This window comes from Agromyces cavernae, from assembly GCF_021044935.1.
Classification (GTDB): domain Bacteria; phylum Actinomycetota; class Actinomycetes; order Actinomycetales; family Microbacteriaceae; genus Agromyces; species Agromyces cavernae.
Genome location: NZ_JAJNMP010000001.1, coordinates 1,028,562 through 1,083,900, shown reverse-complemented (window position 1 = coordinate 1,083,900; position 55,339 = coordinate 1,028,562). Strand labels below are relative to the sequence as shown.

56 protein-coding genes and 1 tRNA gene (3 of these 57 cut by a window edge) are annotated in these 55,339 nt (G+C 70.5%); 20 read left to right on the top strand and 37 right to left on the bottom strand.

The window, feature by feature from the left end; genetic code table 11:
• Positions 1-428, top strand: the 3' portion of a protein-coding gene (locus LQ757_RS04975; protein WP_231046079.1) for a hypothetical protein. 124 nt of this gene lie to the left of the window's left edge; the window shows 428 of its 552 coding nt (coding positions 125-552); the start codon falls outside the window, past its left edge; it ends in the stop codon at positions 426-428.
• 11 nt (positions 429-439) lie between these two features.
• A complete protein-coding gene (locus LQ757_RS04970) occupies positions 440-1,201 on the top strand; it encodes a hypothetical protein (protein ID WP_231046078.1) in 762 nt (253 codons plus the stop codon).
• 24 nt (positions 1,202-1,225) lie between these two features.
• Here the strand turns inward: LQ757_RS04970 and LQ757_RS04965 are convergent, their stop codons facing one another.
• The 4 genes from LQ757_RS04965 to rpoB all read right to left on the bottom strand — a co-directional run bounded on the left by LQ757_RS04965 (position 1,226) and on the right by rpoB (position 10,807).
• Positions 1,226-2,428, bottom strand: a complete 1,203-nt coding sequence (locus LQ757_RS04965) for an alkaline shock response membrane anchor protein AmaP (RefSeq protein WP_231046077.1) — start codon at positions 2,426-2,428, stop codon at positions 1,226-1,228.
• A gap of 93 nt (positions 2,429-2,521) precedes the next feature.
• A complete protein-coding gene (locus tag LQ757_RS04960) occupies positions 2,522-3,199 on the bottom strand; it encodes a hypothetical protein (protein ID WP_231046076.1) in 678 nt (225 codons plus the stop codon).
• A gap of 176 nt (positions 3,200-3,375) precedes the next feature.
• On the bottom strand, positions 3,376-7,272 hold the full coding sequence (gene rpoC, locus LQ757_RS04955; protein ID WP_231046075.1) for a DNA-directed RNA polymerase subunit beta': 3,897 nt from the start codon (positions 7,270-7,272) through the stop codon (positions 3,376-3,378).
• 43 nt (positions 7,273-7,315) lie between these two features.
• Positions 7,316-10,807, bottom strand: coding sequence for a DNA-directed RNA polymerase subunit beta (gene rpoB / locus LQ757_RS04950; protein WP_231046074.1), 3,492 nt, complete (start codon positions 10,805-10,807; stop codon positions 7,316-7,318).
• A 264-nt stretch (positions 10,808-11,071) separates the two neighbouring features.
• On the opposite strand from rpoB, the gene LQ757_RS04945 reads away from it, so the two are divergent.
• Positions 11,072-11,842 carry a spermidine synthase gene (locus LQ757_RS04945; protein WP_231046073.1) on the top strand — a complete coding sequence of 257 codons (771 nt, stop codon included), beginning with the start codon at positions 11,072-11,074 and terminating at the stop codon, positions 11,840-11,842.
• Positions 11,843-11,898: 56 nt separating this feature from the next.
• Complete coding sequence (locus tag LQ757_RS04940) at positions 11,899-12,759, top strand: spermidine synthase (protein ID WP_231046072.1); 861 nt, start codon at positions 11,899-11,901, stop codon at positions 12,757-12,759.
• A gap of 6 nt (positions 12,760-12,765) precedes the next feature.
• On the opposite strand, the gene LQ757_RS04935 is transcribed toward LQ757_RS04940, so the two are convergent.
• From LQ757_RS04935 to LQ757_RS04920, 4 genes are all read right to left on the bottom strand, one after another.
• A complete protein-coding gene (locus tag LQ757_RS04935; RefSeq protein ID WP_231046071.1) occupies positions 12,766-14,397 on the bottom strand; it encodes a glycoside hydrolase family 10-like protein in 1,632 nt (543 codons plus the stop codon).
• Between the two features lie 95 nt (positions 14,398-14,492).
• On the bottom strand, positions 14,493-15,356 hold the full coding sequence (locus LQ757_RS04930; protein WP_231046070.1) for a 5-oxoprolinase subunit C family protein: 864 nt from the start codon (positions 15,354-15,356) through the stop codon (positions 14,493-14,495).
• A complete protein-coding gene (locus LQ757_RS04925) occupies positions 15,356-15,982 on the bottom strand; it encodes a 5-oxoprolinase subunit B family protein (RefSeq protein ID WP_231046069.1) in 627 nt (208 codons plus the stop codon). Before LQ757_RS04925 ends, LQ757_RS04930 begins: the two co-directional genes overlap by 1 nt.
• Positions 15,979-16,740, bottom strand: coding sequence for a LamB/YcsF family protein (locus tag LQ757_RS04920; protein ID WP_231046068.1), 762 nt, complete (start codon positions 16,738-16,740; stop codon positions 15,979-15,981). The genes LQ757_RS04925 and LQ757_RS04920 overlap by 4 nt, the downstream gene beginning before the upstream one ends.
• Positions 16,741-16,789: 49 nt before the next feature.
• Between LQ757_RS04920 and LQ757_RS04915 the strand changes: the two genes are divergently transcribed.
• From LQ757_RS04915 to LQ757_RS19360, 3 genes are all read left to right on the top strand, one after another.
• Positions 16,790-17,986, top strand: a complete 1,197-nt coding sequence (locus LQ757_RS04915; protein ID WP_231046067.1) for a PQQ-dependent sugar dehydrogenase — start codon at positions 16,790-16,792, stop codon at positions 17,984-17,986.
• 75 nt (positions 17,987-18,061) lie between these two features.
• On the top strand, positions 18,062-18,559 hold the full coding sequence (locus LQ757_RS04910) for a SprT-like domain-containing protein (protein ID WP_231046066.1): 498 nt from the start codon (positions 18,062-18,064) through the stop codon (positions 18,557-18,559).
• Positions 18,560-18,583: 24 nt separating this feature from the next.
• On the top strand, positions 18,584-19,210 hold the full coding sequence (locus tag LQ757_RS19360) for a CGNR zinc finger domain-containing protein (RefSeq protein ID WP_231046065.1): 627 nt from the start codon (positions 18,584-18,586) through the stop codon (positions 19,208-19,210).
• Between the two features lie 21 nt (positions 19,211-19,231).
• Here LQ757_RS19360 and LQ757_RS04900 read toward each other — a convergent pair whose 3' ends face one another.
• From LQ757_RS04900 to LQ757_RS04890, 3 genes are all read right to left on the bottom strand, one after another.
• Positions 19,232-19,810: a 2-phosphosulfolactate phosphatase gene (locus tag LQ757_RS04900; RefSeq protein WP_231046064.1), complete on the bottom strand. Its 579-nt coding sequence runs from the start codon at positions 19,808-19,810 to the stop codon at positions 19,232-19,234.
• 58 nt (positions 19,811-19,868) lie between these two features.
• Complete coding sequence (locus tag LQ757_RS04895) at positions 19,869-20,690, bottom strand: MBL fold metallo-hydrolase (RefSeq protein ID WP_231046063.1); 822 nt, start codon at positions 20,688-20,690, stop codon at positions 19,869-19,871.
• Between the two features lie 86 nt (positions 20,691-20,776).
• Positions 20,777-22,036 (bottom strand): hypothetical protein, encoded by a 1,260-nt coding sequence (locus tag LQ757_RS04890; RefSeq protein WP_231046062.1) that lies wholly within the window; start codon positions 22,034-22,036, stop codon positions 20,777-20,779.
• 104 nt (positions 22,037-22,140) lie between these two features.
• Here LQ757_RS04890 and LQ757_RS04885 point away from each other — a divergent pair, with 104 nt between their 5' ends.
• From LQ757_RS04885 to LQ757_RS04870, 4 genes are all read left to right on the top strand, one after another.
• A complete protein-coding gene (locus LQ757_RS04885) occupies positions 22,141-22,677 on the top strand; it encodes a hypothetical protein (RefSeq protein WP_231046061.1) in 537 nt (178 codons plus the stop codon).
• Positions 22,674-23,303 (top strand): DUF1684 domain-containing protein, encoded by a 630-nt coding sequence (locus tag LQ757_RS04880; RefSeq protein ID WP_231046060.1) that lies wholly within the window; start codon positions 22,674-22,676, stop codon positions 23,301-23,303. The genes LQ757_RS04885 and LQ757_RS04880 overlap by 4 nt, the downstream gene beginning before the upstream one ends.
• A 248-nt stretch (positions 23,304-23,551) precedes the next feature.
• Positions 23,552-25,093 (top strand): DEAD/DEAH box helicase, encoded by a 1,542-nt coding sequence (locus LQ757_RS04875; RefSeq protein ID WP_231046059.1) that lies wholly within the window; start codon positions 23,552-23,554, stop codon positions 25,091-25,093.
• 418 nt (positions 25,094-25,511) lie between these two features.
• Positions 25,512-26,105, top strand: a complete 594-nt coding sequence (locus LQ757_RS04870; RefSeq protein ID WP_231046058.1) for a hypothetical protein — start codon at positions 25,512-25,514, stop codon at positions 26,103-26,105.
• Here the strand turns inward: LQ757_RS04870 and LQ757_RS04865 are convergent.
• Positions 26,102-26,617 carry a hypothetical protein gene (locus LQ757_RS04865; protein ID WP_231046057.1) on the bottom strand — a complete coding sequence of 172 codons (516 nt, stop codon included), beginning with the start codon at positions 26,615-26,617 and terminating at the stop codon, positions 26,102-26,104. The two genes, LQ757_RS04870 and LQ757_RS04865, sit on opposite strands and share 4 nt — an antisense overlap.
• Complete coding sequence (locus tag LQ757_RS04860; RefSeq protein ID WP_231046056.1) at positions 26,614-27,249, bottom strand: RNA polymerase sigma factor; 636 nt, start codon at positions 27,247-27,249, stop codon at positions 26,614-26,616. The genes LQ757_RS04865 and LQ757_RS04860 overlap by 4 nt, the downstream gene beginning before the upstream one ends.
• A 148-nt stretch (positions 27,250-27,397) precedes the next feature.
• Here LQ757_RS04860 and LQ757_RS04855 point away from each other — a divergent pair, with 148 nt between their 5' ends.
• Entirely contained in the window at positions 27,398-27,901 is a 504-nt protein-coding gene (locus LQ757_RS04855) for a GNAT family N-acetyltransferase (RefSeq protein ID WP_231046055.1), read from the top strand.
• 50 nt (positions 27,902-27,951) lie between these two features.
• Here LQ757_RS04855 and LQ757_RS04850 read toward each other — a convergent pair whose 3' ends face one another.
• Positions 27,952-28,533 carry an NUDIX hydrolase family protein gene (locus LQ757_RS04850; RefSeq protein ID WP_231046054.1) on the bottom strand — a complete coding sequence of 194 codons (582 nt, stop codon included), beginning with the start codon at positions 28,531-28,533 and terminating at the stop codon, positions 27,952-27,954.
• Between the two features lie 36 nt (positions 28,534-28,569).
• Here LQ757_RS04850 and LQ757_RS04845 point away from each other — a divergent pair, with 36 nt between their 5' ends.
• Positions 28,570-29,241, top strand: a complete 672-nt coding sequence (locus tag LQ757_RS04845; protein ID WP_231046053.1) for an alpha/beta hydrolase — start codon at positions 28,570-28,572, stop codon at positions 29,239-29,241.
• A 76-nt stretch (positions 29,242-29,317) separates the two neighbouring features.
• Here the strand turns inward: LQ757_RS04845 and LQ757_RS04840 are convergent, their stop codons facing one another.
• Entirely contained in the window at positions 29,318-29,716 is a 399-nt protein-coding gene (locus tag LQ757_RS04840) for a DUF5997 family protein (protein ID WP_255681121.1), read from the bottom strand.
• Between the two features lie 85 nt (positions 29,717-29,801).
• Here LQ757_RS04840 and LQ757_RS04835 point away from each other — a divergent pair, with 85 nt between their 5' ends.
• Positions 29,802-30,467 carry a LysR family transcriptional regulator substrate-binding protein gene (locus LQ757_RS04835; protein ID WP_231046052.1) on the top strand — a complete coding sequence of 222 codons (666 nt, stop codon included), beginning with the start codon at positions 29,802-29,804 and terminating at the stop codon, positions 30,465-30,467.
• Positions 30,464-31,201: a glutamine amidotransferase gene (locus tag LQ757_RS04830; RefSeq protein WP_231046051.1), complete on the top strand. Its 738-nt coding sequence runs from the start codon at positions 30,464-30,466 to the stop codon at positions 31,199-31,201. Before LQ757_RS04835 ends, LQ757_RS04830 begins: the two co-directional genes overlap by 4 nt.
• A gap of 36 nt (positions 31,202-31,237) precedes the next feature.
• Here LQ757_RS04830 and LQ757_RS04825 read toward each other — a convergent pair whose 3' ends face one another.
• The 5 genes from LQ757_RS04825 to LQ757_RS04805 form a co-directional block, all read right to left on the bottom strand.
• Complete coding sequence (locus LQ757_RS04825) at positions 31,238-31,510, bottom strand: GlsB/YeaQ/YmgE family stress response membrane protein (protein ID WP_231046050.1); 273 nt, start codon at positions 31,508-31,510, stop codon at positions 31,238-31,240.
• Positions 31,511-31,605: 95 nt separating this feature from the next.
• On the bottom strand, positions 31,606-32,397 hold the full coding sequence (locus LQ757_RS04820; RefSeq protein ID WP_231046049.1) for a YidC/Oxa1 family membrane protein insertase: 792 nt from the start codon (positions 32,395-32,397) through the stop codon (positions 31,606-31,608).
• 111 nt (positions 32,398-32,508) lie between these two features.
• On the bottom strand, positions 32,509-32,802 hold the full coding sequence (locus tag LQ757_RS04815; protein WP_231046048.1) for a DUF6412 domain-containing protein: 294 nt from the start codon (positions 32,800-32,802) through the stop codon (positions 32,509-32,511).
• Positions 32,803-32,916: 114 nt separating this feature from the next.
• A complete protein-coding gene (locus LQ757_RS04810; RefSeq protein WP_231046047.1) occupies positions 32,917-33,456 on the bottom strand; it encodes a GNAT family N-acetyltransferase in 540 nt (179 codons plus the stop codon).
• Positions 33,457-33,514: 58 nt separating this feature from the next.
• Positions 33,515-33,604 (bottom strand) — tRNA-Ser (locus tag LQ757_RS04805).
• Between the two features lie 99 nt (positions 33,605-33,703).
• Here LQ757_RS04805 and LQ757_RS04800 point away from each other — a divergent pair.
• Both LQ757_RS04800 and radA read left to right on the top strand, forming a co-directional pair.
• Complete coding sequence (locus LQ757_RS04800; RefSeq protein ID WP_231046046.1) at positions 33,704-34,474, top strand: SGNH/GDSL hydrolase family protein; 771 nt, start codon at positions 33,704-33,706, stop codon at positions 34,472-34,474.
• Between the two features lie 65 nt (positions 34,475-34,539).
• Positions 34,540-35,916, top strand: coding sequence for a DNA repair protein RadA (gene radA, locus LQ757_RS04795; RefSeq protein WP_231046045.1), 1,377 nt, complete (start codon positions 34,540-34,542; stop codon positions 35,914-35,916).
• A gap of 39 nt (positions 35,917-35,955) precedes the next feature.
• Here radA and LQ757_RS04790 read toward each other — a convergent pair whose 3' ends face one another.
• The 4 genes from LQ757_RS04790 to LQ757_RS04775 all read right to left on the bottom strand — a co-directional run bounded on the left by LQ757_RS04790 (position 35,956) and on the right by LQ757_RS04775 (position 40,358).
• Positions 35,956-36,363 (bottom strand): SseB family protein, encoded by a 408-nt coding sequence (locus LQ757_RS04790; RefSeq protein ID WP_231046044.1) that lies wholly within the window; start codon positions 36,361-36,363, stop codon positions 35,956-35,958.
• An 89-nt stretch (positions 36,364-36,452) separates the two neighbouring features.
• Entirely contained in the window at positions 36,453-37,088 is a 636-nt protein-coding gene (locus LQ757_RS04785; RefSeq protein ID WP_231046043.1) for a hypothetical protein, read from the bottom strand.
• A 63-nt stretch (positions 37,089-37,151) separates the two neighbouring features.
• Entirely contained in the window at positions 37,152-37,655 is a 504-nt protein-coding gene (locus LQ757_RS04780) for an amino-acid N-acetyltransferase (RefSeq protein WP_231046042.1), read from the bottom strand.
• A 177-nt stretch (positions 37,656-37,832) separates the two neighbouring features.
• Positions 37,833-40,358 carry an ATP-dependent Clp protease ATP-binding subunit gene (locus tag LQ757_RS04775; RefSeq protein ID WP_231046041.1) on the bottom strand — a complete coding sequence of 842 codons (2,526 nt, stop codon included), beginning with the start codon at positions 40,356-40,358 and terminating at the stop codon, positions 37,833-37,835.
• A 230-nt stretch (positions 40,359-40,588) separates the two neighbouring features.
• Here LQ757_RS04775 and LQ757_RS04770 point away from each other — a divergent pair, with 230 nt between their 5' ends.
• Together LQ757_RS04770 and LQ757_RS04765 are read left to right on the top strand one after the other, a co-directional pair.
• Positions 40,589-41,218 (top strand): hypothetical protein, encoded by a 630-nt coding sequence (locus LQ757_RS04770; protein ID WP_231046040.1) that lies wholly within the window; start codon positions 40,589-40,591, stop codon positions 41,216-41,218.
• Positions 41,218-41,469 (top strand): helix-turn-helix domain-containing protein, encoded by a 252-nt coding sequence (locus LQ757_RS04765; RefSeq protein WP_231046039.1) that lies wholly within the window; start codon positions 41,218-41,220, stop codon positions 41,467-41,469. The genes LQ757_RS04770 and LQ757_RS04765 overlap by 1 nt, the downstream gene beginning before the upstream one ends.
• Here LQ757_RS04765 and LQ757_RS04760 read toward each other — a convergent pair.
• Entirely contained in the window at positions 41,462-41,980 is a 519-nt protein-coding gene (locus LQ757_RS04760; protein ID WP_231046038.1) for a hypothetical protein, read from the bottom strand. The two genes, LQ757_RS04765 and LQ757_RS04760, sit on opposite strands and share 8 nt — an antisense overlap.
• Positions 41,981-42,079: 99 nt before the next feature.
• Between LQ757_RS04760 and LQ757_RS04755 the strand changes: the two genes are divergently transcribed.
• Positions 42,080-43,144, top strand: a complete 1,065-nt coding sequence (locus tag LQ757_RS04755) for a pirin family protein (RefSeq protein ID WP_231046037.1) — start codon at positions 42,080-42,082, stop codon at positions 43,142-43,144.
• Between the two features lie 65 nt (positions 43,145-43,209).
• Here the strand turns inward: LQ757_RS04755 and LQ757_RS04750 are convergent, their stop codons facing one another.
• On the bottom strand, positions 43,210-45,792 hold the full coding sequence (locus LQ757_RS04750; protein WP_231046036.1) for a M14 family zinc carboxypeptidase: 2,583 nt from the start codon (positions 45,790-45,792) through the stop codon (positions 43,210-43,212).
• A gap of 235 nt (positions 45,793-46,027) precedes the next feature.
• Positions 46,028-47,503 (bottom strand): cardiolipin synthase, encoded by a 1,476-nt coding sequence (gene cls / locus LQ757_RS04745; protein WP_231046035.1) that lies wholly within the window; start codon positions 47,501-47,503, stop codon positions 46,028-46,030.
• Between the two features lie 16 nt (positions 47,504-47,519).
• Positions 47,520-47,696, bottom strand: a complete 177-nt coding sequence (locus tag LQ757_RS04740) for a hypothetical protein (RefSeq protein WP_231046034.1) — start codon at positions 47,694-47,696, stop codon at positions 47,520-47,522.
• Positions 47,697-47,921: 225 nt separating this feature from the next.
• Positions 47,922-48,779 (bottom strand): endonuclease domain-containing protein, encoded by an 858-nt coding sequence (locus LQ757_RS04735; RefSeq protein ID WP_231046033.1) that lies wholly within the window; start codon positions 48,777-48,779, stop codon positions 47,922-47,924.
• A gap of 249 nt (positions 48,780-49,028) precedes the next feature.
• Complete coding sequence (locus LQ757_RS04730; protein WP_231046032.1) at positions 49,029-49,178, bottom strand: hypothetical protein; 150 nt, start codon at positions 49,176-49,178, stop codon at positions 49,029-49,031.
• A 36-nt stretch (positions 49,179-49,214) separates the two neighbouring features.
• Positions 49,215-50,789, bottom strand: a complete 1,575-nt coding sequence (lysS, locus tag LQ757_RS04725; RefSeq protein WP_231046031.1) for a lysine--tRNA ligase — start codon at positions 50,787-50,789, stop codon at positions 49,215-49,217.
• 164 nt (positions 50,790-50,953) lie between these two features.
• The gene (gene panC / locus LQ757_RS04720; protein ID WP_231046030.1) at positions 50,954-51,820 is read right to left on the bottom strand and encodes a pantoate--beta-alanine ligase; all 867 of its coding nucleotides are present in this window, start codon (positions 51,818-51,820) and stop codon (positions 50,954-50,956) included.
• Positions 51,817-52,575 (bottom strand): Rossmann-like and DUF2520 domain-containing protein, encoded by a 759-nt coding sequence (locus LQ757_RS04715; protein ID WP_231046029.1) that lies wholly within the window; start codon positions 52,573-52,575, stop codon positions 51,817-51,819. The genes panC and LQ757_RS04715 overlap by 4 nt, the downstream gene beginning before the upstream one ends.
• Positions 52,572-54,404 carry a PH domain-containing protein gene (locus tag LQ757_RS04710; protein ID WP_231046028.1) on the bottom strand — a complete coding sequence of 611 codons (1,833 nt, stop codon included), beginning with the start codon at positions 54,402-54,404 and terminating at the stop codon, positions 52,572-52,574. The genes LQ757_RS04715 and LQ757_RS04710 overlap by 4 nt, the downstream gene beginning before the upstream one ends.
• Positions 54,401-54,874 (bottom strand): PH domain-containing protein, encoded by a 474-nt coding sequence (locus tag LQ757_RS04705; RefSeq protein ID WP_231046027.1) that lies wholly within the window; start codon positions 54,872-54,874, stop codon positions 54,401-54,403. Before LQ757_RS04705 ends, LQ757_RS04710 begins: the two co-directional genes overlap by 4 nt.
• On the bottom strand, positions 54,867-55,339 hold the 3' portion of the coding sequence (locus LQ757_RS04700; protein ID WP_231046026.1) for a DUF3180 domain-containing protein. Its footprint extends 1 nt past the window's final position; the window shows 473 of its 474 coding nt (coding positions 2-474); only part of the start codon is in view: it crosses the right edge, with 2 bases visible at positions 55,338-55,339; it ends in the stop codon at positions 54,867-54,869. The genes LQ757_RS04705 and LQ757_RS04700 overlap by 8 nt, the downstream gene beginning before the upstream one ends.
• Positions 55,337-55,339 carry the end of a 2-amino-4-hydroxy-6-hydroxymethyldihydropteridine diphosphokinase gene (folK, locus tag LQ757_RS04695; protein ID WP_231046025.1) on the bottom strand. The gene runs 483 nt beyond the window's last position, so only the last 3 of its 486 coding nucleotides appear in the window; its start codon lies beyond the right edge, outside the window; it ends in the stop codon at positions 55,337-55,339. Before folK ends, LQ757_RS04700 begins: the two co-directional genes overlap by 4 nt.

The following is a 55,339-nucleotide window of genomic DNA, read 5'->3' as shown; positions in this document are numbered from 1 at the left end:
AGCTCGCCGAGGCACCACAGGCCGAGCGCAAGTGGTGGCGCCACCCCGCGTTCATCGTGTCGATCGGGCTCACCGTGCTCGCACTGCTCGGGCTGGCTGCATGGCTCATCGTCGCGGCACTCACCGACGACTCGGTGCGGGTCACCGGGCTCGAGATCTCCGACGACGGCGGCAACGTGCACCTGACGTGGAGCGACCCCCACGGCGACGTCGCACTCTATGCGGTGCACGGCGACGGCGAAGTCGTCGACCTCACCCAATGGGTGCACGGCGACGAGGCCTGGATCCCCGCCGCGACCGCGCTGTACGAGAGCGACACGTGCTTCGTCGTCCGCCCCGCGTCGACGACCGACGACGTCTCCCTCGACGCCGCGACGCTCGGCTCCCAGCGCGGCCAGGGCGCCTGCGTCGCCGACCTCGGCGCGTGACCGGTCGAACCGTGTCCCGCACGCGACGACTGCTCCCGGTCGCCGGCATCGCCGCCGTGCTGTTGCTCACCGGGTGCGCGAGCGCGTCGACCCAGGTCATCGCGACCCCGTCGGTCGGCGCGGGGCAGACCGACGGCCCGATCGCGGGCAACGGGCTCTGGCTGCTCGGCGGTACCGCGGCGGCCGACGAGATCGTCGACGCCGTGCGTGCCGCCGGCACGGTGCAGTATTCGGGCACGTTCACCGAACTCACCGCTGGCGCCCCCGAAGCCGAACCGATGCCCGGCCGAGTGCTGACCGTCGAATTCGAAGGAGGACGGGCCGGGTCATCCGCCGTCGTGACCGCCGGCGACCAGCGGGCGCAGGTCGCCATGGTCGACGGGCGCACCTACACGACCGGCAACGACGCCTACGCGGCCGCGACCGGCCTCGCCGACACCGCACGCGGCTGGGTGTGCTCAATCGGCACCACGGCAGTGCGCGACGAATGGGCGCCGCTGCTCGAACCCGGCGCGCTCATCGCGGCGTTGCTCGGCACCGGCGAGTCGGTCGCGGTCGTGCCCCCGGCCGATGCCGACACGGTCGTCGAGGTGATCATCGGCTCGGCCGAGGCGCCCGTCGGCATCCTCACGGTCGCGCGCGATGGAGCACCGCTGCCCGTCGCGTTCACAGCCGGAGACACGAGCGGCGACGGGACGTTCAGCTTCTCGGCGTGGGGTGAACCCGTCGACGTCGCGGCGCCCGCCGACCCGGTCGTCGCCTGCGAAGGCTGACGGCCGGGACCCTCCGCGATACCGCTAGCCCTGCGGTTGCGGACCGGCCGCGATCTGGCGGTCGTACTCCTCGAGCGCGAGCCGATTTCGCTCGGTGACACCCCGGCCGCGGGCGGCGATCCAGCCGCCGAGCCAGATCGGGATCTCGCGGGCGATCGCCGCCGCCACGATCGCGAAGGGGTCGAGCCAGCGCTGCGACACGAACGCCGACGCCTCGTCGACCGTGAGGTTCCACGCCTGCACCGTGATCAGCGCCCCGCCGATGTACGAGAAGTAGACGAGTGCCGCGACGAGGAGTCCGAACACGGCGTACGACCACCACGGACCGCGGTTGATGATGACGGCGAGCAGCATGAAGCCGACGAAGAACGCGACGATCGGCACCCAGAACACGGCGCGGGCGAGGAACTGCGCGAAGACACCCGACGGATCGGGCCCGGCCAGCAGCACCAGGTAGCCGATGGCCGCGTAGAGCAGCGCGAACAGCACCGTGCCGACGAGGGCCACCAGGATGCCGAACCCTCGGTTGCCCTTCCGCTTGGGCGGGGTCGGCGCCTGCACGTAGATGGTCTGCGGGCCGGGGGTCGGCGCGACGTAGAGCGGCTCGGGCTCGGGTGCGAGCGTCGCCGCCCCCGCGGCGGCACCCGCAGCCGCGGTCGAGGCGGGCACATACGTCTCGCGTCGCACCGATCCAGCGGGCACGGGCTCGGGCGTGGCTCGGGTGTCGTCGATGCCGTCGTCTTCGGATGCCGCCGCGCCCGCGTTCGCGCGCGCGACGGCCTCGTCGAGGCGCGAGGTCGTCGCCTCGGGCTCGGGCTCGGGCTCGGGCTCGGGGGCGATCGGCTCGGGGGCGATCGGCTCAGGGGTCGTCGGCTCGGAGGCTGCGGGCTCCGGGGCCGGTGGCTCGTGGTTGCTCAGGTCATGCTCGGCGGGCTCGGGTGCGGTCGACTCGTGGCCGGTCGGCTCGGACGCGGCCGGCTCGGCCGCGGCCGGCTCGGCCGCGGCCGGCTCGTGGTCCGTCATGGGCTCGTCGGCGAGCGCCACCTCTTCGACCGCCGGCTGCTCGCGTGCCGCCTCGTCGATGGCTGCGTCATCCGCCGCCGTCTCGCCGATCGTCGCGTCGGGAGTCGTCTCGTCGCCCGCCGTCTCGTCGACAGCGGCCTCATCGGGCACGCCCGACGGCTCGTCGGCGCGGTCGGGCTCGGAACCGGGAGTCGTGTTGCTCATGGTCGGGCTCCTTCCGGGCACCCTCGTGCCCGCTGTCGGCCCCACTGTAACGCCGAGACCCGCCGCCGCGCAGGATCCCGCGCCGCACGGTCATCAGCCGAAGATCGCCGCGACGATGTCATGGGTGTAGCCGTCGGGTGCCGCATTCACCCAGCCGGTCGCGATCCAGATGCCGGATCGCAAGAAGTGGGACTCGCCGAACGCCCCGACGTCGCCCTCCTGCTCGAAGACGCATCTCGTGCCCTCGAGCTCCTCGTAGCAGTTGTAGCCGAGGTCGCCCAGGGCGGTGATCGTCTCGCCCTGCTGCACGTCGGTGAGCACCGCGACGTTGGTCGTGATGCCGACATCGCTGCCACCCTCGGGAGTGGCCCAGATGCAGGTGAGCCGGCTGGTGCCCTCGAGCATCGTCTGCAGGCCAACGTCGTCGCTTGCATACCGGACGCCGCTCTCGGGCGCGTCGGTCCATGCCGGGTTCAGCGCGAGCGCGAGCTCGCCCTGCCAGTCGCGGGTATAGATGCCCGTGCAGTCGTCGGGGATCGGAGCCGCGTCGGGAGCCGGCGGGATGACGACCGCGGCCGGCGTCTGCGCGGCCGGCGTGGGCCGATCGACCGAGGTCGGCGACGGCGTCGGCGCGGTTCCCGTCGCCCCGCCGATCAGCATGCCGACGACGAGCGCGACGACGATCGCGAGCAATGCTGCCACGAGCCCAAGCCAGAAGACCGGGCGCTTCGCCAGCGGACGCCGGTCTGAAGACGTGGATGGCTCGGTCATCGCGCCTCCTGCGCTGGGACGATTCGGGGTCGTGTCGGTGAGCCGAGCGTATCGCCGGCTCGCGGCCGTTGTCAGCAACCGCACCGACGCGGATCGCCTCGCGGCGGGACATCCGTCGCAGGCACGACGAAGGGCCCCGGATCGCTCCGGGGCCCTTCGTTCGTAACGCGTCGCGCCTAGCTGTAGTTGCCGGGCGTGAAGTCGTCGCTCGAGAACGCGTCGAAGTCGACGAAGCTGAGGTCGCCCTCGCTGAAGGCCGCGTCGTCGGTGAAGATGCGGTTCGGGTAGCGCTCCGCCTTCGCCTCCTCCGTGGCCTCGACCGCGACGTTCCGGTACTTGCCGAGGCCGGTACCCGCCGGGATGAGCTTGCCGATGATGACGTTCTCCTTGAGGCCGACCAGCGGGTCGGACTTGCCCTCCATGGCGGCCTGCGTGAGCACGCGGGTCGTCTCCTGGAAGGACGCGGCCGACAGCCACGACTCGGTCGCGAGCGAGGCCTTGGTGATACCCATGACCTCCTGGCGGGCCGAGGCGGTCTTCTTGCCCTCGGTGAGCGTCGCGCGGTTGATCTCGTTGTACTTCAGGCGGTCGACGAGCTCGCCGGGCAGCAGGTCGGTGTCGCCGTGGTCGACGACGGTGACCTTGCGCAGCATCTGGCGCACGATGACCTCGATGTGCTTGTCGTGGATCGGCACGCCCTGCGAGCGGTACACGTCCTGCACGCCGTTCACGAGGTGCTTCTGCACTTCGCGGACGCCCTTGACCCGGAGGACCTCCTTCGGGTCGACGGTGCCGACGATGAGCTGCTGCCCGAGCTCGACGTGCTGGCCGTCCTCCACGAGCAGCGTCGAACGCTTGAGCACGTTGTACGCGATCGGCTCGTCGCCGTTGTCGGGCGTGAGGATGACCTTGCGCTGCTTGTCGGTCTCGTCGATCGTGATGCGACCCGGAGCCTCGACGATGGGCGACGCACCCTTGGGGGTACGCGCCTCGAAGAGCTCCTGCACGCGGGGAAGACCCTGCGTGATGTCGTCGGCCGAAGCCGAACCACCGGTGTGGAAGGTACGCATCGTGAGCTGCGTGCCGGGCTCGCCGATCGACTGGGCCGCGATGATGCCGACGGCCTCGCCGATGTCGACGAGCTTGCCGGTCGCGAGCGAACGGCCGTAGCACTTCGCGCAGACGCCGACGCCCGACTCGCAGGTGAGCACCGAACGGACCTTGATCGACTCGACGCCGGCGGCGATGAGCTCGTTGATCAGCACGTCGCCGACATCGCTGCCGGCCTCGGCCACGACCTCGCCCTTCGCGTTCACGGCGTCGGCCGCGAGGCTGCGGGCGTAGACCGCGTTCTCGACGTTCGGGTCGCGCACGAGCTCGCCCGACGCGTCGATCGTCGCGATCGGCAGGTCGAGGCCCTTGGTCGTGCCGCAGTCGTCTTCGCGGATGATGACATCCTGCGAGACGTCGACGAGACGACGCGTGAGGTAACCCGAGTCGGCCGTACGGAGGGCCGTGTCGGCCAGACCCTTGCGGGCACCGTGCGTCGCGATGAAGTACTCGGCGACCGAGAGGCCCTCGCGGTAGCTCGAGATGATCGGGCGAGGGATGATCTCACCCTTCGGGTTGTTCACGAGGCCTCGCATGCCGGCGATGTTGCGCACCTGCAGCCAGTTACCACGAGCACCCGACGTGACCATGCGGTTGATGGTGTTGTCGGCCGGGAAGTTGTCGCGCATCGCGACCGCGACCTCGTCGGTGGCCTTCGTCCAGATCTGGATGAGCTCCTGACGACGCTCGAGGTCGGTCGTGAGACCCTTCTCGAACTGCGACTGCACCTTGGCGGCCTGCTTCTCGTACTTCGAGACGATCTCGCCCTTGTTCGGCGGGGTCACGATGTCGGAGAGCGCGACGGTCACGCCCGAGCGGGTCGCCCAGCGGAAGCCGGCGTCCTTGATGCGGTCGAGGGTCGCGGCGACCTCGGTCTTCGGGTAGCGCTCGGCGAGGTCGTTGACGATCTCGGAGATCTGGCCCTTGCCGGCCTGCCGGTTGAAGAACGGGTAGTCGACCGGCAGCGCCTCGTTGAAGAGGGCACGACCGAGGGTCGTCTCGACCAGGAACGGCTTGCCCGGCTCGAAGCCCTCGGGCTCCTCGCCCTCGGCGAAGTGCAGGCCCTCGAGACGGATCTTCACCTTCGCACCCAGGTCGAGCGCGAGCTCGCCCGGACGGTTCTGGTCGAACGCGAGGATCGCCTCGGCGATCGACGAGAACGAGCGGCCCTCGCCGGCGGCGCCGGGCTTCTCGGTCGTCAGGTGGTGCAGGCCGATGATCATGTCCTGCGAGGGCAGGGTCACCGGACGGCCGTCGGACGGCTTCAGGATGTTGTTCGACGCGAGCATCAGGATGCGCGCCTCGGCCTGGGCCTCGACCGACAGCGGCAGGTGCACGGCCATCTGGTCACCGTCGAAGTCGGCGTTGAACGCGGCACACACGAGCGGGTGCAGCTGGATCGCCTTGCCCTCGACGAGCTGCGGCTCGAACGCCTGGATGCCGAGGCGGTGCAGGGTGGGCGCGCGGTTCAGCAGCACGGGACGCTCGCGGATGATCTCCTCGAGCACGTCCCACACCTGCGGGCGCGAACGCTCGACCATGCGCTTGGCGGCCTTGATGTTCTGCGCGTGGCTCAGGTCGATGAGGCGCTTGATCACGAACGGCTTGAAGAGCTCGAGCGCCATCTGCTTGGGCAGACCGCACTGGTGCAGCTTCAGCTGCGGGCCGACGACGATGACCGAACGGCCCGAGTAGTCGACGCGCTTGCCGAGCAGGTTCTGGCGGAATCGACCCTGCTTGCCCTTGAGCATGTCGCTCAGGGACTTGAGGGCGCGGTTGCCGGTACCCGTGACGGGGCGACCGCGGCGGCCGTTGTCGAACAGGGCGTCGACGGCCTCCTGCAGCATGCGCTTCTCGTTGTTGACGATGATCTCGGGGGCACCGAGGTCGAGCAGGCGACGCAGGCGGTTGTTGCGGTTGATCACGCGACGGTAGAGGTCGTTGAGATCGGATGTCGCGAACCGGCCGCCGTCGAGCTGCACCATCGGGCGCAGCTCGGGCGGGATCACCGGCACCACGTCGAGCACCATCGCGGCGGGCGAGTTGCCCGTGGCGAGGAACGAGTTCACGACGCGCAGGCGCTTGATGGCGCGGATCTTCTTCTGGCCCTTGCCCTCGGCGATCTGCAGGTGCAGGTCTTCGGCCTCGGCAGCCAGGTCGAACGAGAGGAGGCGCTTCTTGATGGCCTCGGCGCCCATGTAGGCGTCGAAGTACATGCCGAAGCGGTCCTGCAGCTCGTGGAAGACGGAGTCCTCGGGCTTGAGGTCGCCGACCTTGAGGGTGCGGAAGTCCTCCCACACGCGCTCGAGGTGCGCGATCTGCTCGTCGCCCGACTTGCGGACCTGCGTCATCTCCTTGTCGGCGGCCGCCTCGGCGCGCTTCTTCTGGTCGCTCTTGGCGCCCTCGGCCTCGAGCTGCTCGAGCTCGGCCTCCTTGCGCTTCATGAGCTCGGCGATGCGCGCGTCGCGCTGGTCGCCGATGGTCTTGATCTCGAGGCGGAGCTCGTTCTCGAGGCCGGGCATGTCGGCGTGACGACCCTCGTCGTCGACGTCGATCACCATGTAGGCGGCGAAGTAGATGACCTTCTCGAGGTCCTTCGGCGCCATGTCGAGCAGGTAGCCGAGACGGCTCGGCACGCCCTTGAAGTACCAGATGTGCGTCACCGGGGCGGCGAGCTCGATGTGGCCCATGCGCTCACGGCGCACCGAGGACTTGGTGACCTCGACACCGCATCGCTCGCAGACGATGCCCTTGAAGCGCACGCGCTTGTACTTGCCGCACGCGCACTCCCAGTCGCGGCTCGGGCCGAAGATCTGCTCACCGAACAGACCGTCCTTCTCGGGCTTCAGGGTGCGGTAGTTGATGGTCTCGGGCTTCTTGACCTCACCGTAGGACCACTTGCGGATGTCCTCTGCGGTGGCCAGGCCGATGCGAAGCTCGTCAAAAGTCGTTGCGTCGAGCAATTTCTCTCCTTGGAAAGTTTCTGTAGTCGTCTACTGGCCTGGCTTAGATCTCGTCGATGTTCGACGACTCGAAGCGCGCGGAGATGTTGATGCCGAGCTCTTCCGCTGCACGGAAGGCCTCGTCGTCGGTGTCGCGGAGCGAGACCGCCGTGCCGTCGGCCGAGAGGACCTCGACGTTCAGGCAGAGCGACTGCATCTCCTTCATGAGCACCTTGAAGGACTCGGGGATGCCGGGCTCCTGGATGTTCTCGCCCTTGACGATCGCCTCGTAGACCTTGACGCGGCCGAGGATGTCGTCGGACTTGATCGTGAGGAGCTCCTGCAGCGCGTAGGCCGCGCCGTAGGCCTGGAGCGCCCAGACCTCCATCTCACCGAATCGCTGACCACCGAACTGCGCCTTACCACCGAGCGGCTGCTGGGTGATCATCGAGTACGGGCCCGTCGAACGCGCGTGGATCTTGTCGTCGACGAGGTGGTGCAGCTTGAGGATGTACATGTAGCCGACCGAGACCGGGTACGGGAAGGGCTCGCCCGAGCGGCCGTCGAAGAGCTGCGTCTTGCCGCTCGAGTCGATGAGTCGCTCGCCGTCGCGGTTGGGGAGCGTCGAGTCGAGCAGACCCGCGATCTCCTCCTCGAACGCGCCGTCGAACACCGGGGTCGCGACCTTGGTGCCGGGCACGGCCTCGTGGGCGTCCTTCGGGAGCTTCTTGGCCCACGCCGGGTTGCCCTCGACCTTCCAGCCCTGCTTTGCGACCCACCCGAGGTGGGTCTCGAGCACCTGGCCGAAGTTCATGCGGCCGGGGATGCCGAGCGGGTTCAGGATGACGTCGACCGGGGTTCCGTCGGCGAGGAACGGCATGTCCTCGACCGGGAGGATCTTCGAGATGACGCCCTTGTTGCCGTGACGGCCGGCGAGCTTGTCGCCCTCGGTGATCTTGCGCTTCTGCGCGATGTACACGACCACGCGCTGGTTGACGCCCGAGCCGAGCTCGTCGTCTCCGTCTTGCGCGTCGAACACCTTGACGGCGATGATCGTGCCCTGCTCACCGTGGGGCACCTTCAGCGACGTGTCGCGGACCTCGCGGCTCTTCTCGTTGAAGATCGCGCGCAGGAGCCGCTCTTCGGCCGAGAGCTCGGTCTCGCCCTTCGGCGTGACCTTGCCGACGAGGATGTCGCCGGGGCGCACCTCGGCGCCGATGCGGATGATGCCGCGCTCGTCGAGGTCGGCGAGCAGGTCGGGGCTCACGTTGGGGAGGTCACGCGTGATCTCCTCTTTTCCGAGCTTGGTGTCGCGCGCGTCGACCTCGTACTCCTCGATGTGGATCGACGAGAGCACGTCGTCCTTCACGAGGTTCTGGCTGAGGATGATCGCGTCCTCGAAGTTGTGGCCCTCCCACGGCATGAACGCCACGAGCAGGTTCTTGCCGAGCGCGAGCTCGCCGTTGTCGGTCGCGGGACCGTCGGCGATGACCTCGCCGGCCTCGACGCGCTCGCCCGCGTTCACGATGACGCGGTTGTTGTACGACGTGCCCTGGTTCGAGCGGTCGAACTTGCGCAGGAAGTAGGTCTGCGTGCCGCCCTCGTCGAGCTGCACGGTCACGGCGTCGGCCGAGACCTCTGCGACGACACCGGCCTTGTCGGCGGTGATGACGTCACCGGCGTCGATCGCGGCGTAGCCCTCCATGCCCGTGCCGACGAACGGCGAGTCGCTGCGCAGCAGCGGCACGGCCTGGCGCTGCATGTTCGCACCCATGAGGGCGCGGTTCGCGTCGTCGTGCTCGAGGAACGGGATCAGCGAGGTCGCCACCGACACCATCTGGCGCGGCGAGACGTCCATGTAGCCGATCTCGTCGGCGGGGAACAGGTCGACCTCGCCGCCCTTCTTGCGGGCGAGGACGCGCTGCTCGGCGAAGTGGGAGTCCTTCGTCAGGGGCGCGTTGGCCTGGGCGACGATGTAGTCGTCCTCCTCCATCGCGGTGAGGTAGTCGATCTGCTCGGTGACCTTGCCGTCGACGACCTTGCGGTACGGGGTCTCGATGAACCCGAAGGAGTTGATGCGGGCGAACGACGCGAGCGAGCCGATGAGGCCGATGTTCGGGCCTTCCGGCGTCTCGATCGGGCACATGCGGCCGTAGTGCGAGGGGTGCACGTCACGGACCTCGACACCCGCGCGGTCACGCGAGAGGCCGCCGGGGCCGAGCGCCGAGAGGCGGCGCTTGTGCGTGAGGCCCGCGAGCGGGTTGTTCTGGTCCATGAACTGCGACAGCTGCGACGTTCCGAAGAACTCCTTGATCGCGGCGACGACGGGTCGCACGTTGATCAGGGTCTGCGGGGTGATCGCCTCGATGTCCTGGGTCGTCATGCGCTCGCGCACGACGCGCTCCATGCGGCTGAGGCCCGTGCGCACCTGGTTCTGGATGAGCTCGCCCACCGCGCGGATGCGACGGTTGCCGAAGTTGTCGATGTCGTCGACGTCGAGTCGGATGTCGACGGCCTTGCCACCGCGGCGACCGGCGATCGTCTCACGCTCGTCGTGGAGGGCGACGAGGTACTTGATCGTGGCCACGATGTCTTGGACCGTGAGCACCGAGTCGGTCAGGGGCGCCTCGAGACCGAGCTTGTTGTTGATCTTGTAGCGGCCGACCTTGGCGAGGTCGTAGCGCTTCGGGTTGAAGTAGAAGTTGTCGAGGAGCGCGCGCGCGGCCTCGGCAGCGACCTGCTCGCCCGGGCGCAGCTTGCGGTAGATGTCCTTGAGCGCCTCTTCCTTCGTGAGGATGTTGTCCTTCTCGAGGGTGAGGGCGATCGACTCGTAGCCGGCGAACTCCTCGAGGATCTCCTCGGAGGTGAGGCCGAGGGCCTTGAGGAAGACGGTGACCGACTGCTTGCGCTTGCGGTCGATGCGGACGCCGACCTGATCGCGCTTGTCGATCTCGAACTCGAGCCACGCACCGCGGCTCGGGATGACGCGTGCCGAGTAGATGTCCTTGTCGGAGGTCTTCTCGGGCGTGCGCTCGAAGTAGACGCCCGGCGAGCGCACGAGCTGCGACACGACGACGCGCTCGGTGCCGTTGATGACGAAGGTGCCCTTGGGGGTCATCAGGGGGAAGTCGCCCATGAAGACGGTCTGGGTCTTGATCTCACCCGTGAGGTGGTTCATGAACTCCGCGTTCACGTACAGCGGGGCGGAGTAGGTCTTCGACTTCTCCTTGCACTCGTCGATCGTGTACTTCGGAGGCTCGAGCTCGGGGTTCGTGAACGAGAGCTGCATGGTCTCGCCGAGGTCTTCGATCGGGGAGATCTCCTCGAAGATCTCCTCGAGGCCGGTGGTCTCGGGCAGATCCTGACGACCGGCGGCCTTGCCTTCGGCGAGGCGGGCCTTCCAGGTGTCGTTGCCGACGAGCCAGTCGAAGCTCTCGGTCTGGAGTGCGAGCAGGTCGGGTACCGTGAGGGTATCGGTGACCTTCGCGAACGAGAGGCGGCTGGCACCGCGTCCGTTCTTGGGGGTGGGCGTGGTTGCGTTGCGCGCAGCAGCCAAGTGAATAACCTCCATGGCCCATCGGGGCCGGTTCACTGTCGGTAGCGGAGAGTTGAGTACCCCTCAGACGAGGTGCTGATGCCGGAGACCTGGAGGTCTCGACACGCACGAAGCCGACCGCAATATGAAGGCATGGTGGGTCTGGGAGCGCAAAGGTTAACTATATGGCTCGAGACGCGCCATGTCCAGTCGATTCTTGACCTCGCCGCAGATCTCAGGTATAACCCAGCTTCGCGCGAGCAATTCACGTGGGACGATGCATCCGTGGAGCCGCAGCGGCAGCATCGCATCGAGTTCGAGGCCGACGTCTTCTCGGCCTCCGGACTCACGCTGCTCGTCGACGGCACGGCCCAATCGCACGTCGACCCCGGCGACCCGACCCGACTGTTCTTCGAGTACGTGCGCCGCATCGGCCACGTCATCGACGCGATCGGGTTGCCGGGCTCACCGTTGCATGCGCTGCACCTCGGCGGCGGCGCGCTCACGCTCCCGCGCTACGTCGCCGCGACCCGGCCCGGCTCGCGGCAGGTGGTCGTCGAGCTCGATCCCGAGCTGCTCGAGCTCGTGCTGGCTCGCCTGCCGCTGCCGGTGGGCGCCGACATCGCGCTCGTGGTCGGCGATGCGGCATCCGTCATCGGCGACCTCGCGTCGCAGGCGCCGTTCGACGTCGTCATCGTCGACCTGTACTCGCGGCTCGAACCGCCCGGTTTCGTGGCGACGCCGGAGTTCATGAGCGGATGTCTCGCGCTCGTCGCCCCCGACGGGCTGCTGGCCGTGAACGTGGCCGATGCCTCGGGACTTGCGCGACTGCGCGCGCAGTCGCGCGCCGTCGCCCGCGCCGACCCGAGCGCCGAGCTGCTCGTCACGGGCGACGCCTCGGTGCTGTCGGGCGCCGATGAGGGGAACGCGGTGCTCGTCGCGGCACCCGACGGGCTGCCGGGCCGGCTCGCGGAGCGGCTCGCGGCGAACGGCCCGCACCCCGCCGAGGTCCTCACCGGCGCGCGTCTCGACTTCGCGCTCTGGGGAGCCTGCTGACCCGGGCGCTCACCGCGCCGTCAGGAGCACGCCGAGCAGGGGGTAGCGTGGCCAGCGTGCCAGACCTCGAACGCCGCCTCGCCGTGAGCGGGCACCTCGCCCGACTCGAGGAGTCCCGCCAGGCTCCCGGCTCGTGGACCCTCTTCGTCGACGGCACGCCGCAGTCGCACGTCGAGCTCGAGCGACCCGAGTGGCTCGGATTCGAGTACGTGCGGCGCATCGGGCACGCGATCGACCTCGTGCGTCCCGATGGCCAGGCGATCACGGCGCTGCATCTCGGCGGCGGCGCGCTCACCCTGCCCCGGTACATCATCGCGACCCGACCCGGTTCGCGACAGCAGGTCGTCGAGCTCGAGTCCGATCTCGTCGACCTCGTCCGCGAGCACTTGCCGCTCCCCCGCGGCGCGCAGCTGCGCATCCGTCACGGCGATGCCCGCGAGGTGCTGGCGAAGCTGCCGGCCGGCCTCGACGGCGCCGTCGACCTCGCCGTCGTCGACATCTTCTCGGGCGCCCGCACACCCGCGCACGTGACGAGCGCCGAGTTCTACCGCCTCATCGTGCCGCGTCTGGCGCCCGGCGGCATCGTCGCGGGGAACGTCGCCGACGGCGCGGGCCTCGCGTTCGCCCGGTCGCAGGCCTCGACGCTCTCGTACGTGTTCGAGCACGTCGCGATCGCGGCCGACCCCGCCATGCTGAAGGGCCGGCGCTTCGGCAACGTCGTCATGTACGCGTCGAACGCGCCGCTGCCGTTCGATGCGATGCCGCGCCGCCTCGCGAGCGACCCCGCCCCGGCGAAGCTCGTCGAGGGCGACGAGCTCCGCCGGTTCATCGCGGGTGCTCCCGTGGTGACCGATGCCACCGCGGTGCCGTCGCCGCCGCCGGCGCGCAGCGTGTTCCTCGCGAAGCCCGGAGGCTGAGGGCGCTCAGGCGATCGCGGCGACGCGGCTCGGCGCGCTCTCGTTCCAGACCCGGTCGAGCGCCGTGACCGCGTACGCGTATCCGCGGCCGGGCTCGGCGCCCTCATCGACCCAGTGCTGCACGACGCCGGGCGTCGCGCGGAGCGTCACGACGAGGTTCGACGCGTCCTCGACGTCGATGGCCGAGGCCGCGCCGTCCACGCGGTAGACGGCGAACGAGGTCGCCCGGCGGCTCGGCGGCGCCGCATCCGACCATTTCAGCGCGACGCCGGTCGAACTGCGCTCGGGATCGGCGAGCACGGGCGCGCGCACCGAGGTCGCCGGCAGCCATTCCATGGCCGGCACGATCGCCGGTCGCGCATAGTGGTCGGCGAGCACGCGCGACATCGAGCCCTGCGGGTCGGCGGGCACGTGCTTGGCTGAGAAGTACACGTTGCCGTGCACCGGGCTGCCGGCGGCATCGATCTCGCGGTCGAACGTCAGGTGATCGGAGAGTTCCGCCGGGTCGGTGAACACGCCGGAGGTCACCTTGTAGAGCGCCTCGCCGATGTAGAGATGGGTGGCGGATGTCGCGGCCACGTCGGCCCACCACGGCACGAGCTTCGCGTAGTCGGCCACGGCGAGCCCGAACTGCCAGTAGATCTGCGGGTTGATGTAGTCGAGCCAGCCTTCGAGCACCCACTTGCGGGTGTCGGCGAACTGCAGGTCGTAGGACTGCGAGCCTCCGGTCTCCGACCCGAGGGGATCGGTGGCGCGATTTCGCCAGATGCCGAACGGGCTGATGCCGAACTTCACCCACGGCTTCAGCGCCTTGATCCACTCCGAGATCGAGTGCACGAACGTGTCGACGTTGTGCCGGCGCCACGCGGCGACATCATCGAAGCCGTCGCCGTGCGCGGCGAAGGTCGCGGCATCGGGGATCACCTGCCCGGCCACCGGGTAGGGATAGAAGTAGTCGTCGAAGTGCACGCCGTCGAGGTCGTAGTGCTCGACGGAGTGCAGGATGGCCTGCTGGATGTGCTCCTGCACCTCGGGCAGGCCCGGGTCGAAGTAGAGCTTGCCGCCGTACGCCCAGATCCACTCGGGGTGCACGCGCGCCGGGTGCTCGGGCACGAGCTTCGCGGGATCGGCCTGCATCGAGACGCGGTAGGGGTTGTACCAGGCGTGCAACTCGAGGTTGCGGCGGTGCGCCTCGTCGACGATGAACGCGAGCGGGTCGTAGCCGGGGTCCTTGCCCTGTACGCCCGTGAGGTACTGCGACCACGGCTCGAGGGGGCTCGGCCAGAACGCGTCGGCGGTCGGCCGCACCTGCACGAACACCGCGTTCAGGTTGAACTGCTCGGCGACGTCGAGCCAGTGCAGGAACTCCGCCTGCTGCTCGGTGGCGGTCAGGCCCGCTCGCGAGGGCCAGTCGATGTTGACGACCGACGAGATCCACATCGCGCGAAGTTCGCGCTTTCGGGGGGCGATCGGCGCGTCGGCCCCGGGGGCTGCGGCACCGAAGGCAGGGGCGGCCGAGAGCGTGCCAACGGTCACGGTGAATGCGGAAGCGGCGGCACCGGCCACCGCGAGCGTCAGGAAGCCGCGTCGATCGAAGGACGCGTTCGGTAGGGCGTGCGGGGTGGTGTCGGTGGTCATCGTCGATCCTCCGTAGTGTTCGGTTTCGGAAGATACTTCCATACACGACGACTTGTGTGAAGCGTTTTTTCCAACCCGCCATTTGCGCGCCCGCGTCACGCGTGTCGGAATCGCACCTCTTGGCCCGGGCGCGCCTGCGCCACCGCGTCGAGCGAGGCCGGCGTGACGATGGCGATGACGGGGTAGCCGCCCGTGACCGGTCCGTCGGCGAGCAGGATCGTCGGCTGGCCGCCCCCGGCGACCTGGATCGAACCGGGCACGGTCGGCTCGCTCGCGAGCTCGCCCTCGACCCGGCGGGTGAGGGGCGCACCGACGAGTCGCACCCCGACCCGGTCGGCCCGCTCGGTCACCCGCCATGTCGTGTCGAACAGGGCGCTGCGTGAGGCATCCGTGAACCAATCGGCACGCGGGCCGGGCAGGAGGGCGAGGGTGACGGCGCCGCCCGCAGGCGGGAACGCCGCGTCCTGGTCGATGAGCGGCACGGATGCCCCGGGCGCGGACCCGATCGCGAACACGCGGCCGGGCGCGACGGGCTCGGGCCCGAGCGCCGCGAGCGTGTCGCGAGAGCGCGAACCGAGCACGTGCGGCTCGTCGAGGCCGCCCCGCACCGCGAGCACGTAGCGGATGCCCCGCTCTGCGGCTCCGAGCTCGAGCACGGAGCCTGCTCGGGCGCGGGCCGCCGCGTACGGCGCGAGCGGCAACCCGTCGAGGGTGATCCGGCCCCACGCGCCGGTGACCGCGAACCACGTCTCGCCGCCGTCGAATCGCGCCCGAAACCCACCGACGAGCACTTCGAGCACCGCGTGCCCGTCGGGATTGCCGACGAGGCGGTTCGCAAGCTTCGCCGCGCCGCGATCGAGGGCCCCCGACCGCGCGACCCCGAGGTGGGCGAACCCCGGGCGTCCGAGATCCTCGACCAGGGCGAGTGCGCCGGGCTGCTCGACGACGAGCCGCGACATCAGACGGCCGCCTCGAACCGCACGCGTCGCCCCGGCGCCAGCAGCGCGGGCGGGTCGGCCTGCGCGTCCCACAACACCGCGTCGGTGCGTCCGATGAGCCGCCAGCCCCCCGGGCTCTGGCGCGGGTACACGCCGGCGAAGGCTCCGGCGAGCGCGACGGCGCCCGCGGGCACGCGCGTTCGGGGCGCGTCGAGCCGGGGCACCTGGTAGGGCCAGTCGTCGCAGACGAGGTAGCCGAACCCCGGGGCGAAGCCCGCGAAGGCGACCCGCCAATCCGCGGCCTGGTGCGCGGCGACGAGCGCTTCGGTCGTGATGCCGAGCAGTCGGGCCGTCGCCGCGAGGTCGTCGCCGTCGTAGACGACGCGAATGGTCGCGGCATCGCCCGCCCCCTGCCGGCCGGCCGTGGGCACCGCGAGCGGGATGCGGCGGATCCAGGTCATGGCGGACTCGAGGGGCAGCTGGTCGGCGTCGACCCCCACGAGCACCGTGCGCGCGGCCGGCACGAGCTCGACGACCCCGGGTCGCCGGTCGGCGGCGAGCGCGTCGTGCAGGGCGAGCACCTCGTCGAGGCTGTCGCACTCCACGAGCACTGCCGACTCGCCGCTCGGCAGCAGCCGGCGACTCACGCGAACGCCTCGATGCGATACCCCGCGCGTTCGAGAGCGGCGCGCACCGCACGGCCGATCGCGACGGCGCCGGGTGTGTCGCCGTGCAGGCACAGCGAGTCGGGCGCGAGCTCGACGCGGCTGCCGTCGTCCGCGGCGATGCCGCCGGTCTCGACGAGTTCGAGCGCGCGATCGGATGCCGCTGCCGGGTCGTCGATCACCGCGCCGGGCTCGCCCCGGGGCGCGAGCGAGCCGTCGGCGACGTAGCCCCGGTCGACGAAGGCCTCGCGAGCGAAGGCGAGTCCGGCCTCGCGGGCCGCCTGCTCGAGCTCGCTCATCGGCTGGCCGAGGATCGGGAGGGTCGCGTCGTAGGCGGCAACGGCCTCGGCGAACGCCCGCGCCGCCGCCGCGTCGCCCGAGAGCCGGTGGTAGAGGGCGCCGTGCGCCTTGACGTACCGCACCCGGGCGCCGGCGGCCCGCGCGACGCCGTCGAGCGAGCCCAGCTGCGCGAGGAGCTCGGCGGCGATCTCGGCCGGGGTGGTCTCGAGCGGTCGACGACCGAAGCCGACCAGGTCGCGGTAGCCGGGGTGCGCGCCGAGCGACACGCCGTGGCGGGCGGCGAGGCGTGCGCTCGCGGCCATGGTCATGGCGTCGCCCGCGTGATAGCCGCACGCGACATTCGCGCTCGAGACGAGCGTGAACATGGTCTCGTCGTCGCCGACGCGCCACGCGCCGAACGACTCGCCGAGGTCGCTGTTGAGGTCGATCGCCGGTCGCATGCTCCCATTCTGCCGTCGCCGCGGGCACACTGGAGCGGGAGGGACTGCGATGCGACGCACGACGGCTCACGACCGGTGGCCACGCCGGCGCGCCGTCCGGGCGGTGGGTCTCAGCGCAGGCCTCGTGGCCGCTGTCGCCCTGCTCGCGGCCTGCACGCCCGAAGCGGTCGCGCCGCCGTCGTCGGTGGCCCCATCCCCGTTCCCCTCGCCGAACCCGTCGGCGACGGCGCCGGTCGAGCCGCCCCCGGTGCTGCTGCCGGCCGGCGAGCCCGAGGTGCTCGCGTCGGGCCTCGAGGCGCCCTGGTCGATCCTGCGTGTGCCGGGCGGCGGCGTGCTCGTGAGCGAACGCGACTCTGGTCGCATCATCGAGGTCCTCGGCGACGGGTCGCTGCGCGTGGCCGGCGAGGTGGCGGGCGTCGTCGCGGGCGGCGAGGGCGGCCTGATGGGTCTCGCGTACCTGCCGTGCACGCGCGTGAGCGGGCCGTTCGTCTTCGCCGCTCACACCGCGGCATCCGACAATCGAATCGTTCGGATGCGCCTCACCGGCGTTCCCGGCGCGCTCGAGCTCGGCCCGCCCGAGCCGATCCTCACCGGGATTCCGCGCGCCGCCAACCACAACGGCGGTCGGATCGCGTTCGGGCCCGACGGCTTCCTCTACGCGACGTCGGGCGATGCGGGCGACCGTGATGCCGCACAGGACCCGGCATCGCTGTCGGGCAAGATCCTGCGCATGACGTCCGAGGGCGCACCCGCGCCCGGCAACCCGTTCGACAACCTCACGTGGTCGCTCGGGCACCGCAACCCGCAGGGGATCGCATGGGATGCCGCGGGCGGCATGTGGGCGGCCGAGTTCGGCCAGAACACCTGGGACGAGCTCAACCGCATCGAGCCGGGCGCGAACTACGGCTGGCCGGCCGTCGAGGGGGCGGCGGATGACCCGCGGTTCGTCGATCCCGTGATGCAGTGGTCGACCTCCGAGGCGAGCCCGTCGGGGCTCGCGATCGTCGGCGACACCCTCTTCCTCGCGGCGCTGCGCGGGGAGCGGATCTGGTCGGTCGCGCCCGCGACGGCGGGTGGCGCGCTCACCGCCACGGAGTGGTTTCCGCGCCAACTCGGGCGCATCCGCGACGTCACCGCGGGGCCCGATGGATCGCTGTGGTTCATCGGCAACAACACCGACGGGAGAGGGTCGCCGCGTGAGGGCGATGATCGGCTCTTCCGGGTGCGGCTCGACCCCGCCGGGTGAAAGACCCGGCTGCTCCCCGTTCTGGGGACGCGGAATTGCGCTCCGACTGTCGCTGCGCGGGTCTATTCTCATCCCATGGCGGATCTGGAGCGGGTGCGGCGGTGGGCAGAGGCGCTCATCGTGCTGCATCTCGATGCTGCCGAGTGGTCGTTCGGGTTCGACAACGCGAAGAAGCGGGCGGGCCTGTGCAACTACACGGCCAAGCGAATCTCGGTGTCGCGCTACCTCGCGGCCCGCTACGACGACGACGAGATCCACCAGATCCTGTTGCACGAGGTCGCCCACGCCATCGCCGGCCCGCGCGCCGCGCACGGCCCCAAGTGGGCTGCGACCGCCGCGCAGCTCGGCTACGTCGGCCGTCGCACCCACGACGGCGAGGTCGCCCATGAGCTCGCCCCGTGGATCGGGCAGTGCCCGGCAGGCCACGAGCACTTCCGTTACCGCGAGCCGAGTCGGCCGCTGAGCTGCGGGCTCTGCCGCCGCGGGTTCGACACCGCGAACCTCATCATCTGGCACCACCGCGAGATCACTCCTGCGGTACGCCGCAGGGCTGCGAGCGCTGCGGCCGGGTAGCCCGCCAACCGATAGGTTGGTTCCGTGCCCGTCTCAACCGTGTCGATCCCCGTCGGGCAATGGCTCGTCTCACCCGAGGGCACGCGGTGGTGGTTCGACTCGGGGTCGCTCGCCCTCGACTTCGCCACGACTGCAGCGGTCGTCGCGGCGGGCACCGATGCACGAGCCGATCAGTTGCACACGCCCGACGATCTCAGCGCGTGGCTGCGCGAGCGGTTCCCGGTGCCCATCGGCGTCGCCCGCACCCGCGACCTCTTCGACGCGATCTCGCTGCGCGACGCCGTCGGCCGCATGGCGCTTCGCGCCAGCAGGGGCGAAGCACCCTCGCCCGCCGACATCGACGTCGTCAACCTGTATGCCGCGACGCCCGACGTGCCTCCGTCGATCGTGGGGGGCACGCGCCAGGTGGGGCGCTCGGTGCACACCGTTCCGCAGTCCCTGTCGACCATCGCGCGCGACGCGGTCGACCTCTTCGACCCTGCGAACGCCGGTCGCATCCGCGCCTGCTCAGGCGAGGACTGCGGCATGGTCTACCTCGACACATCACGCGCGGCGACACGGCGCTGGTGCTCGATGCAGCGGTGCGGCAACCGGGCCAAGGTGCGCGCGCATCGCGCCCGCAAGCGCCCCGCCGCCGACGTCGCCGCCTGAACCGGTTCGAGCCGAGCGGCGCTATGCCGTCGCGCCCGCGACGCCGGCCTCGGCTCCGGCCCGGACGATGCGCACCGACGTCGACGAGTCGAGCCCGCTCGCCGCGTGCACCGCAGCCGGGTCGACGCCCGACGCGACGGCGGCTCGGCCCGAACCCGACGCGCCCGTCAGGTGCCGTACCGCCCGGCGAAGCGACGTGAAGGCTCCGCAGGCGACCGCGGCCTCGGGCGAGGTGTCGTCGATACCCAGGTCGATGAGCGCATCGACGACCGCGCCGGCCGCGAGCACGTCGTCAGCGGCGAAGGCACCCCCGCCGTCTCCGGCTGCGACGATCGCGATGTAGAGACGGCGACCGACACGCTCCTGCTCGGTGAGCAGCCACGCCGCGACGGCGGCGGCGTCGACGAAACCCGCCTCGAGCACGGCCGGACCCGCCGGCAGTTCGGGGACGGCCGGCGACGGGACATCCGCCAGCACGTCGACCCACACGATCACGTCGGCACCGCCGCTGATGCGCTGCGCGCCCCCAACGCCCTGGTCGAAGCGGACCTGATAGCTCGCCTGCGCGCGCGGCTCGAATCCGGTGGTGCTCTGTGACATGCACCGAGCGTAATCGCGTCGATTCGCACGTGACGCGGCGTATGACGCTCTGTGAACGCTAGCCGGGCGTTCCGTCGCGCTTCTTCTGAGCGAGCTGCCGGAGTTGCCATTCATGCACGTCGGCCAGCCACTCCAACGGGGCCGATGGACCGACCCGCGGGTCGTCGGGAACACCGCCGTCTCGCAGGGCGTGCACGTACGCGCGATCCTGTTCGATTCGCGCTCGTACCTGGTCAGCTCCGCCGACTGAGCCGTGACCGGGGATGACGGTGTCCACGTCGTCGGCCACGCTCGCGAACAGCTGCAGCGAGGCGAGGTAGTCCTCGATCGGATCCGCGGCCTCGAGGTCGAGGAACGGCATCAGGCTGTCGGAGAGCATGTCGCCGGCGACGAGGACGCCGCGCTCCTCGATCAACAGCGCTGCGTGGCCCGGGGCATGCGCCTGATGTTCGATGATCCGGACTTCGGGGCCATCCCAGGGAATCCGCGCAGCTCCGGCGGGCAGGCCGGTGATGCGGCCGAGCAGATCCATCGGGATCTCCTCGGCGTACTCGGGCGGGAGCCCCTCGGCTACTCGGGCCTCCCAGTCCGCGTTCGACAGCAGGTCTCGGAGAGCAGCAGCGCAGCGGGCTGTGCCGTAGCGGGGCGCGTTGCCGAAGTCCGCGTGCCAGAGCACGTGGTCCCAATCGGGATGCGTCGAGAAGCCCGCCACGACGGGCTGGCCCGACTCGCGGAGGTCGTTCGCGAGGGTCGCCATCTCGTCGCGCGTGATGCCGGGATCGATGAGCAACACACCGTCCGGGCCCTGCACGACAACGGAGTTGCTCTGGATGAACTCGCTCTCGTGAACGAGAACGCCCTCAGCGACGTGCTTCAGCATGAAACCCCCTCTGATCGTGGCTCCCACCCGCTGCTCGCGACGGTAATCCCTTGCGGTTGCTGCATGCAACCTCTCCGGTGATGGGATCAGCCGCCGCGTACGTCGAACATGGCGAGTGCCTCGGCGTCGCTCGCCCGCGAGGTCGCACGCCGGGCCGCATCGAGGGCGGCCACCGGGTCGGGTTCCTGCCGCGCGATGACGAGCTGTCGTTCGGCCTCGGCGAGGCGGGTGCGTGCATCGGCGCCGACACCGCCGCGTCCGCGATCGATCGCCGCGCGTGCGATGCGCACCTGGCTCTCGGCGATCGCGATCGCGCCGCCCAGTGCTCCGCGCGCTCCGTCGAGGCGGTTCTGCGCGGTACGCGCCGCGGCACGTGCGACCTCGAGCCGGTCACGGGCTGCACGCAGTCGATCGCGGTCCACGAACGGGTCACCGGCCACTTCGCCGCGCGCGGCCACCACGGCCGACACCTCGCCGATCGCCTCGCCGAGCCGCGCACCCGCGTCGGCAGCAGCTGCGCCATCACGCTCCTGGCGCGCGGCTGCGAGCTCGCCACCGAGCGCCGCCGCCTCCTCGTTCGCCGACGCCTGCGCGGCGGCCAGCTCGAGTTCGAAGCCCTCGAGCTCCCCGAGTTCGCGCGCCGCTCTCGCCATCTGATCACCCGCGACGCCGAGCCGGTCGGCCGCCGGACGATTGCCGTCGACCCGGCGGTCGGCCTCGTCGAGCGCCTCGGCAGCCCCGGCCAGCGCAGCCTGTGCGCGCGACGCGGCCGACCGCGCACCGGCGAGTGCGCTCGCGTCGAAGCGCGTGGCGAGCCGGTCGAGCGCCTGCGACGCCTCGGCTCGTCGCCGCTCGAGCCGCGCCGCCTCCTCGCGGAGCGCAGGCAGCTCGGCGCCCGCACCGCGCTCGGCTCTGCGTCGCGCGGCGAGCGCCGCATCGGCCTCATCGATCGCGGCGAGCGCGGAACGGCAGAGGTCGTCGATGCGCGCCGTCCAGGTGCGGCGTTCCGCCGCCGAATCGGGCTCGGCGTCGTCGAGTCGCTGCTGCAGCAGGAACGCCTCGCGCAGCCACGCGCGCGCCGAATCGACGGTGGCGCGCAGCTCGCGGGCCGATGCCGCTCCGAACTGCGCCTCGACGAACGAGACCTCGCGCTCGGCGTCGCGCACGGCGTCGTCGGCCTGCACGATGCGCGCCTTGGCCGCCACCTCGGCGGCCCGCCCCTGCTCGAGGTCGCGGCGCTCCCGACGCATGCCGAGTCGGCGTAGACCGACGACCGCTCCGCCGAGCACGACGGCCGCGGCCCCGAAGACGAGGAGGGAGGGCAACCACCAGAGTCCGTCGGCCATGTGCGGGAGTCTAGGACGTGCGGATGCCGCGTGGCTGGGCGCGGGCCGCCTCGAATCCGGCCGCGATGCTTGGCAGGGACATCCGCTCGTCATACTCTCGGCACATGCGGGTGCTCCTGAAACTCGAACTCGACTGCACGGTCGATGCCGCGTGGCGGGCGATCCGGAGTCCTGCGGTGCTGCGCGAGGTCGTGGCACCCTGGCTCGATCTCACGTCGCTCGAACCCGGTGGGCTGCCGACGGTGTGGCCCGAGGGCTCTCACCGGATGCGCGCCCTCGCCTTCCGCCGATTCCCTGCGGGCGACGAGCGCGTCGATGTCAGTTATCCGGGCGGGCTGCCCGCGGGCGTGCGCATGCTCCGCGACGCCGGCGGCGCGCTCACCGGCCCGCTCGCGATGTTCGACCGGTGGGACCATCGCATGGCGGTCTCGCCGCTGCCGGGCGGCCGCACCCTCTATCGCGACCAGCTCCTGGCCCACGCCGGGGCGCTCGACCTCGTCGCGTGGTACCCCACGTGGGCGTTCTGGCAGTGGCGCGGCGCCCGCATGAAGCAGTTGGCACCCGGGTGGTCGTTCGATCCGCCGGGCACGGCCGACGAGCGGGCCGCGTCCGCCGCCGCGGCCGCCGGGGCCGGCGTATGAACGGCTCCATCGGCGCCCTCCAGCTCGCCGACTGGCGGCGCCGCGTCTTCGGCCTCTATTCGGGCGTGCGCCAGCTGAGCGTGCACGATCCGGCCGCCGGCCATGAGCTCTGGAAGTCCGGCCGCGACGAGCTCTTCGCGGGACATCCGCTCTCGCCGCTGCTGCCCGACGATCGGGCCGATTTCACGGGGCTCGTCGTGCCGCGTTACGACCCCGACTGGCGGTACGAGCTCGAGGTGCGCCGCCCCGAGGAGCCGTTGCGCATCACGATGGACAGCGCGAGCGACGGACCGATCCCGTTCTCGCTGGTCGGCACGGTGCACATCCCGTATTTCGGCACGCTCGACGTCTGGCGGCTCACCGGCTACGGCGACGGGCTCTTCCTTCCGGTGAGGGACGGCCTCGCGGGCACGCCGGGCGGCACCTTCGGCGGCGGCCGCTACCTGCTCGACACCGTCAAGGGCGCCGACCTCGGCCCCGGAGCCGACGGCGACACCCTCGTGGTCGACTTCAACTTCGCGTACAACCCGTCGTGCGCCTACGACCCGTCGTGGTCGTGCCCGCTCGCGCCGGCGGGCAACACGGTGCGCGCCGAGATCCCGGTGGGCGAGCGGATGGCCCGCTGAGAGCAAGCCCGCCGACGGCGAGCTCGCAACCCCATGGGTTATGCTGTCCAACGGCGTGCGCGATGAACGCGCCGCCTGCGTCGTAGAAACGCTTCCGGGCAGGGCCTCGTCACGAGGGCGCCCGTTGACTCTCATACGGCGAACGGATGCGCCGACCGGCGCCTTCGCCACATCCCACCGTCGGGCGCCCGATCTGCCGCTGCGCGGCATGACTCCCGACGGTGTCGTATGCCCTGAAAGGCCACCCTGTGACCGACATCACCTTCTCCACGCTCGGCGTGCCCACCCCGCTCGTCGCCGTGCTCGCCGCCGACGGCAAGACCGAACCGTTCCCCATCCAGGTCGACACCCTGCCCGACACGCTCGCCGGACGCGACGTGCTCGGCCGCGGCAAGACGGGCTCGGGCAAGACGATCGCCTTCGCGCTGCCCCTCGTGGCACGCCTCGGCACGAGCCTCGCCGGCGGCCGCCGCCGCGCCGGGCGCCCGCTCGCCCTCGTGCTCGCCCCCACGCGCGAGCTCGCCACGCAGATCACCAACACGATCGAGCCGCTCGCCGCGGCGTACGACCTGCGCGCCACCACGATCTTCGGCGGCATCAACCAGAAGCGCCAGGTCGAGGCGCTCCGCGCCGGCGTCGACATCGTCGTGGCCACGCCCGGCCGCCTCGAGGACCTCATGAAGCAGGGCTTCATCACCCTCGACGCCATCGAGATCACCGTGCTCGACGAGGCCGACCACATGGCCGACCTCGGCTTCCTCCCGGTCGTGACCCGCATCCTCGACAAGACCCCGCAGGGCGGGCAGCGCCTGCTCTTCTCGGCGACCCTCGACAACGGGGTCGACAAGCTCGTGAAGCGCTACCTGCAGAACGAGGTGCTGCACTCGGTCGACGAGGCGAACTCACCGGTCGCCGCGATGACCCACCACGTCTTCGAGATCGCCGACGTCGACGCGAAGAACGAGCTCGTGAAGACCCTCGCGAGCGGCATGGGCCGCCGCATCCTCTTCATGCGCACGAAGCACCACGCGAAGAAGCTCGCGAAGAAGCTCACCGAGCAGGGCATCCCCGCGGTCGACCTGCATGGCAACCTCTCGCAGCCGCAGCGCGACCGCAACCTCGCCGCGTTCGCCGACGGTTCGGCGAAGGTCATGGTGGCCACGGATGTCGCGGCGCGCGGTGTGCACGTCGACAACGTCGAGCTCGTCATTCACGTCGACCCGCCCATGGAGCACAAGGCGTACCTGCACCGCTCGGGCCGCACGGCACGCGCCGGCAGCGAGGGCGACGTCGTCACCATCTGCCTCCCGGCGCAGAAGCAGGACCTGAAGACCCTGCTGCGGAAGGCGGCGATCACCGTCACGCCGCAGCAGGTAACCGCGACCTCGCCCGCGGTCACCTCGCTCGTCGGCGACGTCGCTCCCTATGTGAAGCCCGCGCCGAAGCCGATGCAGCAGCAGGGCGGCGGCCGCTCGCAGGGCGCGAACGCGCAGCGCAAGCGCGCGGCCCGCGACGGTCAGGGCGGCGACGCCCGCGGCCAGGGCCGCGGCCGCGGTCGCGGGCAGGCGGATGTCGCGCCGGCGACGCCGCGTCGCGACCGCTCGGGTCGCCCCGCCGAAGCCAAGGCGCACGCCCCGAAGCAGGGCGGCGGCCAGAGCCGCGGCGCGCAGACCTCGGGCGCGCAGCGCGGGACATCCGCTCGCTCGGGCGCAGCCAAGCAGCCGCTGCGCGTCGGCAGCCTCGTCGGATCGCCGCGCAACAGCCGCAGCAACCGTCGCGCGCAGGGCTGAGCACACCTCACCCCGAACACATTGAGGCCCGTGGAGTCATGACTCCACGGGCCTCAGTCGTGCGGGCGGGATCCCCCGATCCCCGCCCGCCATCCCGCCTGACGGCGAGAACAGGCCGTGGTCCCCTCACGGCCCGGGTCGTCGCGATGCGACGCATCAGATGCCCAGCATGACCGCCCGCCCGATCTCGCCGCCGACGATCAGCGCCACGCCGATCGCCGCTGCGGCGGCGAGCGCCAGCAGCGCGTTGGTCATCGTCCTCGTACGTCGCATCACCACTCCATCCCCTCATCACTGGTATGTCCGGCAGCGCTCGAAAGGTTCCCGATCCGCGGGAACCTTTTCGCCGCATCCGGACATACCCTTCTGACGGCCCGTCGCAACCCCGGCGCGCCCGCCCGACCCGAAGGGAATCCCGATGCACCTCCGCCATGCCACCGGCACCCTCGCAGCACTGCTGCTGACCGTCGCCGCCGCGCTCGCTCCCGCGGTGTCGGCGAACGCCGCCCCACGCGCCGAGTCCACCGCGACCGCACTGCTCGCGCACGCTGGGCCCGTCGAGGAGGAGCACTGCGCGCTCGACCTCGATGCCGCGGCGGCGGCCGCCGAATCCGGCGCCCCCGCCCCCGAACCCGTCTGCTTCTCGTCGATCCAGAACGTCGAGAGGTACCTCGACGACCTGTCGACCGCCGACGCCGGCTCCCGGTTCGCCGCCGCCGCCTCGATCGCCGTCGGCCGCATCTACAAGGACATCAACAAGGGCGGCTCGAGCCTGACCTTCTGGGGTTCGAACGGCTGCGCCGGCGCGACCTTCGGCTTCCCGTCGCTGTCGTCGAGCTGGAGCACCTCCGTGAGTTCGCTCACCGGGCTGAACGGCTGCTGGGCGACGGCGTACCTGCAGACGAGTTATACCGGCAGCCGGGTGAACTGCACGCCCTACTGCAGCAGCCTCGGCAGCTACAACGACCTCGTCAAGTCGCTCGTGTTCAGGCCGAGCGGCACGCTCGGCTAGTCGCCGCCGCCTTGGTTCGCGGGCTCGGCCAAGCCGAGCGCCGCGCAGATCGACTCGTTCGATGAGGGCACCACGGCGGCGGCTCCGTCGCTCATGACGCAGAGTTGCAGCTCGTCGGGCACCCGGCCCGGCGGGTTGCTCTGCGACATGGGATCGAAGTCGGGCTCGAAGAGGCCCTGCTCCCACATCAGCGTGCAGAGCTCGATCGGGTCGGGCGGCAGACCGCCCGGCTCCTGCGCCATCGTCGCGCCCGAGCCGGGATAGTCTCCGTCTGCGGTGCGCTTCGCCTCGCTCAGGCAGTGCACGTAGTCGCGCTGGGTGACCGGCTCGGGGCCCAGGAGCATCGTGCCGGCGGTGGCGGCGATCCCGATCGTCAGTACGCCGAGCCCACCCCAGCCGATCACGCGGTTCCGGCGTCGGCGCGCACGCACGGACGGTTCGGCGCGGACGTGCTCGACGAGCATCGCACGGATCGCGGCGTCGCGTTCGGGACGGATCTCGGTCGGTGTCATCCGATCACCTCCAGGTCGTCGGCTGCCTGCGCGACCGGTGCCGATGTCGGGGCAGCAGGCCGATCAGCCGGCCACGGGGAGTCGCCGAGTTCCGCCTGCAGTTTGCGCCTCGCACGCGACAGACGCGACTTGACCGACCCGAGCGGTGCATCGAGCGCTGCGGCGGCGTCGGCGAGGGGCAACCCCTCGACGAGGCAGAGCTCGACCACCCGCCGCTCAGCGGGGGTGAGCCGCCGGAGCGCGTCGCGCAGCCTCGCCGACATGAGCTGCACGTCGAGGCGGTCGTCGATCTCCCGACTCGGGTCGACGGCGGGCTCGGCCGTCGGGATCGATGCCAGCAGCCGCCTGTGCCGTCGCATCGCGCGCTGGGAGTTGAGGGTCACATTCGTGGTCACGACGAGCAGCCACGGCAGGAGGGAGCCATCGACGAAGCGCACGTCCTTGCGGCGTCGCCATGCCTCGAGGAAGACGATCGCCACGATGTCCTCGGCGTCGGCGACGTCGAGGACCTGGGCGTAGGCGCGGCGTAAGATGCGCACGCGATACCGGTCGTAGACCACGCCGAACGAGGCCTCCGTGCCCGACGTCGCCTCGAGCCAGAGCGCCGCGTCGGTTCGCAGGTCTTCGCCCATGGTCGGCCCAGCCTAACCGGGCGGCCCGCCGATCGCGGATTCGCCGGAATGGTCATGTACTGATATGTCCGGATGGGCCGTCCGGGTTCCCGATCGATCGGCCGGCCTCGATTTCGCGGCTGCGGCGGACTGGCTTAGTCTCAGGGGCATGAGCACCGAAGTCGTTGCCGAAGTCGTCGTCCGTCCCATCCGCGACTCCGATGTGGAGGCGTTGGGCCGCGTGCATGCCACGTGCTGGCACGAGACCTACGACCACCTGATCAGCGCCGCCGCGTTCGAGCACCTCTCCCCGCGCCGCATGGCCGAGCTCTGGACCCACATGGCCGCGCGTGGTGAGGAGTACAACCAGTTCGCCGCCCTCGTCGACGGCGAGATCGTGGGATTCGTCGGCTCCGGACCCGCACGCGACGAGAATCCGCCTCGCGAGCGCGAGCTCTACTTCATCTACCTGCTCGACGCCTACCACGGCACCGGCATCGGGCAGAAGCTCTTCGACGCCGCGTGCGGCGACCGTCCCGGCTACCTCTGGGTGGCGAAGGACAACCCGCGCGCGCACCGCTTCTACGCCCGCAACGGCTTCGTCGCCGACGGCGCCGAACAGCACGTGCCCTTCCTCGGCGAGGAGATCCACGAGGTTCGCCTGGTGCGCTGAGCGCGTGTCGCCGGTCGAGTAGCGGAGCCTGCGTCGCTACTCGACCGATGTCAGGGCAGCGCGCCCACCGACGCGAGAGCCTGCTTCACGAGCGTGCCGCGCCCGCCCTCGAGCTCGGCGTCGACCGTGTCGGTCACCGCTTCCGCGGGGGTCATCCACGTCACCTCGAGCGCATCCTGGCGCGGTTCGCACGTGCCGGTGACCGGCACCACGAACGCGAGCGAGACGGCGTGCTGGCGTTCGTCGGTGAACGGCGAGATGCCCGGCAGCGGGAAGTACTCGGCCACCATGAATGGAACGGGGCTCGCCGGCAGCAGGGGGAACGCCATCGGCCCCAGGTCCTTCTCGAGGTGACGGAACAACGCGTCGCGCACGGTCTCGCCGTACATCACGCGGCCCGACACGATCGTGCGGGTCATCTCGCCGACGGCGTTCGCGCGCAGCAGCACCCCCACCTCGGTGACCTGGCCGAGCCCGTCGACCCGCACGGGCACGGCCTCGACATACAGCAGCGGCAGGCGCCCGCGCACCTCGGCGAGCTCGAGGTCGCTGAGCCATCCCGGGTTCGCCGGCGGCCGCACGACGGGCTCGTCGTCGGGATTCCAGTCGGGATCGGGGGTTCGCACGCTCATGACTCGATTCTGCCCCACCGCGATAGCGTTGACCCCATGACCGCCGTACAGATCGACGACGAGGCCGTGCTCTGGTCCGCCTCGGAGGCCGACCGGGCGGGACGCCCCCTGCTGGTGCTCCTGCACGGCTTCAACTCGAACGAAGGCGACCTGTTCGGGCTCACTCCGTATCTGCCGCTCGAGCCCGCGGTGGCCTCGTTGCGCGCCCCCACCTTCACCGGCTACGGGTATGCGTGGTTCCCGCTGCTCGCGCAGGGCCCCGAGCAGGCGCTCGAGGCCGCCGCCGCATCGACCGATGCGATCTTCGAGTGGCTCGACCGCGCCGTGCCCGAACACTCGACGATCGGCTTGCTCGGCTTCTCGCAGGGCGGGGCGATGGCGATCGAGCTCCTGCGGCGCGACCCCGACCGGTTCGCGTTCGCGGTGAGCCTCTCGGGCTTCGCGTTGCCCGGCGAGCGCCCGGGCGACGCACGGATGGCGCAGCTCGCACCGCCCGTGTTCTGGGGGCGCGGAACCGTCGACGGGGTCATCGCCGAGACATCCATCTCGCACACGATCGAGTGGCTGCCGACGCACGCCGACCTCGACCAGCGCACCTACGAGGGTCTCGCGCACTCGATCGCCGAGATCGAGCTGAGCGACGCGGCGGCGTTCATCGCGAAGCACCTCGCCGCCGACGGCCGTCCGACCACACCGCCGGCCGAGTAGCGCGAAGCGCGTACGCCGCCGGCCGAGTAGCGCGAAGCGCGTACGCCGCCGGCCGAGGAGGGCGAAGCGCGAGGCCTCAGATCCCCGCGCCGCCCCCGCCGCCGCCCGACTCGCGGCCGCGAGCGGCGCGCTCCTTGTCGCGCTCGGCGACGCGTACCTTCTCGGCGCGAACGGCGGCCTGCGTCGCACGCTCCTGCACGAGCCAGGCCGGCGGTGCGGCGAGGAGCGCCTTGATCTCGGCGGTCGTGAGCGGTTCGTCGATGCCGGCGCGGGCGAGCCCCGAGTTCGAGACGCCGAGCTTCGCGGCCACGACCGTGCGCGGGTGCGGCCCCTCGCGACGCAGCACCTGCAGCCACTCGGGCGGGTCGGCCTGGAGGGAGTTGAGCTCGTCACGTGTGACGACACCCGACCGGAACTCCGCGGGCGCGGCCTCGAGCAGGATGCCGAGCTTCTTGGCGGCGGTTTCGGGCTTCATCGACTGGGACTGGCTCACCCTCACACCGTAGCCGATACCCTCGGAGGTGCCGCCGATCGGCGGCACTGACGACCTTGGGGGGACCGTGCCGCTGAGGCTCCGCTACGTCGCGGGGGTGAACCCCGCGAAGTGGTTGCGCGCGTGGGGCGAACGACGCGCCGACCTGCCGCTCGAGGCCGCGCGCGTCGAGCAGCACGAGCAGGCCGACGGGATCGCGACCGGCGACGTCGACCTCGCATTCGTGCGACTCCCGATCGAGACCGAGGGCCTGAACGTCGTTCCGCTGTGGGAGGAGACCCCTGTCGCCGTCCTGCCCCGCGAGCACCCGCTCGCCGACCGGGCGGCGCTCACGGTCGCCGACCTGCACGGCGAGCCGCTCGCGCCGGTTCAACCCGACGCTGCGATGACGGTCGAGCTCGTCGCCGCCGGCACCGGCTACGCAGTGCTGCCGCACGGGGTCGCGCGGCTGCACCACCGCAAGGACGTGGTCGCGATTCCGCTGTCGGATGCCCCGACCACGCGCATCGCGCTGGTGTGGCGCGTCGAGCGCGACGATGACGACATCCAGGAGTTCGTGGCAGTCGTGCGTGGGCGCACGGCGCGCAGCTCGCGGGGAGCGACCGACGAGGCGCCGGCTGCGAACCCCAAGGCCACCCGGGCCGCGAAGCGCGCGACCGCGCAGCGCACGACCGCGCAGCAGGCCGCCGCGAAACGTGCGAGCCGCGCTCGCTCGCGTCGGAGGGGCCGATGAGCGCGAGACCCTTCCTCTTCATCTCGGCGCGGCCCGAGGTCGAGGCCGTCGGCCCCGAGTACGAATCCGTGCGGCGGGCGAGCGGACTCGACGCCGCGCGGCTCGAACACCTGCGCCTCGACATCGACCCGCTCGACACGGTCGAGCCCGCCGCGTTCGCCGGCATCGTCGTGGGCGGCAGCCCGTACAACGTGACGACCGCCGAGGACCGCAAGCACCCCGTGCAGCGTCGCGTCGAGGCCGAGCTCGCACAACTGGCCGAGCGCGCGCTCGATGCCGACCTCCCACTGCTCTTCACGTGCTACGGCATCGGCGTGCTGACGCTGGTGCTCGGTGGCACGGTCGGCACGCTGCACGGTGAAGATACCGCCGCGGTCGAGATCACGCTGACGCCCGAGGGTCGCAACGACCCCCTCGTCGGGATGCTGCCCGATCGGTTCGACGCGCTCGTCGGCCATAAGGAGGCCACCGACCGCCTCCCCGACGGCGCCGTGCTGCTCGCCTCGTCGGCAGCCTGTCCCGTGCAGATCTATCGCGCGGGCGCGCACGTGTACGCCACGCAGTTCCACCCCGAGGTGTCGACCACGGACTTCATCGCCCGTGCCGAGGTGTACCGGCACCACGGATACTTTCCGGCGAGCGAGCTTCGCGAGGTCAGCGAACGTCTCGCCGCGGCATCCGTCACCGAACCGCAACGACTGCTGCGCCGGTTCGTCGAACTCGCCGACGCGTGACGCGACGCGACGATGCGTCGCGTCACGCGCTGACGATCAGGCGCTCTTGCTCCGGCTTCCGCGGGTGATGAGACCCCAGATCAGCAGCACGATGATGGCGCCGGCGATCGCCAGGAGCCAGGTGCCGAGATCCCAGAACTCGGTGAGTCCGCGACCGAAGATGAGGCCGCCGATCCAGCCCCCGAGCATGGCGCCCACGACGCCGAGCAGCAGGGTGACGAACCACCCGCCCGCCTGCTTGCCAGGCAGGATGAGCTTTGCGATGGCGCCGGCGATGAGGCCGAGGATCAGAAACGCGAGGAAACCCATCATTGCTCCTTCGTTCAGGTAGCAGAACTCAAGCACTCTGAGTGAGCGCTGGCAAGTACCTGCGAGCGTGTCGGCGACGCGGTCGGCACCGGGCGTCACGCCGCGCTCGGCGCCGGCAACGGGTAGACACGGCGCAGCAGCATCCGCTGGCCGAGCGTCCACGCGACCGTGACGAGCAGGTAGAGGCCCGCCGCGAGCGGCACGAACACCGCGATGACGGCGGTGATGAACTGCGCCAGGCCCAGGAGCCGCACCGCGGTCGGGTTCTCGAACGGCGAAGCGGGTGCCCCGGCGCGGGAGCCGGTCGTGGCGGCCGGCGCGACGGTCGCCTGCGGCCGGAACACGCGGCGCGTCACCTCGCCGACCGCGGCGATCATCACGACGACGGCGCCGAAGACGAGCAGCACGTCGGGCGTGACGGTGCCTGCAACGATCGAGCCGGCGAGGCTCGACCCCAGCGGCACGCCGAAGAGCGTGTGCGTGAGCAGGTCGTTCGGGTGCCCCGCGATCGTGGGCAGGATGAAGAGCGCGTAGATGATGCCGACGACCGGTGCCTGGATGAGCATCGGCAGGCACCCGGCGAGCGGAGTGGTGCCTTCGGACTGGTACAGCGACATCATCTCCCGCTGCAGGCGGTCGGGATTCTTCTGGTGCTTGCGCTGCAGTGCGGCGAGCTGTGGCGCGAGCCGCGCGCGGGTGCGCTCGGCCTTCGCCTGCGAGACGCCGACGGGGATGAGGGCGGCGCGCACGAGCAGCGTGACGAGCACGACGGCGGCCGCCGCGCTCGTGACGCCGACGAGCGGTTCGAGCAGGTCGGCGAGACCCATGAGCACGGCGTGGGCGCCGTCGAGGACTGCGGCGATGGGCGGGAAGGCGTAGAGGTCCATGGGGTGAGGTGTTCCTTGCGTCGAGGGATGCGGGATCCGTCTGGCCGCGAGGGGAGATGCGTCGACCGACGAGCCTCCGCGACGGGAGGCATCGATGACGGTCGGATGTCGCTACGCGGCCGGGATGCCGCGGCCCGGCGCCCTCGGGCGGGGGCGCCCCGGCGCGTCGGGGTCGCTCTGCGCGAGCAGTCGCCACGGATCTGCCGTCTGGCGGAACCGGGTCGAGGCGTCGCTGGAATCGGCGGCGACGAGGGCGGGAAGCGCACGGCAGGTGGTCACGATGACCGCGACGGCGGCCGCGCCCACGACGCCCAGCAGGAGCACGGCGAGGTGCGCGTTCGACGCCACCGCGAGTTCGAACGATGCCTGGGTGAAGCGGAGGAACTCGGTGACGAGTTCGATCACGCGATCACCTCCGACGTCTGGCGGCGCCGTGCGGCTGCCTGCGTCAACGGTAACACCCCGACTCGCCGCGATGGCGCGGGGCACCCGCCTCGCTCGACGCACGACTGCGCCGGGTCAGTCCTCGAGGAGCCGTTCGAACAGCACGTGGTCCTGCCACTCCCCCGCGATGCGCAGGTAGCGTCTGGCGAGACCGAATCGCTCGAAGCCGTTGCGTTCGAGCACGACCTGCGAGGCGCGATTGTGCACGAGGGTGCCGGCCTGTACACGGTGCAGGCCGAGACCGCGGGCCGCGTGCACGGCGACGCCGACGGCGGTCGTGGCGAGCCCCCGGCCGGTGTATCGGACGTCGACCCAGTAGCCGAGGTTGGCATTGAGGAACACACCGCGCACGATGTCCGAGAGGTTCACGCGTCCGACGATCTCATCGCCGTCGACGATGACCAGGGGCAGGGCGCTGCCGGCCTCGAGCCGCTGCAGTGCGGCCTCGACCTCGCTCTCCTGCCACTCAGCGGTGAAGAACGTGGCCGTGCGGGACGGCTCCCACGGCGCGAGATGCTCGCGATTGCGCAGGTACGCCTCGGCGAGCGCCGCGCCGTCGCCCCTGGCGAGCTCGCGCACGACGAGGCCGCCGTCGAGCTCCACGGGTCGCTGCATTCCGCGATCCTTCCACGAAACGAAGAACCCCGCGATCGGCATGATCGCGGGGTTCTGGTGGCGGTACCGGTGGGATTTGAACCCACGGTGCGCTTTCACGCACACAACTTTTCGAGAGTTGCACCTTCGGCCGCTCGGACACGGTACCGAGGACGATCTTAGACGACGACGCCCAGACCACCAAAACGAGCGGATGTCCCCGCCCCCGTTCAGCGGACTTTCAGCGAGCTCTCATAGCTTCGGCGTCGTGGTGCAGTCGAGGCGAATCGCTCGGGTGGTCGTGGTCCTGCTGGCGGTGGCCGCACTCGGCGCCGTCGGCGTCGCCGCATGGCGACGCTTCCGAGCACGGCTCACGGCGAACTCGCTCGTGCTGAACGAGACGCTGCCAGTGCACTCGAAGTGGTGGCGCGACCACGCGAAGGAGAAGGGCGACCTGCTCTACGTCGCCATCGGCGACAGCGCGGCGCAGGGCATCGGCGCGAGCCTCCCGAACCGCAGTTATGTCGGAGTGCTCGCCGATGAGATCCGCGCGGTGACCGGACGAACGCTGCGGGTCGTCAACCTCAGCGTCTCGGGGGCGACGGTCGAGCTCGCGGTGCGCGACCAGCTCCCGCGCTTCGTGAAGCTCGAGCCCGACATCGTCACGGTCGCGATCGGGGCGAACGACATCGCGTTGTGGGATCCGGTGGCATTCGAGCGCGGCATCCGCGAGATCTTCGCCGCGCTGCCGTCCCACGCACTCGTGGCCGACCTGCCCTACTTCTACTTCCCGAGGAACGAGCGCAAGGTCGCGGTGGCCAACGGCATCGTGCGGCGCGTGGCGGCCGAACACGGGCTGACCGTCGTGCCGCTGCACGCCGAGACGAAGCACCAGGGCATCCCCGGCATCCTGACCCAGTTCGCGATCGACCTGTTCCATCCGAACGACCACGGCTATCGGGTGTGGGCGAACGCGTTCGCCCCGTCGCTCGCCGCCCAGCTCGTCGAGCGCTTCGAGACCCCCGAGGTCGTGCGGTAGCCGTCGAGGTCGTCACAGCGGCACGGCGGCGATCGGATGTCGCAGGCCGCGTCTAGGCTCGGGACATGGCCCGCCCCACCTCCACGTTCCGCTGCACCGAGTGCGGGTGGAGCACCGTCAAATGGGTCGGCCGCTGCAGCGAATGCCAGCAGTGGGGCACCGTTGTCGACGTCGCCGAAGCCACCGGCATCGTGCGCGCGGTGCAGGCCGTGCAGCTCGGCGAGTCGCGCACGGCGCGGCCGATCATCGAGGTCGAAACCGCCGACGCGGCGCACCGCCCGACCGGCATCGGCGAGTTCGATCGAGTGCTCGGCGGCGGCGTCGTCGCGGGCGCGGCGATCCTGCTCTCCGGTGAGCCAGGGGTCGGCAAGTCGACGCTGCTGCTCGAGGTCGCGGCGAAGGCCGCGGCGACCGGGCGGCGGGTGCTCTACGTCACGGCCGAAGAGTCGACGGCGCAGGTGCGCCTGCGCGCCGGGCGCACGGGCGCACTGCACCCCGAGCTCTACCTCGCGGCCGAGACCGATCTCGCGACGATCCTGGGGCAGGTCGACGCGGTCTCGCCCGACCTGCTCATCGTCGACTCAGTGCAGACGGTCGCATCATCGCTCAGCGACGGGCTGCCCGGCCAGCCGAGCCAGGTACGCGAGGTCGCATCCACGCTCATCCGCATCGCGAAAGAACGCCAGCTGCCGCTCCTGCTCGTCGGTCACGTCACCAAAGACGGCACGATCGCGGGCCCGCGCCTGCTCGAGCACCTCGTCGACGTGGTGTGCCAGTTCGAGGGCGACCGGCAGAACGCGCTGCGCTTCGTGCGCGCGCTGAAGAACCGGTTCGGCCCCACCGACGAGGTCGGCTGCTTCGAGATGACGGGCGACGGCATCGCCGAGGTCGCCGACCCGTCGGGCCTGTTCCGCTCGAGCGGCCGCACCGCGGTGAGCGGCACCTGTGTCACGGTCGCACTCGAGGGCCGGCGCGCCCTGGCCGTCGAGGTGCAGGCACTCGTCGTCTCGACCACCGCGCCGCAGCCCCGTCGCATCGTCAACGGTGTCGACCCCTCGCGCGTTGCCATGATCATCGCGGTGCTCGAGCGCCGCGCCGCGTTCAAGGGGCTCGGTGCCCACGACGTGTACGTCTCGACCGTCGGCGGGGTGCGCCTCGCCGAGCCCGGCGCCGACCTCGCCATCGCCGTCGCCATCGCCTCCGCCGTGCGCGACACCGCCGTGCCGCACGAACTCGCCGCGTTCGGCGAGATCAGCCTGGCCGGCGAAGTGCGCCCCGTGAGCGCGGCAAAGCAGCGCGCAGCGGAGGCCAGTCGCCTCGGCTACACGACGATCCTCGACGTCGAGGTCGGCACCGTGCGGGCCGCGGTCTCACGGGCGATGCTCAGCGCGGCAGAGCTGCGAGGCAGCGCGCGCGAGCGCGAGCTCGACGCGGCGTTCTGAGATCGCCCACTCCGACGTCGACTCGGCCGAATCCCGGCGCTACGCCTCGAGCGCGCGCAGCAGCTCCCCTGGTGGGGCCTGCATGGGGTGGGGCCCCGCGATGTCGAGGAACACCGTCGTGATGGTCGACTCGTGGTGCTTCAGGAACGTGCGCAGCCACGCGGGGTCGTGCAGCCCGACCGACTGGGGCAGATTGGGCGGCATGTTCGCCGCGTCGCTGAAGAGCAGCAGTGCGACCTCGCCCGTCTTCGGGTCGCGGTATGTCCACACCTCGCCGTCGAGCGGCCGGTCACGGGGTGCGGGCTTCATGAGCGGAACCACCGTGTTGCCGTGTCGCAGCGCAAGCGCGACCGCGGCGATGTCCTGTCGTTCGAGCGCCTCAGCGAGCGCCTGCGACCGGAACTCCACCGGCGCGGGCGCCGCCTTCTTGCGTGACTTGCCTGCCATGCCTCAAGGCTAGCGACCTGAGCCTCCGCGGTCGGCTCGGACGGTCGGGATCCCGCGCGCAAGCCGGGTCGCGACATCCGAGACCGTGCTCAGTAGAGCAGGAACTGCTTCTTCTCGGCCGATTCGAATCCGTCGACCGAGACCGAGAGGTGATACGACGCTCCGCCGGCCGGAACCGCCTCGCGCGGCCCTTCGCACGTCTCGGGCGTCGACCGCGTGCGGTCCCAGACGATCGGCGCACTCGAACTGATGGGCGTGCCCGGCTTGAGCGAGACCTCGGCGTCGATCGGGTCGACCTGGCAGTCGGTCGACGACCAGTAGACCTCGGTTCCGCTCGTGATCGTGAAGAGTTGCGCCTTGGTGCCGGCGTTCAGCACGCAGATGTTCTTGCCCGTGTTGGTGATGGTGACGGACAGTTGCGGCTGCTCCCCCGCCTCGTACGACGACTGGTCGGTCACGGCCTCGACCGTGATCTTCTCGGGCGCGCACGGGTCGCCGTCGACCGCGACCGGTTCGGTCGGGATGGTCGTGGCTTCGGGCTCCGCCGGTGCGGTCGGCGTGTTGTCGGGCGGAGGACCCGAGTCGTCGCCCTGACTGGCGCCCGGGCGCACGATGATGAGCACGACCGCCACGATCACGGCGATGAGTCCGAGCAGTACGACGAGCCGACGCCGACGGTACACCTGCGGCGATTGACGCCCGGCCGGTGGTGGGTTCGTCGACATGCACACAGGGTATGGCCGCGGGTGCGCCGCGAGCGGCAGCCGAACGGCGCGCCGGGTGAGCGCTCAGATGAGCTTCAGCATGCGGGTGTTGCCGAGCGTGTTCTGCTTGACCCGCGCGAGGTCGAGGAACTCGGCGACACCCTCATCGTGCGAGCGCACGAGCTCGGCGTACACGTCGGGATCGACGGTCTCGTGACCCATGTCCTCGAAGCCGTGGCGGGTGAAGAACGGGACCTCGAAGGTGAGGCAGAACAGGCGGCTCAGGCCGAGTTCGCGGGCCTCGGCCTCGAGTGTCGCGAGCAGGGCGTGCCCCACCCCGTGTCCGAGCCACGCGTCGGCGACGGCGAGGGTGCGCACCTCGCCGAGGTCCTCCCAGAGCACGTGCAGGGCACCCGCGCCGATGACCTCGCCGTCGGCCGACTCCGCGATGCGGAACTCCTGCACCGCCCCGTAGAGGTCGACGCGCTCCTTGCCGAGCAGGATGCGTCGGGCGACGAGCGGCTCCACCAGCGCGAGGATCTTCGGCACATCGCTCGTACGCGCGCGGCGCACCGTGAAGTCGGTCATCCGCCCATCGTATTGCCGACGATGCCGTCGGCCTCCGCCGTCGAGGGTTTCCGTTTCCACCCGACGTTCCCTGCCCGGCGGAAACACCGGGCGGAAACGGAAACCCTCGGCGCAGATGGTCGGCGGGGGGACGACGAAGGGCGGATGCCGCAGCATCCGCCCTTCGGTCTCTTCGTGCTACTGGCCCGAGGCCGCGAGGTCGGGCGTGGCGGGCCCGGTGCCGATCGCGGCGTTCGTGTTGACGCCGACCGCCACGGGCAGCGCCCGCTGGGTCGTGGTGAACACGAACTCGCCGTCCTTGAAGTCGACGTGCACGTGGTCGCCCGAGTTGAGCTCGCCGTGCAGGATCTTCTCGCTCAGGCGGTCTTCGACCTCGTGCTGCACCGCGCGGCGCAGCGGCCGGGCGCCGAGTGCGGGGTCGAACCCGACCTCGATGAGGCGCTCCTTGGCGGGGACGGTGAGCTCGACGGTCATGTCGCGGTCGAGCATGCGCTCACTGAGCCGCTTGATGAACAGGTCGACGATCTGCAGCAGTTCGGGCTTCGACAGCTGCGGGAACACGATGATCTCGTCGACGCGGTTCAGGAACTCGGGCTTGAAGTGCTTCTTGAGCTCTTCGTTGACCTTGCCGCGCATGAGGTCGTAGCCGGTGCGCGGGTCGCCCTCGATCTGGAATCCGACGGGACCCGCCGAGATGTCCTTCGTGCCGAGGTTGGTCGTCATGATGATGACGGTGTTCTTGAAGTCGACGACTCGGCCCTGACCGTCGGTGAGGCGGCCCTCCTCGAGAATCTGCAGCAGCGAGTTGAAGATGTCGGGGTGCGCCTTCTCGATCTCGTCGAAGAGCACGACGCTGAACGGCTTGCGGCGCACCTTCTCGGTGAGCTGGCCGCCCTCTTCGAAGCCGACGAAGCCGGGAGGGGCGCCGAACAGCCGCGAGACGGTGTGCTTCTCGCCGTACTCCGACATGTCGAGCGAGATCATCGCCGCCTCGTCGTCGAAGAGGAACTCGGCGAGCGCCTTGGCGAGCTCGGTCTTGCCGACGCCCGTGGGCCCGGCGAAGATGAACGAGCCCGACGGGCGCTTCGGGTCCTTCAGGCCCGCGCGGGTGCGCCGGATGGTCTTGGCGAGGGCCGAGATGGCCTCCTCCTGGCCGATGACGCGCTCGTGCAGCGCCTTCTCCATGAAGACGAGTCGCGAGCTCTCCTCTTCGGTGAGCTTGAACACGGGGATGCCGGTGGCCTGTGCGAGCACCTCGGCGATCAGGCCCTCGTCGACGACCGCGGTGGTCTTGACGTCGCCCGACTTCCACTGCTTCTCGAGACGCAGGCGCTCACCGAGCAGGTTCTTCTCCTCGTCGCGCAGCGACGCGGCCTTCTCGAAGTCCTGCTCTTCGATCGCCGTCTCTTTCGCGGCGCGCACGACGGCGATCTTCTCGTCGAACTCGCGCAGCTCGGGCGGCGACGAGAGGATCGAGAGGCGAAGGCGCGCGCCGGCCTCGTCGATCAGGTCGATCGCCTTGTCGGGGAGGAACCGGTCGCTGATGTAGCGGTCGGCGAGGTTCGCCGCGGCGACGATGGCGCCGTCGGTGATGGAGACCTTGTGGTGCGCCTCGTAGCGGTCGCGCAGCCCCTTGAGGATGTTGATCGCGTGGGGCAGCGAGGGCTCGGCGACCTGGATCGGCTGGAAGCGACGCTCGAGCGCGGCGTCCTTCTCGAAGTGCTTGCGGTACTCGTCGAGCGTCGTCGCACCGATGGTCTGCAGCTCGCCGCGGGCGAGCAGCGGCTTCAGGATCGACGCAGCATCGATCGCGCCCTCGGCGGCACCCGCACCGACGAGGGTGTGTATCTCGTCGATGAAGACGATGATGTCGCCGCGGGTGCGGATCTCTTTCGTGACCTTCTTCAGACGCTCTTCGAAGTCGCCGCGGTAGCGGGAACCGGCGATGAGCGAGCCGAGGTCGAGCGAGTAGAGCTGCTTGTCCTTCAGGGTTTCGGGCACCTCGCCCTTGACGATCGCCTGCGCGAGGCCCTCGACGACGGCGGTCTTGCCGACTCCGGGCTCGCCGATGAGCACTGGGTTGTTCTTGGAGCGACGCGAGAGGATCTGCATGACCCGCTCGATCTCCTTCTCGCGACCGATCACGGGGTCGAGCTTCGACTCGCGTGCGGCCTGCGTGAGGTTGCGGCCGAACTGGTCGAGGATCTGCGAACCGCCCTGCGGCTGCTGCTGGTCGTTGGCGCCGACCTGCACCTGCTCTTTGCCCTGGTAGCCCGAGAGCAGCTGGATGACCTGCTGGCGCACGCGGTTGAGGTCGGCCCCGAGCTTGACGAGCACCTGCGCGGCGACGCCCTCGCCCTCGCGGATCAGGCCGAGGAGGATGTGCTCGGTGCCGATGTAGTTGTGACCCAGCTGCAGCGCCTCGCGAAGCGAGAGCTCGAGCACCTTCTTGGCGCGCGGCGTGAAGGGGATGTGACCGGTGGGCTGCTGCTGGCCCTGGCCGATGATGTCCTGCACCTGCTCGCGCACCGCGTCGAGCGAGATGCCGAGCGATTCGAGCGCCTTGGCGGCGACGCCTTCACCCTCGTGGATGAGACCGAGCAGGATGTGCTCGGTGCCGATGTAGTTGTGGTTCAGCATCTTGGCCTCTTCTTGGGCCAGGACGACGACACGACGGGCTCGGTCGGTGAATCTCTCGAACATGCTCTACTCCTCACGACCCCCGCTGGGTAGGGGGCGCCGATATATCGAGCGTAAACACTCCGGATGCCGCGTGGGCGGGTGTTCGCCGTGGGCGCACCGCTGCGGCCGTGTGTGACACGGCGATCAGCGGGCCGGATGTCGCGACCTCGACGATCCGCAGTTGACAGCGGCTCGGGACATCCGTAGCTTATCGTTTATCGTTGTTATCGATTATCGTTAGGATCCGGCTGATGCACACGACCACGCACACGACTCCCGGCCACTCGATCAAGCGCGCCGATGCGGTGAGCCTCTGGGTGTTCATGGCCGCGGGGGCGGCCATCGCACTCTGGGTCACTTGGTCGGCCGTCGCGCGCATCATCGAGGTGCTGCCCAATCGCGACGTCGCCGTGCTCGCCCCGTTCGCCGGCACCCCGGCAGAAGCGCCGATCGGCACCGACGGCGCGCCCGTCACCGTCGAGCTCGAGCAGGCCGTGCTCACGGTGCCCGAACTTCCGATCGCCTCGGTGTGGGCGATCGTCATCCAGCAGGCGGTGCTCGTGCTGGCGGTCGTGGCGGTCGTCACCGCCCTCATCTGGCTCAGCCGCAACGTCGCACGCGGTGTCGTCTTCTGCCGAACGAACACCGTGCTGGTCTCCACCGCCGGCATCGTCGCACTGCTCGCATACTTCGCGGTGCCGTTCTTCGGCAACATGGCGTCGAACGGTGCCTTCGCGGTGCTCAGCGAGCACACGTTCAACAACGTCATCATGACGCTCGACCCGTTCGCGCTCGTGCTCGCGGCGTTCGTGGTCGCTCTGATGAGCACGGTCTTCGCGATCGGCGAGCGCCTGCAGCGCGACACCGAAGGGCTCGTCTGATGGCGCCGGCCGAGCCCGACGAAGCCACCGACGTGCACTGCCGGCTCGACGAACTGCTCGAGGCGCGCGGCCTGACGCTGACACGCCTCGCCGAACTCGTCGGCGTGAGCGTTGTGAACCTCAGCGTGCTGAAGAACGACCGGGCACGGGCCATCCGCTTCTCGACCCTGCAGGCGATCTGCGAGACGCTCGACTGCGAGATCGGCGAGCTGCTGGTGCTGCGGCGTGGCGCGCCGAACCCGGCTACTTGATCGGGACCTCGACCTCGGTGCCCATGACCTCGACGAACAGCGGCTCGGTGGTCGTGACGTCGTACGGCGTCCAGAAGAGGGTGGTGTGCGGCACGAAATCGGCCGTGCACACCTGGTCGGCCGGGTACTCCTTGAGGCTGATCGCGACGCGATTGCCCTCGCCCGCCGGTTCGAGCACGCGGATGTCGGTTCCGACCACCGGGCACGACGAACTGCCCGAGATCGTGAGGGCGAGCTGCCCGCCGTCGGCCCACCAGACGACCAGCGGCTCGTCGTTCGGCTCCATCGGGTCGACGGCCTCTTCGGCCCCTTCGCCTTCGGAGCCCGGGACGCCGGCCTCATCGGGGCCCGTGCCGGCGCCCACATCGACGACGGGCGCCTCTTCGGGCACCGGTCGACCCGGGAAGTCCTCGGCCGCACCGCTCGGCGGCGTGCACGCCGACAGGAGGAACAGCGATGAGATGGCCACTGCGATGAGGCCGGCACGGCGAAGACGCACGGAGGGAGCCATGCCGCCATGCTAGCGGGCGACGGTGCCGAAATGGGGGTAACGGAACGGAACGAATCCCGCGCCGCTGCCGGCTCGCCGCGCGCGGGTAGCATGCCGAGCATGAGCAATCTCGAGAAGGAGCCGCTCGAACTCGTGTGCCCACCCGATGCGACGCGCACCTTGGCCGTGCAGGTGCTGACGCCCCGCGAGGTTCCGCTCGGCGGCCCCCGCGCCATGAACGTGCGGCGCACGCTCCCCCAGCGCGGCCGAACGACCATCGGCGCCTGGTGCTTCGCCGACCACTACGGCCCCGACGACGTCGCCGCGACGGGCGGCATGGTCGTGCCGCCCCACCCGCACACCGGGCTGCAGACCGTGAGCTGGCTCTTCGAGGGCGAGATCGAGCACCGCGACTCGACCGGCAGCCACGAGCTCGTGCGCCCCGGCGAGGTCAACCTGATGACCGCGGGGCGAGGCATCTCGCACTCCGAGGTGTCGACACCCGAGACCGCCCGGCTGCACGGGGTGCAACTCTGGGTCGCGTTGCCCGACGCCTCGCGCAACGTGCTCCCGTTCTTCGAACACGCCGAGACCACCCCGATCGCGATCGACGACGCCACCGTGCGCGTGTTCGCCGGATCGCTGCCCGGCGCAGGTCACGACCCCGACCACGGGTCATCCGTCGCCGTCTTCTCGCCCCTCGTCGGAGCACAGGTCGAGCTGCCTGCCGGCGGCGAGGCGTGGATCGACCTCGATCCCGCATTCGAGCACGGCGTGCTCGTCGACCGCGGTCCGGTGCGCGTGACGATCGCGGCGCTCGACGACGAGGCCGACGACGGCACCGGCGGCGCCGACCCGCTCGCCGTCGCCGGGCACGCCGAAACGCTCGAATGGAGCGAGCTGGGGTACCTCCCCGCAGGGCATGAGGGCGTGCGCCTCACGGCTGCGGATGCCCCGGTGCGGGTGCTGCTCCTCGGCGGCGAGCCGTTCGGCGAGGAGATCGTGATGTGGTGGAACTTCATCGGCCGCAATCATGAAGAGGTCGCGGAGTTCCGTCGGCAGTGGCAGGCCGACGTCATCGGCCGCGACAACCCCGACGGCAGGTTCGGCACCGTCGGCGGCTACGACGGTGCCGCGCTGCCGGCGCCCGAGCTGCCGACCGTTCGGCTGAAGCCGCGGCATTGACGGCGAACGGCGCCGGACCGGGTCGACCGGTCCGACGCCGTTCACGGTATCGGCGCTCTGGCGCTCTAGGGTGCAGGAACCTCCGCACCCTCGGTTCCGGCCCAGAACAGGCCGCGCGCGAGCTGGCTGAAGCCGCCCACCGGGTGGGTGCGGAAGTTCAGCGAAGTACCGAACATCAGCACCTTCGAACCCGCCGCCGACTCGGCCGAGACGACCGATGCGTGACCCGCGGCGTCGGCGATCGTCCGACCGGGCTGCGTCGATGCCCAGTGCCCCGAGATGAAGGGGTCATCGGTCGCGTAGGTCTGTTCGACCACGGCGTTCGAGCCGAGGCCCGAGTACCAGACCGCGGGGTACACGAACGCGGTGTCCTGCGGGTACGTCGACAGCAGGCCGCCGTCGGCGTCGGTCACCGAGACGATCCCGTTCGAGCCGCTCGTGCCCTGCGTCGCCGTCGAGGTGACGAGGCCGAACGCGTTCGAGAAGGCCGCGATCGCCGTGCCCTTGCCCGCGACGCCCTTGCCCGTCGCGAGGTAGTCGGCGACCTCGGTGCGGCCCGCGGCCTGGCTGGCGTTGAACGCGAGGTTCGCGCCGACCCAGAGCACGTCGACATCGTCGAGCTGCACCTGGCCGCTCGTGAGGTTCGCGGTCGTCACCTGCACGATGTCGTCGAAGCCGAGCTTGCCGAGGGTCACCCGCTCGTCCTGGCTGCCCGAGTACGCGACCCGGAGCTCGTCGAGCCCCGTGCTCTCCTCGGTGGCCAGGCGCGAGCCGTCGGAGGCCGTGAACGCGACCCCGAACTCGTCGGCCGCTGCAGCCGCCGCCGCGTACGACGTCGAATCGTCGCCGACGATGACCGAGCCGTCCTCGAACGCCGACACCGCGACCCCGGCGTCGAGCAGGGCGTTGACCGCCTGGTACTCGGCGACCCCGCTCGTGGCGAGCTCGAGGTACGAGCCGGCCGCCGGCACGGAGCCGGTCGGTGCGGCCTCGGCGACGGGCACGAGGTCGACGTCGAGTGCCGGATCGGTCGTCGACCCGACCTCCTCGACATCGGCGCCCCAGAGCAGCGCGAGGCTCCACGCCGAGATGTCGTACATGTCGGGCACCCGGTCCGAGATGTCCGAGCCGTCGGCGAGCAGCACATTCGCCATGCCGCGCAGCGGCTGGTGCATGTCGACCACGTACGAACCCTCGGCGTACTCGACGCCGTCGGCGGTGAACGCGGTCTTCGCGCGCGACACCTCGACGCCGTTCGCGATGAGCTGGTCGACGAGGGTCGCCGCATCGGTCACCGAACGCTGGGTCTCGTCGACCGGGATCACGTAGGCACGCGGGAGCTCGGCGGTGTAGACGTCGGTCTCGTCCCAGATCTCGGCCCACTGGTTCGGCTCGGGCACGCTCGCCGGGTCGACGTCGGCCGGGATGGTCACGAGCGGCTCGCCCGCCGTGCCGCGACGGAAGATCTCGATCTGGTTCGCGAGCAGCGCGTCGGCGTTCTCGGCCACGTAGTCGACCGACGTCTCGATCACGACGCCGGCGACCTCGATGTTGACCTTCGCGTTGGCCTGGTTGGTCGCCTGGTTGTTCGTGCGACCGAGCGGCAGCTCGACCGTGTTCGTGACGGCGCCCTGGTAGGCCAGATACTGCGGCGTGAAGATCGGGGGCCAGTCGTCCCAGCCCGCCCGCACGTCGCGGTAGGGGATCTTGATCTTGCCGGTGTTCTCGAGCGTGGCGCTCCCGTCGGGGGCGAGGTACGTGTTGCCCGGGATGTTCGCGCCGACGACGGCCTGCTCGATCTCGAGCGCAGCGGCGTACGCGTGCGGCAGGAACAGGTCGTACTCGTAGTTCTCGCCGTGGGGCGGGCCGCAGGGCTCGACCTGCAGCACGCTCGTGTAGCCGTGCAGGTCGACGTAGAACGTGGGCTGGATGACGCTCGAGAGGTCGCGGATGATGCGGGCCTCGTTGGTCGCGCCGGTGATCATGTCGCGGTTGGCGTCGAAGCCCGCGGCGGTCGCACGCTGGCCCAGCGCCCGGCCGTCGGGGTTGTTCGTCACCGTGAAGTACAGGCGGTAGTCCTGCAGGACGTCGCGCACCTCTGGCCACGGCGCCGTGGCGAGGTGCTCGATGTAGTTCAGCACCGCGTCGGTGCCCTCCCACTCATTGCCGTGGATGTTCGAGTTGAACCACACCGGAACCTTGTACTGGTTCTGCAGGGGCTTGTTCTTCGCCGCCGCGGCCGGGTCGGACTTGATGAGCTCACGCCACGCGGCCTGCTTGGCGGTCTGCGCCTTCGTCTCCTTGGCTGTCAGCGTGACGAGGTGGATGTCGCGACCGAGCGTCGACTGCCCCACGACCTGCGCCGAGATGCGGTCGCTCTGCGCCATCAGCGTGTTGAGGAACGGCGCAATCTCGTCGTAGGGCATGACGCCCCGCGCGATCGAGGCGTCGGTCGGGTCGTCGGGCACCGTCGGCAGGAGGGGCTGCGACGGATAGCTCGTGGGCGGCGCCACGAGGGATGAGATCGGCGTGGCGATCGGCGAGGCCGCGAGGCGCTCGAGCGCGGTCGCCGGCGCCGCGCCGACGACGAGTGTGGCGGCGGTGACCGCCGCCACACTCGCTCCGGCGAGGAGTCGTTGGAACGACATGGTGCTCCGTTTCGTTCGTGTTCGGAAGGTGGAACGGGCACGACCGCCGCCGCGGGTGTGCGGGGCGGGCGCAGCCGTTGACGCAGATCTGAGGGAATCCTGCGCCAGCTGGCGGTATCCCTCACTCTTCCAGTCGAGTGAAGCGTTTTCCAGAGCGATCTGTTGCGTTCATGTGAAGAACCATGCGCATTCATGCAGATCGACGAGCGAACCCGTCGCCCGCGACATCCGCTCGCTACTGCAACGCCGAGGTGAGCCGCGCGAGGTTGTCGAGCACCGTCGAGCGCAGCGGCTGCCGCATCCACTCGTCGAGGGTCAGCTCGCGGCTGTCGCGACGGTAGTCGTCTTCGACCGCCCGCATCTCGCGCACGAACGACTGCCCGCGCACGAGCAGCGAGACCTCCATGTTGAGCTCGAACGAGCGGATGTCCATGTTGCTCGAGCCGATGACCGCGACGTCGTCGTCGATCGTGAAGTGCTTCGAATGCAGGATGTACGGTGCCTGGTACAGGTAGATCCGCACGCCCGCGCGCAGCAGCACCTCGTAGTACGAGCGCTGAGCGTGGTACACGAGGGCCTGGTCGCCGAGCTCCGAGACGAACAGCTCGACGTGGACGCCACGCTGCGTCGCCCCGCTGATCGCGCGCAGCATCGCCTCGTCGGGCACGAAGTACGGGCTCGTGAGGATGATCCGCTCGCGTGCCGCGTACATCAGCGCGAGGAACAGCTTCAGGTTGTTCTCGTTCGTGTACCCCGGACCGCTCGGCACGACCTGGCAGTCGAGATCCTGCGCCTCGCCCTCCTGGCCGAGCGGCACGATCTCGCGAAGCGGCGCCTCACCCGTCTCGAGGTACCAGTCGGTGGCGAAGATCGCCTCGAGTCCCGAGACGATCGGCCCCTCGACACGCGCCACGAGCTCCTTCCACTTCAGGCCGCGACGGATGTTCGACCGCTTGTTATAGGACCGGTCGATGATGTTCTGCGATCCCAGGAAGCCGACCTCGCCGTCGACCACGAGGATCTTCCGGTGGTTGCGCAGGTCGGGCCGCTGGTAGCGCCCCTTCAAGGGCTGCACCGGGAGCATGAGCTGCCAGCGCACGCCCATCGCGTCGAGCCGCCTGAGCGTCTTGCGGTATCCCTTCACCCGCAGCGAAGCGATGTGGTCGAGGAGCACCCGCACCTCGACGCCACGCGCGACCGCATCGCCGAGCGCGTCGAAGAAGGGGGCCGTCGTTCGGTCGTACGCGAAGATGTAGAACTCGACGTGCACGTACCGCTCGGCGCTGCGGATCGCCTCGGTCATCGCGTCGAGCGAGCCCTGGTAGTCGCCGATCAGGCCGGCGCTGTTCGAGCCGATGAGCGGCATGGCCCCGAGCGTGCGGTTCAGCCGCACGACGCCGTCGAACCAGGCCGGCCAGATGCTGCTGTCGCTCACGCGTTCGATGCCGTGGGTGGACTCGCGGATGTACTCGTCGACCTCGGCCTGCTTCTCGCGCCGCCGTTTCGGCAGCTTCGGGTTGCCGATGAGCAGGAAGAACAGGCCGCCGAGCACCGGGAAGAAGAAGATGGCGAGCAACCACGCCATGCCCGCCGTCGGGCGGCGGTTGCGCGGCACGACGATCACCGCGATCACGCGGATGACGATGTCGATGACGATGATCGCCGCTGCGACGACGGCCGTGACCTGGGTCGTCGTGATGTCGATCGTCATCCGGCGGGGGGTTCCGTCACCCGGCCGGGTGCTCGCGTGCGAGCTTCGCGCGCTCCTCAGCCTCGATGCGCGAGTAGGCCTTGCGCTCGTTGCGGTCGGCCCGGAGGATCGCGTGCATCACGAACCAGAAGATGAGGCCGATGAGCACGGTCGGCGCGAGCGACCAGATCGCATTCGCCCAGAAATCGTTCATAGTCCCCTCAGGATACGGGGCTTTGCTCGGAATCTCCCATCCGCGCCGCCGCGCGGCCGCGCCGCCGCGCGGCCGCGCCGCCGCGCCCCAACACCCGCCCCCTCACCCCACCCCCGACCCCGCTCCACCCCCCCGCCCCACCCCCCGCCCCGAAAACAGGAAGACGCGCCGCGACGGCGCCGAAAACAGGAACGAGCGGATGTCCCACCGCGGCGTTTCCTGTTTTCAGTGCGGCATTGGGCGACCCGAGGCGAGTAGGGCCCGGATCACCTCGACGCATTCCCCGAGATCGTCCATGATCTGACCGTGCCCGAAGCGATGCCACCGATATCCGCGGAGCACGAGAGCCGTATTGCGCCCGCGGTCGCGTACGGTCGCTTCATGGCCGTCGTGCCACTTCGAGCCATCGGCCTCGATCACGAGCCATCCGTCGACCAGGAGATCCACGCGACCCACGCCGGCGAGGCTCACTTGCGACTCGACGCGCCAGCCCTCCTTGACGATCGCGAGCCGGAGCAGCGTCTCGAGTCCTGATTCGGCCGCAGCATCGAGGCGGTTCCGAAGTCGACGGATTCGGCGCGGCATGCGCTGTATCAACTGCGTCAGTTCCGCCGGCGAGACCAGTCCCAGATGCAGCGCACTGTCGAGGGTCGCGGCGGCGTGCGACGCGTCGGTGATACGTGGCAGGAACTGCGCGAGGGCTTCCACAACTCCCACACGCCAGGTCGCATGTTCGCCATGGCCCGACTCCTCGAACTCACGCCAGACTCGATACTCCCTGCCGTTCAGCGGCAGCCTGCGACTTGCCGTTCGAGTCGTCGCGACGCACAAGCCGGTGTCGTGCGACACCCAGATGCCGTAGCTGCGCAACGCGCTCTCGCCGCCCAGCATGCCACGCAGCCGCAGCGCGCGAACACCCTCGGGGTTGGCGTCGGTATTCGAGACCCACGATCGAGTGAGCGCCAGGCAGCGGCGATCGTCGACCGCACTGCGGATTCCGCGCGCTGAGTGCCCCATCGCCCGCAGCTGCGTGCGGGTGGCGAAACCGCCGAGACGGCGAAGGTCGAACCCGAGATCGCGCATCCCACGATGCTGCGCGTCAGCGCTGCCGTGCCGCGCTATCGGTACCCGACTGTGGAGGACGACGCCCGCGCCTGCCCTGTGCAGGACGAGTCGCTCGTCACGAAAACAGGAAGCGGCTGCGACATCCGCCCGCTCGTTCCTGTTTTCGGGGCCGTCGCGGCGTGTCTTCCTGTTTTCGGGACGGGGTTGATGGTGGTGGTGGTGACGGTGGTGGTGGTGGTGGTGGTGATGGTGGAGGTGGTGCGCAGGTCAGCCGGCGGTGATGATGCCCCAGATGCCCGAGCCGAGCAGGTAGAGGCCGATCGCGCCGACGATGATCCAGATCGCGAGGCGCGTGTTCGACGGGCGCTTCGGGTCGGGGTCGGGCTCGAGTTCCTTCTTGGGGAGGTAGTCGTTCATGTTCGTTCCGATCGTGGTCTCGATACGCGCTTCGCGCTACTCGACCGACGTCTGCTTGACCAGCGGGAAGAGGATGGTCTCGCGGATGCCGAGGCCCGTGAGCGCCATGAGCAGGCGGTCGATGCCCATGCCCATTCCCCCCGACGGCGGCATGCCGAACTCGAGGGCGCGCAGGAACTCCTCGTCGAGCCGCATGGCCTCGGGGTCGCCGCCGGCGGCGAGCTTCGCCTGCTCGACGAAGCGCTCGCGCTGCACGACCGGGTCGACGAGCTCGGAGTACCCGGTGGCGAGCTCGAAGCCGCGCACGTAGAGGTCCCACTTCTCGACGACGCCGGGGATCGAGCGGTGCCCGCGCACGAGGGGCGACGTGTCGAGCGGGAAGTCCATGACGAAGGTCGGCCGCTCGAGGCCGCCCTTCACGTGGTGCTCCCAGAGCTCTTCGACGTACTTGCCGGGCAGCGGGTGGTCGATCTCGATGCCCTCGGCGGCGGCGAGTTCCTCGAGCCGCGACATGGGCGTCGACGCGGTGATCTGCTCGCCGACGGCCTCGGAGAGCGAGTCGTACATCGAGATGCGCGCCCATTGACCGCCGAGGTCGAACTCGGTGCCGTCGGCCCACGTCACCACGTGCCCGCCGGAGACGGCGATCGCCGCGTCTTGGATGAGCTGCTGCGTGAGGTCGGCGATCGTGTTGTAGTCGCCATACGCCTGGTAGGCCTCGAGCATCGCGAACTCGGGGCTGTGCGTCGAGTCGGCGCCCTCGTTGCGGAAGTTGCGGTTGATCTCGTACACCCGCTCGATGCCGCCGACCACGGCGCGCTTGAGGTAGAGCTCGGGCGCGATGCGCAGGTAGAGGTCGGTGTCGAACGCGTTCGAGTTCGTCACGAACGGGCGCGCCGACGCGCCGCCGTGCATGACCTGCAGCATCGGCGTCTCGACCTCGATGAAGCCGAGCGAGTCGAACGTGCGGCGCAGGCTCGCATTGACCTTGGCCCGGTCGATGACGTTGCGGCGGGCCTGCTCGCGCGCGATGAGGTCGAGGTATCGCTGGCGCACGCGCGTCTCATCGCTGAGCTCGTTGTGCAGGTTCGGCAGCGGGAGGATCGCCTTCGACGCGATGCGCCACTCCTTCACCATGATCGACAGCTCGCCGCGACGGCTCGTGATGACCTCGCCCGACACGAACACGTGGTCACCGAGGTCGACGAACTCCTTCCAGTCGGCCAGCGACTGCTCGCCCACCTCGGCGAGCGACACCATCGCCTGGATGCGGCTGCCGTCGCCCGACTGCAGCGTGGCGAAGCAGAGCTTGCCCGTGTTGCGCGAGAACACGACCCGGCCGGCGAGCCCGACCTGCTCGCCGCTGGCCTCGTCGACGCCGAGGCCGATGAACCGGTCGCGCACCTCGGGGATCGTCGCCGTGATGGGCAGGCGAACCGGGTAGGCGCCGAGTGCGAGGTCGTCGGATGCCGCGATCAGGCGCTCGCGCTTGGCGAGCCGCACCGCCTTCTGCTCGGAGACCTCGGCGGCCGCGGCCTGCGCGGCGGCGATCTCGTCGGCTGTGGGCTCGGGAGCGGCATCCGTCTGGGTCTGCGCCTCGTTCTGGGCCATCGTTCTCTCTCGTCGCGCGGAATCGGGCGTGCACCAGCCTACTTGCCGCCCGTCGGTCGAGTAGCGACGAAGGAGCGTATCGAGACCCGCCCGATTCGAGTGGTCTCGATTCGCTGCGCTACTCGACCGGCGGATGTCTCAGCCGAGCGAGACCGGCGGATGTCTCAGCCGAGCGAGATCGTCGTGTTGTCGATGAGGCGCGTCGAGCCGACGCGCGCGGCGACGAGCACGACCGCGTCGCCCGCGGCGTCGTCGCCGACGGGCAGGAACGTCTCGGGGTCGACGACGACGAGGTAGTCGAGGGTGACGTCGTCGTGGTCGCCGAACGCGGCGGCACCCTCGGCGAGCACCTCGGCGAGCCCGTCGCCGGCCGCCGCCTCGGCGGCGCGCAACGCCTCGGAGAGCGTGAGCGCGGCCTGGCGCTGCGACGCGTCGAGGTAGCGGTTGCGGCTCGAGAGCGCGAGCCCGTCGGCCTCGCGCACCGTCGGCACGACGTCGACCACCGCGGGCACGTCGAACTCACGCACCATGCGGCGAACGAGGAAGACCTGCTGCGCGTCCTTCTGGCCGAACTCGACGACGTCGGGTTGCACGATGTTCAGGAGCTTCGCCACGACCGTGAGCATGCCGTCGAAGTGCCCGGGACGCGACGCCCCCTCGTAGAGCGTGCCGATGTGCCCGGCGGCGATCGTCGTCTCGACCGCGCCGGCGGGGTACATCCCGTCGGCGGCTGGCGCGAACACGAACTCGACCCCGTGCTCGGCGAGCGCCGCGACATCGGCGTCGAGCGTGCGCGGGTAGCGGTCGAGGTCTTCGGAGGGCCCGAACTGCAACGGGTTCACGAAGATCGACACCACGACGACGTCGGCGAGTTCGCGGGCCCGGCGCACGAGGGCGAGGTGGCCGGCGTGCAGGGCGCCCATGGTCGGCACCAGTGCGACGGATGACCCGCTCGCACGCCGTTCGTCGAGCAGCCCGCGCAACTCGGCGATCGTCGACACCACACGCGTGCCTGCGGTGACCTCGGTCACGCGCCACCTCCCAGCGGCCGGTCGGGCCCGGCCCCGTCGATCGTACCCGCACCCTCGGGCAGGGGTCCGCTGTCGTGGCGTGCGAGCGCATTCTCGACGCTCGAGCGGACGAGCGACGCGAGCACCGCGCCGGGACGCGGCACGCCGATGCCGTCGAGCAGACCGCTCGCCTGGTCGACGATTGCGTCCGAGAAGGAGGTCGCCGTGTCGATCGCCTCGCCGTAGGCGGCGCGGTCGGCCTCGGCGACGACGAACGGCTCGCCGCCCATCTCGACGACGAGTGCCTGCCCGATCGGCAGCACCGGAGTCGGCGCCGTCACCGCGAACCAGGTACCCGGCAGGCGCGCGAGGTCGATGCTCGTGCCGGTGAAGCTCATCGCGGGGTGCACGGCGAGCGGGATCGCCCCTGCCGCGCGCGCCGGGTCGAGCACCGCAGTGCCGAAGCGCGCGGCCGTGTGCAACACGAGTTGGCCGGGCTGCCACGCGCCCGCCTCGGCGAGACCTTGCACGAGCGGTGCGAGCTCGTCTTCGGGCACGGCAAGCAGCACGAGCTCGCTGCGCTCGATGATCTCGGGGATCGGCAGCACCGGAACCGCGGGCAGCATCGCAGCAGCTCGTTCGCGGCTCGCGTCGGAGACCGCGGCGATGCCGGTGAGCGCGTGCCCCGCGCCCGCGAGCGCCGAGGCGAGCACGGCACCCACCCGCCCGGCACCGATCGTGCCGACGCCGAGCCGGCCGGCGCGCTCTGCGCTCATCGGACCGGCCCTTCGGGGGGTTCGTCGGTCGGGCGCTCTCGGTTCGGAGCCTCCGGGGCGGCCGGGGCGGTGTCGGCGGCGTGGCCGGCTTCGGCGGCGCCGGTCGTCTCGTCGGCGCGAGCGGCGACCCCCCAGTGGTGCGTCGTGTCGCTCGCGGCGCGCTCGACGGCTTCTTCGGAGAGCCGCTCGAAGAGTCGCATGGCCTCGCTGCGGTCGACGACGGGGAGCATGGCGTTGACCGGGCCGGTCACGGTGTGCAGCCGGATGCCGGCCAGGTCGAGGGCACGATCGACCGGGCCGACCGACACCGCGACCGACTGCATGCGAGCGAGCGGCACCAGGGTGAGGCTGCGCAGGAGCGCGCCGCTGCGGATGAGCGCGACGCCGGCCGCGGCCGCCCAGCCGATGCGGCGCCATGAGAACGGGCGAAGCCAGGCCGCGCGCCTCGGGGTGCTCGAGTATCCGCCGCCTTCGCCGCGGCCGGTGAGCCCGGCGCTGACGAACGGCGCGACCTCGGCCGCGGCATCGGGCAGCAGCAGCCCGAGCACCCGGTGCACGTCGGCCGCGGTGCCGACCGGGAGCACGAGGGTGCGCTGCGCCGCCTCGTTCGAGGCGCTCACCGACTGGCCGGCGACGTTGATGCGAACCGACCACCACCCGAACGGCCGCCAGAAGACCCACTGGGTGGCTTCGATGGCGTGGATGCGACCGGGCGGAATGGTCTGGTTACCGGTCGAGAGCAGCCCGTGGCCGATGCGGACCCCGTCGGGGGTGCCCGCGATCGAGTAGCGCAGCGACTTGGTGATGCGCGACCACATGTAGCTCACGAGACCGATCGCGGCGGGCACGAAACTGAACAGGACCCAGGGCTGGCCCGACGTGACCCCGACCACGATGATCGCCACGAGCACGATCGCCCAGATGGTCGACCCGCCGAGCAGCGTCGAGCCGATCACGCGGCCGAGCGGCAGGTGCACGACCGACTCGGGCGGCGCGAGGTCGGGGTCGAGCTCTGGTGCGAGGAACTCGTCGACGCGGTGCGTCACGAGCCCGCCGGCGCGAGCGGTGAGCGGCGCCCCTGCGGCTGCGGAACGGCTAGGTGCCGCCGGCAGCTCGGCGGGCTCGGCACGGTGGGTCGGGCCGGCCGACTGAGCGGGTTCGGTCGGCTGCGTCGACGGGTCGGCGGATGTCGCGCCGGGGGCATTCACCGCGGCAGCCTGTGTCGCCGCCCGCTCGGCGCGCGCACCCGACGCGAGCCGCAGCACGTCGGCGCGGAGGCCGTCGGCGAGCGCCGACCCGAGGTACGAGAGTTGCACGTTGGCCGACTGCCCGGCCACCGAAACCTCGAGCTTCGCGGTGCCGAAGAGGCGAGCGAACAACGGTCGGTTCACGTTGATGCCCTGGATGCGGTCGAGCCGTGCGCTGCGGTGCGAGCGGAACAGGATGCCGCTGCGCACCTCGACGGCCTCGGGCGTGACGCGGAACGTGTGCATGCGCCACGACAACCAGAACCCGACGATCACGGCGATGATCAGGACCACCAGGCCCAGGAGAGCCCACCCGACGAGGCCGTTCATCACGATCGCACCGACCGGGTCGTTCGCCCACTCGTCGCCGGACTGACCGCCATTGCCGCCGAAGCGCTCGGCATCTGGAGCGAACACCACGAGGAAGAGGTCGATGGCGCGCTCGCGCAGGTTCGCGATCACGAAGCCGAGCACTGCGATGAACACGAGTCCCCCGCGCAGCAGCGGGCTCGCCGGGTGCAGCCGATGCCACTCGCCGTCGGCGAGATTCGTGACCGCTGCCGGGCGGGCGGGTGCGCTCACAACCCCGCCCTACGGGTCTCGGCGAGCGCGACCAACTCGTCGCGCAGGCGGTCGGCCTCTTCCATGGGGAGGCCGGGGACGGTGACCGCGGTTGCGGCGGCGGCCGTCACGAACTTGAGGTCGGCGAGCCCGAGCGCTCGTGCGACGGGGCCGCGGGTGATGTCGACGAGCTGCATGCGCCCGTAGGGCACCGCGACCTGTCGCTGGAACATGATGCCGCGGCGGAACAGCAGGTCGTCTTCGCGCAGGCGGTACTGGATGGAACGCACGCGGCGCGGCTCGAGCGCGATGCCGATGATCGATGCCACGGCGATGGCGATCGCCGCCCACAGGGCCCACTGCTGCTGCCACAGGAAGAAGACGACGAGGGCCGCCCCGACGAAGACCACCATGCCGATGAGCGAGCCCACGACCTCGACGACCACGTACTTCGGCGAGACTCGCCGCCAGTCTGCGTCGATCTCATGCATGGGCGTGCTCTTCCTTCTCGGTTTCGGTGTCGTCGGGGGGAAGCGTGCAGCACCACTCGGCGACGAGGCCGCCGGCGAGCAGCACAGCCGCACCGATCGCCGTGGCGAGCGCCAGCCAGATCGTGTCCACCGGGGCCATGACGCTGCGGGTGATGAGGAACAGGGTGATGCCGAGGCCGACGCCCAGCACGAGGGCACCGCTCAGGCTGCACGCCTTGGCGAGCACGGCGATGCGCATCGCCCGGAACGGATCGAGGTGCTTCGTCGCCTTGCCCTTGACCGCCCGCCGGATCGGCCAGGCGAGCGCCACCACGATGACCGCCACGCCCACGAGCGTGATGGCGAGCGAGATCGGCGGCACGAGCGCCTTCGTGCCGGCGCTGACGATCGCGAGGTCGCCGAGGTAGCCGATGACGAGCCCGCCGAGGGTGAACGCGACGAGGGTCGAGAGGCGCGTGCGCTTCA

Coding starts and splice junctions, on each gene's coding strand:
- LQ757_RS04715 (WP_231046029.1), bottom strand. CDS start 52,575: ATGAGCGCAGAGCGCGCCGGCCGGCTCGGCGTCGGCACGATCGGTGCC.
- LQ757_RS04895 (WP_231046063.1), bottom strand. CDS start 20,690: ATGCTGAAGCACGTCGCTGAGGGCGTTCTCGTTCACGAGAGCGAGTTC.
- LQ757_RS04755 (WP_231046037.1), top strand. CDS start 42,080: ATGAGCAATCTCGAGAAGGAGCCGCTCGAACTCGTGTGCCCACCCGAT.
- LQ757_RS04965 (WP_231046077.1), bottom strand. CDS start 2,428: ATGAGCAACACGACTCCCGGTTCCGAGCCCGACCGCGCCGACGAGCCG.
- LQ757_RS04740 (WP_231046034.1), bottom strand. CDS start 47,696: ATGAACGATTTCTGGGCGAATGCGATCTGGTCGCTCGCGCCGACCGTG.
- LQ757_RS04935 (WP_231046071.1), bottom strand. CDS start 14,397: ATGACCACCGACACCACCCCGCACGCCCTACCGAACGCGTCCTTCGAT.
- LQ757_RS04765 (WP_231046039.1), top strand. CDS start 41,218: ATGGCGCCGGCCGAGCCCGACGAAGCCACCGACGTGCACTGCCGGCTC.
- LQ757_RS04860 (WP_231046056.1), bottom strand. CDS start 27,249: ATGGGCGAAGACCTGCGAACCGACGCGGCGCTCTGGCTCGAGGCGACG.
- LQ757_RS04870 (WP_231046058.1), top strand. CDS start 25,512: ATGCACCTCCGCCATGCCACCGGCACCCTCGCAGCACTGCTGCTGACC.
- LQ757_RS04810 (WP_231046047.1), bottom strand. CDS start 33,456: ATGCAGCGACCCGTGGAGCTCGACGGCGGCCTCGTCGTGCGCGAGCTC.
- LQ757_RS04735 (WP_231046033.1), bottom strand. CDS start 48,779: ATGCGCGATCTCGGGTTCGACCTTCGCCGTCTCGGCGGTTTCGCCACC.
- LQ757_RS04885 (WP_231046061.1), top strand. CDS start 22,141: ATGCGGGTGCTCCTGAAACTCGAACTCGACTGCACGGTCGATGCCGCG.
- LQ757_RS04730 (WP_231046032.1), bottom strand. CDS start 49,178: ATGAACGACTACCTCCCCAAGAAGGAACTCGAGCCCGACCCCGACCCG.
- LQ757_RS04890 (WP_231046062.1), bottom strand. CDS start 22,036: ATGGCCGACGGACTCTGGTGGTTGCCCTCCCTCCTCGTCTTCGGGGCC.
- LQ757_RS04780 (WP_231046042.1), bottom strand. CDS start 37,655: ATGACCGACTTCACGGTGCGCCGCGCGCGTACGAGCGATGTGCCGAAG.
- LQ757_RS04830 (WP_231046051.1), top strand. CDS start 30,464: ATGAGCGCGAGACCCTTCCTCTTCATCTCGGCGCGGCCCGAGGTCGAG.
- LQ757_RS04865 (WP_231046057.1), bottom strand. CDS start 26,617: ATGACACCGACCGAGATCCGTCCCGAACGCGACGCCGCGATCCGTGCG.
- LQ757_RS04900 (WP_231046064.1), bottom strand. CDS start 19,810: ATGTCACAGAGCACCACCGGATTCGAGCCGCGCGCGCAGGCGAGCTAT.
- cls (WP_231046035.1), bottom strand. CDS start 47,503: ATGACGATCGACATCACGACGACCCAGGTCACGGCCGTCGTCGCAGCG.
- LQ757_RS04775 (WP_231046041.1), bottom strand. CDS start 40,358: ATGTTCGAGAGATTCACCGACCGAGCCCGTCGTGTCGTCGTCCTGGCC.
- LQ757_RS04750 (WP_231046036.1), bottom strand. CDS start 45,792: ATGTCGTTCCAACGACTCCTCGCCGGAGCGAGTGTGGCGGCGGTCACC.
- LQ757_RS04825 (WP_231046050.1), bottom strand. CDS start 31,510: ATGGGTTTCCTCGCGTTTCTGATCCTCGGCCTCATCGCCGGCGCCATC.
- LQ757_RS04855 (WP_231046055.1), top strand. CDS start 27,398: ATGAGCACCGAAGTCGTTGCCGAAGTCGTCGTCCGTCCCATCCGCGAC.
- LQ757_RS04910 (WP_231046066.1), top strand. CDS start 18,062: ATGGCGGATCTGGAGCGGGTGCGGCGGTGGGCAGAGGCGCTCATCGTG.
- LQ757_RS04705 (WP_231046027.1), bottom strand. CDS start 54,874: ATGCATGAGATCGACGCAGACTGGCGGCGAGTCTCGCCGAAGTACGTG.
- LQ757_RS04930 (WP_231046070.1), bottom strand. CDS start 15,356: ATGTCGCGGCTCGTCGTCGAGCAGCCCGGCGCACTCGCCCTGGTCGAG.
- lysS (WP_231046031.1), bottom strand. CDS start 50,789: ATGGCCCAGAACGAGGCGCAGACCCAGACGGATGCCGCTCCCGAGCCC.
- LQ757_RS04770 (WP_231046040.1), top strand. CDS start 40,589: ATGCACACGACCACGCACACGACTCCCGGCCACTCGATCAAGCGCGCC.
- LQ757_RS04880 (WP_231046060.1), top strand. CDS start 22,674: ATGAACGGCTCCATCGGCGCCCTCCAGCTCGCCGACTGGCGGCGCCGC.
- LQ757_RS04960 (WP_231046076.1), bottom strand. CDS start 3,199: ATGACCGAGCCATCCACGTCTTCAGACCGGCGTCCGCTGGCGAAGCGC.
- radA (WP_231046045.1), top strand. CDS start 34,540: ATGGCCCGCCCCACCTCCACGTTCCGCTGCACCGAGTGCGGGTGGAGC.
- LQ757_RS04785 (WP_231046043.1), bottom strand. CDS start 37,088: ATGTCGACGAACCCACCACCGGCCGGGCGTCAATCGCCGCAGGTGTAC.
- LQ757_RS04845 (WP_231046053.1), top strand. CDS start 28,570: ATGACCGCCGTACAGATCGACGACGAGGCCGTGCTCTGGTCCGCCTCG.
- LQ757_RS04790 (WP_231046044.1), bottom strand. CDS start 36,363: ATGGCAGGCAAGTCACGCAAGAAGGCGGCGCCCGCGCCGGTGGAGTTC.
- LQ757_RS04850 (WP_231046054.1), bottom strand. CDS start 28,533: ATGAGCGTGCGAACCCCCGATCCCGACTGGAATCCCGACGACGAGCCC.
- LQ757_RS04915 (WP_231046067.1), top strand. CDS start 16,790: ATGCGACGCACGACGGCTCACGACCGGTGGCCACGCCGGCGCGCCGTC.
- LQ757_RS04760 (WP_231046038.1), bottom strand. CDS start 41,980: ATGGCTCCCTCCGTGCGTCTTCGCCGTGCCGGCCTCATCGCAGTGGCC.
- LQ757_RS04840 (WP_255681121.1), bottom strand. CDS start 29,716: ATGAAGCCCGAAACCGCCGCCAAGAAGCTCGGCATCCTGCTCGAGGCC.
- LQ757_RS04920 (WP_231046068.1), bottom strand. CDS start 16,740: ATGCGACCGGCGATCGACCTCAACAGCGACCTCGGCGAGTCGTTCGGC.
- LQ757_RS04820 (WP_231046049.1), bottom strand. CDS start 32,397: ATGGACCTCTACGCCTTCCCGCCCATCGCCGCAGTCCTCGACGGCGCC.